The organism is Okeania sp. SIO2F5 (assembly GCF_010692685.1).
Lineage (GTDB): Bacteria > Cyanobacteriota > Cyanobacteriia > Cyanobacteriales > Microcoleaceae > Okeania > Okeania hirsuta.
Genome location: NZ_JAAHGU010000015.1, coordinates 57,672 through 98,189 on the forward strand (window position 1 = coordinate 57,672; position 40,518 = coordinate 98,189).

General features: G+C 34.5%; 26 protein-coding genes (1 of these 26 cut by a window edge). 7 read left to right on the forward strand and 19 right to left on the reverse strand.

Annotated features, from left to right (window positions below):
* The 3 genes from F6K27_RS08865 to F6K27_RS08875 all read right to left on the reverse strand — a co-directional run.
* Positions 1–18, reverse strand: partial view of a hypothetical protein gene (locus tag F6K27_RS08865; RefSeq protein WP_287275016.1) — the 5' end (the start) only. Its footprint begins 585 nt before the window's first position; the window shows 18 of its 603 coding nt (coding positions 1–18); its start codon is at positions 16–18; its stop codon lies off the left edge, out of view.
* Positions 19–149: 131 nt separating this feature from the next.
* Positions 150–1,802 carry a CHAT domain-containing protein gene (locus tag F6K27_RS08870; RefSeq protein WP_287275014.1) on the reverse strand — a complete coding sequence of 551 codons (1,653 nt, stop codon included), beginning with the start codon at positions 1,800–1,802 and terminating at the stop codon, positions 150–152.
* 195 nt (positions 1,803–1,997) lie between these two features.
* Positions 1,998–2,159 (reverse strand): hypothetical protein, encoded by a 162-nt coding sequence (locus F6K27_RS08875; RefSeq protein WP_353735956.1) that lies wholly within the window; start codon positions 2,157–2,159, stop codon positions 1,998–2,000.
* A gap of 147 nt (positions 2,160–2,306) precedes the next feature.
* Between F6K27_RS08875 and F6K27_RS08880 the strand changes: the two genes are divergently transcribed.
* Complete coding sequence (locus F6K27_RS08880) at positions 2,307–2,492, forward strand: CopG family transcriptional regulator (RefSeq protein ID WP_287275012.1); 186 nt, start codon at positions 2,307–2,309, stop codon at positions 2,490–2,492.
* A gap of 268 nt (positions 2,493–2,760) precedes the next feature.
* Here F6K27_RS08880 and F6K27_RS08885 read toward each other — a convergent pair whose 3' ends face one another.
* Positions 2,761–3,105: a hypothetical protein gene (locus F6K27_RS08885; RefSeq protein ID WP_287275010.1), complete on the reverse strand. Its 345-nt coding sequence runs from the start codon at positions 3,103–3,105 to the stop codon at positions 2,761–2,763.
* Positions 3,106–3,207: 102 nt separating this feature from the next.
* Positions 3,208–3,468, reverse strand: a complete 261-nt coding sequence (locus tag F6K27_RS08890; protein ID WP_287275008.1) for an HAD domain-containing protein — start codon at positions 3,466–3,468, stop codon at positions 3,208–3,210.
* 1,075 nt (positions 3,469–4,543) lie between these two features.
* Between F6K27_RS08890 and F6K27_RS08895 the strand changes: the two genes are divergently transcribed.
* From F6K27_RS08895 to F6K27_RS08910, 4 genes are all read left to right on the forward strand, one after another.
* Positions 4,544–6,412, forward strand: coding sequence for a DUF6798 domain-containing protein (locus F6K27_RS08895; RefSeq protein WP_287275006.1), 1,869 nt, complete (start codon positions 4,544–4,546; stop codon positions 6,410–6,412).
* A gap of 781 nt (positions 6,413–7,193) precedes the next feature.
* On the forward strand, positions 7,194–7,451 hold the full coding sequence (locus F6K27_RS08900) for a Uma2 family endonuclease (protein ID WP_287275005.1): 258 nt from the start codon (positions 7,194–7,196) through the stop codon (positions 7,449–7,451).
* Positions 7,451–7,690 carry a Uma2 family endonuclease gene (locus F6K27_RS08905; RefSeq protein WP_287275068.1) on the forward strand — a complete coding sequence of 80 codons (240 nt, stop codon included), beginning with the start codon at positions 7,451–7,453 and terminating at the stop codon, positions 7,688–7,690. The genes F6K27_RS08900 and F6K27_RS08905 overlap by 1 nt, the downstream gene beginning before the upstream one ends.
* Positions 7,691–8,086: 396 nt before the next feature.
* Complete coding sequence (locus tag F6K27_RS08910) at positions 8,087–8,965, forward strand: DUF4058 family protein (protein WP_287275003.1); 879 nt, start codon at positions 8,087–8,089, stop codon at positions 8,963–8,965.
* A 1,309-nt stretch (positions 8,966–10,274) separates the two neighbouring features.
* On the opposite strand, the gene F6K27_RS08915 is transcribed toward F6K27_RS08910, so the two are convergent.
* Positions 10,275–11,264, reverse strand: a complete 990-nt coding sequence (locus tag F6K27_RS08915; RefSeq protein ID WP_287275002.1) for a glycosyltransferase family 2 protein — start codon at positions 11,262–11,264, stop codon at positions 10,275–10,277.
* Positions 11,265–11,994: 730 nt separating this feature from the next.
* On the opposite strand from F6K27_RS08915, the gene F6K27_RS08920 reads away from it, so the two are divergent.
* Positions 11,995–12,177 (forward strand): hypothetical protein, encoded by a 183-nt coding sequence (locus F6K27_RS08920; RefSeq protein WP_124146468.1) that lies wholly within the window; start codon positions 11,995–11,997, stop codon positions 12,175–12,177.
* An 82-nt stretch (positions 12,178–12,259) separates the two neighbouring features.
* Here F6K27_RS08920 and F6K27_RS08925 read toward each other — a convergent pair whose 3' ends face one another.
* The 8 genes from F6K27_RS08925 to F6K27_RS08960 all read right to left on the reverse strand — a co-directional run bounded on the left by F6K27_RS08925 (position 12,260) and on the right by F6K27_RS08960 (position 23,675).
* The gene (locus F6K27_RS08925; RefSeq protein WP_287275000.1) at positions 12,260–14,062 is read right to left on the reverse strand and encodes a hypothetical protein; all 1,803 of its coding nucleotides are present in this window, start codon (positions 14,060–14,062) and stop codon (positions 12,260–12,262) included.
* 756 nt (positions 14,063–14,818) lie between these two features.
* On the reverse strand, positions 14,819–15,874 hold the full coding sequence (locus F6K27_RS08930; protein ID WP_124146466.1) for a cyclase family protein: 1,056 nt from the start codon (positions 15,872–15,874) through the stop codon (positions 14,819–14,821).
* A gap of 416 nt (positions 15,875–16,290) precedes the next feature.
* Positions 16,291–17,037 (reverse strand): thioesterase II family protein, encoded by a 747-nt coding sequence (locus F6K27_RS08935; protein WP_124154872.1) that lies wholly within the window; start codon positions 17,035–17,037, stop codon positions 16,291–16,293.
* Between the two features lie 196 nt (positions 17,038–17,233).
* A complete protein-coding gene (locus F6K27_RS08940) occupies positions 17,234–17,980 on the reverse strand; it encodes a thioesterase II family protein (RefSeq protein WP_124146464.1) in 747 nt (248 codons plus the stop codon).
* Between the two features lie 344 nt (positions 17,981–18,324).
* The gene (gene rfbD, locus F6K27_RS08945; RefSeq protein WP_353735957.1) at positions 18,325–19,230 is read right to left on the reverse strand and encodes a dTDP-4-dehydrorhamnose reductase; all 906 of its coding nucleotides are present in this window, start codon (positions 19,228–19,230) and stop codon (positions 18,325–18,327) included.
* Between the two features lie 412 nt (positions 19,231–19,642).
* Complete coding sequence (rfbC, locus tag F6K27_RS08950; protein WP_287274998.1) at positions 19,643–20,191, reverse strand: dTDP-4-dehydrorhamnose 3,5-epimerase; 549 nt, start codon at positions 20,189–20,191, stop codon at positions 19,643–19,645.
* Positions 20,192–20,672: 481 nt separating this feature from the next.
* Complete coding sequence (locus tag F6K27_RS08955) at positions 20,673–21,533, reverse strand: bifunctional 2-polyprenyl-6-hydroxyphenol methylase/3-demethylubiquinol 3-O-methyltransferase UbiG (RefSeq protein ID WP_287274997.1); 861 nt, start codon at positions 21,531–21,533, stop codon at positions 20,673–20,675.
* Between the two features lie 186 nt (positions 21,534–21,719).
* Positions 21,720–23,675 carry a hypothetical protein gene (locus F6K27_RS08960; protein ID WP_287274996.1) on the reverse strand — a complete coding sequence of 652 codons (1,956 nt, stop codon included), beginning with the start codon at positions 23,673–23,675 and terminating at the stop codon, positions 21,720–21,722.
* Positions 23,676–24,229: 554 nt separating this feature from the next.
* Between F6K27_RS08960 and F6K27_RS08965 the strand changes: the two genes are divergently transcribed.
* On the forward strand, positions 24,230–24,448 hold the full coding sequence (locus F6K27_RS08965) for a hypothetical protein (protein ID WP_287284178.1): 219 nt from the start codon (positions 24,230–24,232) through the stop codon (positions 24,446–24,448).
* Between the two features lie 148 nt (positions 24,449–24,596).
* Here the strand turns inward: F6K27_RS08965 and F6K27_RS08970 are convergent, their stop codons facing one another.
* The 5 genes from F6K27_RS08970 to F6K27_RS08990 all read right to left on the reverse strand — a co-directional run bounded on the left by F6K27_RS08970 (position 24,597) and on the right by F6K27_RS08990 (position 39,270).
* A complete protein-coding gene (locus F6K27_RS08970; protein ID WP_287274994.1) occupies positions 24,597–26,777 on the reverse strand; it encodes a biotin/lipoyl-binding protein in 2,181 nt (726 codons plus the stop codon).
* Between the two features lie 785 nt (positions 26,778–27,562).
* Positions 27,563–30,562, reverse strand: a complete 3,000-nt coding sequence (locus F6K27_RS08975) for a peptidase domain-containing ABC transporter (RefSeq protein WP_287274993.1) — start codon at positions 30,560–30,562, stop codon at positions 27,563–27,565.
* A gap of 584 nt (positions 30,563–31,146) precedes the next feature.
* A complete protein-coding gene (locus F6K27_RS08980; RefSeq protein ID WP_287274992.1) occupies positions 31,147–31,893 on the reverse strand; it encodes a peptidylprolyl isomerase in 747 nt (248 codons plus the stop codon).
* A 1,277-nt stretch (positions 31,894–33,170) separates the two neighbouring features.
* The gene (locus tag F6K27_RS08985; protein WP_287274991.1) at positions 33,171–33,536 is read right to left on the reverse strand and encodes a hypothetical protein; all 366 of its coding nucleotides are present in this window, start codon (positions 33,534–33,536) and stop codon (positions 33,171–33,173) included.
* Positions 33,537–34,506: 970 nt separating this feature from the next.
* A complete protein-coding gene (locus tag F6K27_RS08990) occupies positions 34,507–39,270 on the reverse strand; it encodes a glycosyltransferase (RefSeq protein ID WP_287274990.1) in 4,764 nt (1,587 codons plus the stop codon).
* Between the last annotated feature and the right edge of the window lie 1,248 nt (positions 39,271–40,518).

A 40,518-nucleotide genomic window follows, 5' to 3' on the forward strand; every position in this document is an offset into this window, starting at 1 on the left:
GGAAGGCTGATTATTCATAATTTTATTCCTGAGTAAAAATAATTCATCTTCTATTAGATATAGAAGTAGGTAATTAGCAATATTGTTATTTCCTACTTAATCAGCTACAAAAGCAATCTAGCTAGTTCCGCAATTCTAACTTAGATTAACTAGCTAAAATCTTTTGTTGTTTCAATCACAAACTCAAAAGCTTGACCTTGAGAACTGCCAAATTTTACCAGTGTTCCGGATATTATGGCAACCTCATCACGATGGATTCTTTGCCAATCACCAGACTGATAAATTAAAGTACCAAAACGAGAAATATCTTTTAAGAAATAAGTAGGTGTAACCTGTTCCCCCGGAAAACAACGAGAAAAAATTTCAGCGTGTTTTTGGGAAACCCACCGCTCAAAAATCACCACATCATTTTCCTGAGAACGTCCAACCGCGATCGTACCAGGCCAAATAGGCCAAACCTGACTATTGTTGTCTTGAGAACGTAAAAAAGCTCTAGAAGTTGAGCTACCAATCCAAGTTGGAGAGTTAGTAGGTAGTTGAGTTACCAACTCATCGAAGAATTGAATTAATTGACCATTGAACTCTGGGTGCATATATAATACTGGTAAAGTCCAAGCTGGTTGATTAAATCTATAGAGAGTTAATAACTGTTGCCTAGCCACAGCTACTGCTTGATCTATCAACATTCCCTCTCTCAAGCATTGCGCAAAAACTTGAATAAAACTCAAAGCTTCTCCATCGGCAATTTCATCTCGCATCCCTAAAACTGCTGGTACTCCATGATGAATTAATACTTCTGCTAGACTACTGCGTGGTATTGCCTGTACTTGACCAGAAGATATATCTGTAGCTGGTTGCGCTCCCCAACAAGCATTGAATACTGCCAAGGTTACTCCATTGCGAACCAGAACTTGTGCTAATTCAGTACCATTGAGAGTAGTCTCAGGTGCTAAAAATAACCAACCCCCATCTGGGCCTTTTTGACCATGACCAGCATAAAAAAATACGTTATAAATTTTTTTATCTAGATAGGAAATTAATTCTTCTGGGGTCGGTTGAATTAATGTATCGACTCTGCAAGGAACAATAGAATTAACGCTGTGTGAATTTTGGTTTTTAATCTCACGGGGTTTCAACACCTCAGTTAGTCGAACTGCTTCTTCTTCTAGTTCTAATTTGGACAAAGTAGAAGATTGTCCTTGAAGGGCACTTTCCCCAATCACCAGCAGAATATTCAAATATCGGAAAGGTGGGCGAGGAGGTAAGGAATGAACGTCACTGGTAGTACGACTAAACAAAATTTCCCTACTTAGAGAAAAGGCAGGTAAGGCTATTCCTCGTTGCATGATTTCCCAGGGTAGGGCAATTAATTCGGGTGCGCGAATATCCAATCTTACTTGTAAGGGTAGTTCTTGGCCCATAGCAATACCTTCACTTTGGTGGAGACTTTGAGCAATTTTTCCTTGAAATAGCCACTGCCACAGGCTAATACCCAAATGTTGCATCAGGCGACTGGTACGATTAATTCTGACATTGGAAGCAGGGGCAGGATAAATATTTGGAGTTGATGCTAAGGCTGGTTGAGGTGTACCGATGGGAATAGCAGGTAAGCTTTGGGGAGAGAATACTTCTAACCAAGCTTCCCAAGCTTGTGACAAAGTTTCTGGCCACATTTGGTCGTGGTGGACATATCCCCGTTGTAAAGGAGCCTGCATCACCCAGGTGGCAAAATGATTAGCTTCTGGGATATTCAGGCGAGCGATCGCTATATTTAGGCAAGGACTTTCTGCTGGGAAAGGCATTCAATTTTTTCTAAACTATATATTAATGTACTGAAAGAAATCTATGCTAGTTTAACTATACTATTTTAGGTCTTGAGCCTTCATTCCATCTTTAAATAGCTGTTGGGGACTCCCATTATAATCTCCGGTTTAACGGGAGAGAACTTCACAACGAGACATCTATAATTTATTTATACAGAAAATGTGTTTTTTCCATTAATTTAACGTGAAAATTTCCACCCCTTCTTCTGTGACAGTGACAGAATGTTCAAATTGGGCTGAAAGTTTTTTGTCTTTGGTAATTACAGTCCAGCGATCGGCTAAGGTCTTAATATTGTGAGTTCCTTCATTGAGCATGAGTTCAACAGTAAAAACCATGCTAGGACGTAACTTTCATGGCCAGATATGAAGATATATTTGCTAGACTTTGCTATCATATAGTATTGTGGTAAAGCATAGCACAACACAAATTAGTCAATTATTTGTATGCTTAATATCAGATAAATTAAGTATTAGGTGTTGAAAATGGGCGGAAAAACAGATTTAGATAGAGTTGTAGCTTATATTCCTCCAGAGTGGAAAAAAGAGTTAGAGAAATGGGCAAAAGAGGATGAACGTTCTGTGTCTTGGTTGGTGGGTAAGTTAATTGAGCGAGGTTTAGAAGAACATCGAAACCATCAAAATTCTGAGAAAGTAGTTAATACGCATTAGACATCTCCAGAAAAGAGGGAGTAGGTATTCAACAATTAATAATTAATAATTAATAACTAATAATTACCTCTTCTTTTCAAGGAGAGGATTGACGCGGTAGGGAAAATTTTTTCTTCTCTTGGTCGATTGGATATTACGAGGAGACTTAGCCATGCCTCGACCGCTTTTTTCTCCTTTAAATAAGAGGCTTTAAACCTTAATTATTGGGTAATTAAGAAGTCAGAAGTAATACTGTTCTACTAATATGAAGTAATGTAGTTATCCTAGTTCAACTTGCTAATAAATAAAGTTCTAAAGCTAATGCTGCTGATGCGTCAAAGCCATTATAAGCATCAGTAACAACTATTTGAGTATCAGGGGGATAATGTTCTGGAATATCATCAATTGCTACCCATGAATCTCCTAAACAATTGTTATGTATTAAAAATTTAACTACTTCTTGATGTCGAATATATTCAAACTGATGGATAATTTCTGGATCTAAAAAAGGCTTCATTAATTGATAATTGATAATGGATAATTGATAATTACCTCTGGTTAAAACCGCTCTTGATTGAATATAAGGAAATATTATTTCTTTTCTTGGTCGATTGGATATGGTTAGGAAACCCATCCATCCCACTCTTCAGGAAGCTCCGAAGATCGACCGCTTTTTTACCCTTAAAAGGGGAGGCTTCAAGGCGTGAATTATTAATTATTAATTATTAATTATTAATTATTCGGTAAATCCAACTACTCTCTCCCGAAAATCTGGAGAAAATAAAGACTGAACAAATTCAAAGGTAAATATTTCTCTCCATGAAGATGAGATGACAACTAATACTCCTGGATATAGTTGTACGATATCTTCAAATAGTTTTAAACAAATTGGATCGAATTGAAGATAATTTTCTTTGTATATTGGGGAATTAAAGTTTTTTTCAGGAACTAGAACACCATCAATATCTAGGAATATCCACATCTTATATCGTTTCATTAAAGTCAGTAGTCGTAGGCATTCAGCCGTCAGCTATTAGCTATCAGCTATTAATATTGGGACAGTTCATTAATTGATAATGGATAATTGATAATACCATTTCTCAAAAGTATTGCTACATCTCCTTGAGAGTAGGGAGTAGGGAGTAGGGAGTAGGGAGTAGGGAGTAGGGAGTAGGGTTAAAAGACATAAGATATTTCATTTTAATACCGATAATCTTTACAAACATTACTGAATCATTATTATTACTTAATAACTGAAGTCCCATCGGGACTATAGCATTATTTTTGGGAATTGGTATAATTACCTCTGGTTAAAACCGTTCTTGATTGAATATAAGGAGATATTATTTCTTCTCTTGGTTGATTGGATATGGCGAGGGGACTAGCTCTTGACAGAGCTGCTCCGCTAACGCCATCCCTCAACCGCTTTTTTCCCCTTAAAAGGGGAGGCTTAAAGGCGCGAATTATTTAATTATTAATTATTAATTATTAATTATTCGGTAAGAGTAATTGAGAAATTGAAGAATAATAAAAAGTTACTGCCAAAGTCTCCTTTCTCAACCTTAGAAATAATTATTCATTATTAATTGCTGATATAGCAATGAGCGCTGGTATATTTACAAATTGCAAGATGGGCCAAATAGCTAAAAGTCTTATATGATCAGCAATTTATTCCCCCTGTTGCCTGTTGCCTGTTGCCAGATGAGCTGCGCACAGCGCTATAGTTGACTGCTAATGGCTGAATGTTTACCCAAAAAGACACTTACTTTTATATGTCAGTGCTTTTAGATTTAATCAGCAAACCCTAAATATTTATCAAATTAGATATTTTTCTGACAAAAACACTATATGTACGATAGTGCTATAGTTTTTATCCGCTATATATAGTGCATTGACCTAATTCCTGTTTTAATTAGTATAACCAGCTTATAGACAAAAAAATGTTCTACTGCCTGTATATTGATTCATTATTCTTTTTTCTATAACAAATGCGATATAGTTGGCATTTTTTTCTATCCTTATTTATTTTTATAATTCTCGGTTCATTCATCACCAGAGGATACACTTTTCCGGTGGGAAATCATTACACTCATGTTCCTCAAATTAAATCAATGTTGCATCCTGAACTATATAATAATGATTACTATGTTCAGGAAATGTTGAAGTTTACTCCCAGATATTACTATCAATATTTAGTTTATTTTCTCAGCAAAGTTACTGGTAGTATTTCCCTGACATATTTGATTTATTATCTAATTTCTTTTATTAGTTTTATCTGGGGTTTATCTGCAATTAGTAAATTTTTTACTCCTTCCAAGTTATCCGCAGCAATTTTAATTTTTTTAAGTTTAACAGCTTACACTTTAGTTGGATATTTAGAATTTTTTCCCAATACTCCTATACCTGCAACTTTTGCTATGAGTTTAACAGTTTGGGGGATTTATTTCTGTTTTCGGCAAAGATGGATAATTGGTTATTTATTTTTCGGTATCGCTTCAATTTTACAATTTTTAGTTGGTGTTTTGCCGGGAATAATGATGATACCTATTATGTTTATTGAGGCGATAAAAAGTCGGCAGTTGAAGCAAGTCGTTTTGCCGTTCATTATTTTATTTGGGTTTGCAAGTTTAGTTTATCTGCCAATGTTATTAACTGGTACGACTAGCACTGATAAATTGAGTAATGAAGAATTTGTTTTCATCTACGGTTGGGTAAGAAATCCTCATCATATTATTCCTGCTTATTGGAATTGGAAAATTAGGCTGGATTTTATTTGTTTTATTTTGGGTGGATGTTTGTGTATTCACAAAGTTGATGTTGCTAAATCAGAAGATTTTTTACAGAATTCGGAAAAAGGGAAAATATTCTTCTTCAGAGCTTCTGGGAAAGGAGGGGAAGTAGGTAAGATCAAGGAGATAAAAGGAAGGAAAAAAGATTTAATTTTTACTAATGCAAAATGTCTAGAGAAATGGAAGTTTTACCTAATTATTGCAGAGTCAATTTTTGCTTTGTTTTTGGGTTATATTTTTGTGGAAATTTACCCACTGGCTTTATTTGCTAAATTGCAGTTAGCGCGAACTGTTCCTTTTGCTCAATTGATGATATTTATTGCTGTAGGTATTTTGCTCAGTCAGTTATATCAACAGGGTAATTTAGGGTTTGGTTTACTATTGATAATATCTCTAATTCTGCCTGTGCCTTATCAAGGAATTTGCTTTTTTCTTTTATCGGTGGGATTGTTTTTTTGGGAGAAATGGAGTTACAAATTAGTAGTCTGGTTAATAGTTTTAGCTGGATTAATATTTTTCCTATGGCAGTCACGGATAGATTCAAATTTTAATCATTTATTGGCAAAATCAGGTTTATTTTTGGTGTTAATATTTCCGTTTGTTTTGGATGAGGTTGATTTAGCAGTCCCTTGGAAATATTTAATTACTTATAGTTTGGCTGGAGTGACAACTTTAGTATTTGTTTTAGGATTATTTGAGGCATTGCCAGGAAAAATTTTAGAGGTATTTCAACAACAGGTAAAGTTTAACAGAGTTCCTCAAGATGAAGTGACAAAACTAGCTTTAAGATTTAGACAAATTAGCGATAAAAACGACATAATTTTAATTCCTCCATTTGTGTCAAATTTTCAGTTTTTTTCTGAGAGGGCAGTTATTGTTGACTTTAAACATTTTCCTCAAACAGATAGCGGAATTAGGGAGTGGAAAAATCGGATGGAAGATGTTTTTGGCGTAGATTTGAATGATAAATTAGCAGTGGGTGCGATGGAAATTTTGTTTCCACAACAGACGGGAAAAGAATTAGTTAATGTGGCGAAAAAATATGGCGCTGAATATATTTTGACTAGGGTAGAATGGCATGGAGATATTGAGGGGAATATTTTGGCTAGAGAAGGAGAATGGGTAATTTTTCAAATAAATTTTCAGCCGTAGATGTGAGTTTAGCAAATAATTTATGAGTTTTAATCCAGACAATTATTTCAGTATATTTAGGATAAGTAAAAGGTGCTTCATTAATTGATAATCGATAATTACTTCTGCTTAAAACCGTTACGGAGTTGAATATAAGGAAATATTATTTCTTCTCTTGGTCTATTGGATATGACGCAGGTTTCCTCGCCGTCCCACCCTTCAGGAAGCTGCGAAGATCGACCGCTTTTTTCCCTTAAAAGGGGAAGCTTTAAACCAGAATAATTTAATTATTAATTATTTGGTAATACCTAGCAATTGGTAATTGATGATTACTCCAGATAATTTATATAGTAGAAGGAAGAAGGAAAAATCTTACTTTGTCTGAGTTTTAAGTTTTTTATCTGTCCTCATTTTTCCTTAAACTCCTGTACTAATTATCTCTTAAAGCTGCATCTATAATTTAGGTACTCAGTAAGCATTCAGCCGTCAGCTATTAGCTATCAGCTATTAATTTTGGAAAAGGTAAAAGTAACCTTTGAAATTGAGGAAAGAATAAAAAGTTACTGTCAAAGTCTCCGGACTCAATCTGACAAGTAATTATTCATTATTAATTGCTGATAGCTGACTCCTGATAGCTGAATACTTACATATTAACTATAGTCAAATCACAGAATAAATTATTAATTGAGATGAAATATATATGTCAAATATTACAGTCAAAGACTTAGAAGTATTGCAAGATAATCTTAATCAAGTAGGCTTAGATTATCAGTTATAATTAGACGAATAAAAAATATTAGTTATGAGCCCGTCAGATATTTTTTCTAGTGAAATTGGCGTTCGTTTAATAGCTTCTCTTTATAACTGGGTTTATCCACTTCGTCTCGGACGCTTGTTTGATTCTAGTGCTGGTTTTATTATTTCAGATACTAATTTAAAAGTACCTGATGTTTCCTTTGTTCATGCTGAACGTCTGAATAAAAGCATTCGTTATTTTGGGGAAATAGTGCCAGAATTAGTCCGTCAGATATTTTTTCTAGTGAAATTGGCGTTCGTTTAATAGCTTCTCTTTATAACTGGGTTTATCCACTTCGTCTCGGACGCTTGTTTGATTCTAGTGCTGGTTTTATTATTTCAGATACTAATTTAAAAGTACCTGATGTTTCCTTTGTTCATGCTGAACGTCTGAATAAAAGCATTCGTTATTTTGGGGAAATAGTGCCAGAATTAGTAGTAGAAATTAAATCTCAAAGCAATAGAATCAAACCTTTAAAACAGAAAATCAAGAAATATTTATAACTGGGGGTACGACTAGGAATATTCATAGACCCCGACGAAGAAATAGTAATAGTTTATCGTTGCGATAGTGAAGAAATTGAGTTAAAAAATGGAGATAAGTTAACTATTCCTGAACTTTTTGGTAAGTGGGAATTGTCTATTGTTGAACTTTGGCCGTCAGTGTTTGATGAAGAGGAATAAATTTTGTTACAAGATATTTATAGACTACTTGAGTTTGCCATAAAAGATTAAGGAATGAAGGCACTACAAAACTTCAGTATTTAATGAGAACTCAAGATGCTCAAAAACCTTTTTTATTCTGCCTTCTGTCCTTAGCATCGGCACTTTGCCACCAGAATAATTCCTAACGCCAATCTATTAAGGTACTTGTACACCAACACTGAAAAACTAATACTTATGACTATCAAAAAAACAGTGAGACCCTTATTTTCCCTACTTATTCTTCAACTAGCTGTTGCCTTACCTGCTACAGCAACTGACCAAATTCTCTACCTAAACTCAACCCGTGGACCTGGTACTGGTAGCTTAGGCAATTTCCGCAGTACAATTGCCGACTTTATTGATAACTATGAAGATGGCAATGTATTTGATGTTGATTTTGTTCAAACACACGTTTCAGGAGACTTAGCATCTTTTCTAAACGCTAAACCCATTGACTACTATGACCAAATTTGGTTCGATACAACTATCCATAACTCTTCCCTTCTTAGTGCAGCAGACTTAGAAGCTCTCAATACATGGTCAGCAAACAAGCAACCAGAATTCATTCTTGATAGCTCCTTTTTCATCCGCAACAGAACAAGTAATACCATGAGTGCTTCTGCAGGAAACCTAACTGTTAACCAAGCTTTAGCACTACAAAATGCTGGGGGTGGTATTTTCATTGGCACAGATCATAATAGTTTTGCCCACACAGCTAACCAGATTCTGACTAACTTTGGCTTTGATGAGTTGTTTACTGGCACTCACATCATTACCTCAACTCGTCCTTTTGCTCATCCTCAAATGCCAGATGTTGCTTATGGTGTTGCTTTGACTCGTTCCCACGCTAAATTTATAGATATTTGGCCTTTAACTTTGCAAGATTTATTGCCAACTATTCCTATTCCGTTGCGATCGCCCGATTCAGATGTTGTCCTTAACTTATCTGCTGCTTTTAATGAGATTTATGATGAGGCAGCTTATGATTTATCTATAAATTACACGGAAGCACCACCCCCACCTATTTTGTCTGAGGTAGAAAAGCAGTGGGTAGAAAATTTATTCGGCAATTGATATTTGTTGGATTTAGTTTCCTCAACTCTACCTACAAATAATAATTTGCTATATTTGTATTATTTCGCATACCACAAAATTGCCAATTTATCAATCAGCCAAAAAATCAGGAGAGAAAAATTAGTCATTCATCCCAGAGAAATTTAGAGTATTTGCCTCTAAAAATAACGAAATCATAGTTATTTGCAGCTTCAAAATTACTTTAAGCAATAACTATCCTTTGGATTTTTATGTAGTATATACCATCATACAATTAAGAGCAAGGGCTAAAAATATTGAAATCTCGTTAACTACTTCAGACAAATTTTTTGCTTTTTTGTCATCAAGCCCTGACAAACTTAAAAATTTTTAAACTAAAAGACTAAAACTTAAGCAATAACTTATTTGTCAGAGGCAGAAAAATCAAGGAATAATTAGGGTTTGCTGAAAAAGTATTTTTTAAGGAGTAGGGGAGTGGGGGAGTGGGGGAGTAGGGGAGTAGGACAAGGCCGTTTCATTCTCGATAGACACGGGAACGCACCAGACACACCAGACACGGGGATGAAGGCTTTGAATTTATGATTAAAAGTTGACTTTTCACCATTTTAGTCAGAGCAAAAGGGGCGCTTATTGACTGAAAAAATAGAATTTATAGAGGAGGTAGTCAAATATGTTTGTAAGAGTTATTTTTCTGTAATTATTCTGCCTTTTATGCTAACTTTTTGAGGGTTTTAGTCTGAAAATCTGGTACTTTTTTCAACTAAAAAAATGCTTTAACTTTGTAAGCATTCAGCCGTCAGCTATCAGCTATCAGCTATTGCTTTTAGTTGATGATAAAAGCTTTATTAATTCTTTTACTAAAAAAGTTTGCTCCCTTGGCCTTAAAGTCTATATTAATTTAAACACTTTCCCATAAGATAGAGTCTTGCTGCTGACAGCTGACAGCTAATAGCTGTTTGCGCAGCATTCCGTAGGAAATGCTTACTTAACTTTTATCTATCAATGCTTTGATATTTAATCAGCAAGCTCTAATTATTCCTACTAAGAACACATAGCTAATCTAACCAAAAGTACAATAGCAATAACAATATAGATTATGATTTTTTGCTGCCTAGTTTTTCCACCTCGAAAAAGAAAATCTCTCAAAGCTGTAAAATCATAATTCTGACTTTTACTTGGCGGAATGTGGGTTTAAACCGAATGAATTAACTGTCAATTATCTATTGGTAAAAAACTTGTTGCATGGTAAATGGTAATAAGCAAAATTTTCTCAATTATTCTTCCTTCTTCCTTCTTACTTCTTCCTTAAATACGCACTCTACAAAATTTGCTAAATTATTCTTTCTTCTTCCTTCTTCCTTCTTCCTTCTTCCTTAATTTCTAGCACTTCACAAATCTGCTGATCCACATAATCATCATCGACATTTCGAGTTATTAATTCTGCCAAAATTCCTAAAGATATTAACTGTACGGACAGAATAATACATAATATTCCAAATAAAAATAAAGGGCGAGTACCTATAGGTCGAATCTCCATAAACCAAAGTACAATTAAATAACCTAAAGATGTCATTCCCATAGCACCGAATAATAATCCTAAACTTCCAAACAAATGACCTGGTTTATGTAAATAATGAGTAGTTGCTAAAACCGTTAATAAATCAATAAATCCACGAGTATAACGTTCTAAACCATATTTAGATTTTCCCTGTTTTCGCCGATGATGTCTGACAGTTACTTCAGTAATTTTAAATCCCAGACTATGAGCTAATACAGGAATATATCGATGTAATTCTCCATAGACTTTTATGCAGTCTAAGACTTCTTTTTTATAAGCTTTTAATCCACAGTTAAAGTCATGTAATTTTACTCCAGTTAAAATTGATGTAACTCCATTAAATAATTTCGAGGGTAATGTTTTGGAAAAAGGGTCGTTACGATGTTTTCGCCATCCAGAAACTAGATCGTATCCTGACTCTAACTTTTCCAAAAATTTAGGTACTTCTGCCGGGTCATCTTGTAAATCTGCGTCTAGAGTAAAGATAATATTTCCTGTAGCTTTTTTAAATCCAGCAGATAAGGCAGAAGATTTGCCAAAGTTTCTTCTTAATCTAATTCCTTTAATTTTTTGGGGATATTTTTTGATTAATTCATTAATCTCTATCCAAGAGCGATCGCTACTCCCATCATCAACAAAAATTATTTCATAACTATTAATTTCGGCTAAATTCATTACATCCAAAATTCTCTCAAACAAGGGTTTGATTGTAGCTTCTTCGTTATAAACTGGAATCACAAAACTGAGGTATGTACTTTTCAATGTTCAATTCTAATTATTAAAAAGGGAATAGGGAATAGTGAAGAATAGAAAGCAGTATTAAATACTAGCAAACAACATTTAGTAAAGGAGCATCTTGCTTCCACTGTTTCATCCACCAATATAATCACAATAAACTACTATAATGTACCACCACTATTAAAACTATATTGATTGGTTAAAATTATCCAATCTTGACAAGTATTAAATGTAACATAAACTAGCCTAAGATTTATCGCCAATATATTTCCTAACCAACTTTTTCTTTGCTATAAAATAATTTTTTTTTAATTACAACTATTTTCACTTGATACTTAACTTTTTTGGGTAATACTCCTTATAAAATATTAGCCTAATAAAAATATGATTGCTATATGAACGAAAAAGTTGTGGAGCTAATAAAGCAAATGAAATCCTTTGATGATAAAGTTCGTCGCAATGCTATAGCGGACATAGGATTTATTTTTAGAGATGTATTTTCTGAAAGTATCTAGATATGAAATATTTGAGTTATTTGAAGGGATGCTATCTCCAAATTTGATAGATTTTTTTTCGATGAAACTGAATTATATGAGATTGTAGTTTGTATTCAAGAAGAAATTGAAGCAAGGAATAAAGAGACAGGAAGTATAGCATTAGTAATAGGTGTAATTCTGCTCAGACTGGTTTATTACCCCTAGTTATAGGTATCAAAAATAGTATTGAAAAATTGAATTTAGGTGACTTAAATCAAGTGTTAATTTCGTTGGGAAAGTTATTATTTTTTGATAATAGTTTAAGTGATAATGAAAAAAAAGATATAGTTCTGAAGAATGAATTAATGAGTAAAATATTGGCTAAAATTATTTCAGAAACACCAACATATCACGATCGCTTACTAGAAACATATACACATTTAATATCTCGTTTTATTTGATGATGGAGATGAAGAAACAGACAGACTATGACAAGCATTAAGTGGTTAAACAAAATTAATTTAATTGCATATATCTAAAATATCAAAAACCAAAATTATGTTGATTATTTAAAGCTATCCAATCTTGACGATTTTTCAATTTCACATAAGCTGTTAAAATCTCCTGCTGTGAGTCTTGAATATTTTCTATATTTTTGACTTTTGAATGTCTTGAGTGCCTCTTACATTCTGAGGTATCCTCAGAATTACACACTCGCTTTTGACTTTTAACTTCGATATATCCTTTCCAACCTGAAAATTCATATTCTGCTCCTAATAATTCTGCTACATCAGCACGAGGAAAACCTGACATCCCAAAACCTTTAACTACATTTTCTTGATTCAAAATAACAATACATTTAACTTCAAAAATCTCTTCATTTTTAACTTTTGAGTGTCTTGAGTGTGTCTTACATTCTGAGGTATCCTCAGAATTACACACTCGCTTTTGACTTTTAACTTGACTAACCCATCCATTTACTCTAGCTGTAGTTGGAGAAAATTTAGTCACAGTATCAAAATATCCCTGCAAGTTTTCTGGGAGTTTTGCAGTTAATAAATTAGAGTTAATTTTTTTATCTAAATTAGCGCAAAAATTATCTTGTTTTATATCTCGATGAAAAGGTACTAAACCATCAGCTTTTAAAGCATCCACTAACCCTAAAAAAGCAGCAGGTCGGTTACCTACTTTTTCTTGAATTAAAGTCGGATCGGAAATGTCAAGTTGTAACGATAATCCTACTAAAGGTTGATAAGTTGCGCGATGAGCAATTTCTCTAAAAGTTTCCGTACCTACTCGATACATTAATATAGTTAAAACAGTCAAAACTGCCACCAATGGCATAACAAAATACCACTGTTTTTTGAGAGTAAGTTGCTGTTGTTGGAGCAATAAGAAAATTAGGATAATTAGACTTAACCAAAATAGAGAAGGTAGAGTAGCATAACGAGAAGCGATCGCTTGTTCTATTCCAAAACCAGAACGACTAACTGCTGCCATTAAAGCGGTGCCAAAAGTATAAATTATTATTGATAACCAAGGCAACCAATCTTGAGGATAAATTACAAATAACCAATAAATTAAAAATATTCCTGCTAAAACTAATCCTACCCAACCTATTGCGGAAGCGACGGGAATATTATGAGTAAAAATTGCTCCTAAATAAACAGGAATGTAGGTAACTATATCAATAAAATTCAGTTTAGATAATGAGGGATGATGAGAGGGTGTTGTGTAGGTTAGCAAATAAATGCCTATTACTAAAACAGAAAAAAATAGATAACAGATAGTAAATTTTTTGGGCAATTTATATAGAATAGCAACTGCACATAATATCGGCAAAATTCCTAGAGCGGTACTATAACTAATACATCCTAAAATTCCCAAAATTATACTGGCAATAGCAAATCTATTTTGTTGAGATTCTAGTAATTTTTTTACACAAAAGATTGAAGCAATAACAAATAAATTAGCAATTACCCAATGTACTCCACTATATCCGCGCATCCAGTTATGAGCAGCAGCAGGGGTAAAGTTAAAAACTGAGATGAATAAAATTAATAATAAAAGTATCGGACGATATTTTGTGAGAGTATTAGCTACTAATGCAATTAACAAAATTCCCTGAGCAACAGCTAGGAAAAATGTAGCTAGACACAACCCAATATTGGAACCTTTAGTAACAACAATATTCAGAGCATAAATTATGGCAGGAATTAAGACAAAATGTTCGTTTGCTCGAAACATCCAGTCAAAAATATTGCTGGAAAAACCATCTATAGAATAGATATTTTTAATCATCCACCAATAATCAAAATTTAGCAATTCCCCTGCTTTAGATATCATAAATAGTACATAGAAAGCTGGGAGGAAAATTACAATGGTAGCGATAATTATAAAAATAAGTTCTGACTTTTTTTTGACTAACATAAATCGGAAGGAAAGACACGAATTTTTGCACGGATGTACAGATTAATTTGAAACAGGTTAATATTTGCTACCCTACTTATATAGCCATTTCAGTTTAGATTGAGACGAGGGTTTCTTGCTGTGAAATGGTTTCATTCTTATTTGAAATTATAATATAAAATTGATAAGTGTTGGCTACAAATAACTAGGATATTTCTTAGGAGTCAGTCCTCAGGAGTCAGAATGAATGGCTTTAATAACAGTTTTTAGGTCTGAATTTATCTTTTTAGTCCAAGAGACATCTCCTATAAAGTATTTTAATTGCCCTTATTATTGATAACATTCTTTTTTCAAATTGGTATAATACCAAGGGCGAAAAAAGAATGCTATGGCACTACAAGAATTGGTTAAGACATTTTTCAATCGTATTTGCGGAGCGTTTCCCCAGGAAAAAACCTTTTCAGCTTACTATTCCCTGTTCCCTGTTTCCTAGCGCGTAGCGCTATACAAAAAGCTGCATCTTGATCGGAGATCCTTAAAAAGAGTTACTCCAATTTATTTTAGACAACTATCTCTATAATTTTTTCCTTTTTTTTCAATATTTATTCCTGTAGTAATAGACATCTCCAAGAATAAAAAATAAAATTAATTATCGCACTCTTATTCATCAATTAGTTTCCCCTACTCCCTAAACTAATAAATAGCGATAGGATTAGCAGGCGAACCTGTTGCACCTTTCATTTTTAGAGGAGCAAACACAAACATAAATTCGTAAACTTTATCTTCTATTAATTGACTAACATCCAAGTTCTCAAAAATAGTAATACCGTGCTTAACTATCCATTCAATATGACAATCAGCAGGTCGATTTGGGTCTTCACCAGGAGCAGCTTCAGTTCCCCAAGTATCTGACCCTACCATCGCTATTTTTAATCTAGATAAATAACGACAGCTAGTAATACCTGGTCCAGGTCGTCCAGAATTAAATATTTGACGATTTTTAGCTTTTTGTTCGGGATTCAGACTATCCCAGTCTTTTCCCCAATACTTACCATGACCTGTATAGAAAATAACTACATCCCCTTGTTTTATTGGAGTTATTTTTTGTTTTTTTATCGCTCCTTTAATATCATTAATAGTAATAATTCCTGAGTCATTTTTACTCTTACCTTGGGGAACTGGTAAACGTTCAACTCCTCGATAATTAGCAATATCTAATAACACTCCCCGCGTCACATATCCTAACTCTCCAATCTTTTCTACTCCTAATTTATTTAACCCGTAGGATGTGCCAAAATCTTCTAAAAAATTACCATTATAAAAATAATTTCCTTGAGAAGTATTAACGCCAATATGACCTAAACCATCAAATTGAGTACCAACCTGACCTAACTCAGCCATCACATATTCATCATTAACAATAATGTCATTTTCTCCGGGAAATTTATAAGTTGGTAGACCGGGAATTATTAATTTCCAATTACGTTGTGCAAATACCGGAGCATCACTTTGATAAACTTTGCCAAGAGTAGCTACTTTACCTTTTTTGACTAATTTTAGAGATTCTAAAACTTTTTTATTACTAATCCAATTAACTGAACCTACTTCATCATTTTTTCCAAAAATTGAAGGACTCCATCTATCTCTCAAAGGGAGTTCGTCAGCTATACTTGAGGATGAAAAACTAGAGAGAGTTGATAAGATAAAAATAAGTATTATGGTAAATTTGAAGTAATTAGGAATTTTCATTTTTTTTAGGGAATCGGGAATCGGGAATCGGGAATAGAAATTAATTTTAAAGTAAGCATTCAGATATTAATAGTCAGCTCTTCCTAGGTCATGCTATACAAACAAGTTTTTTCATTAACGAACCAAGCATTTGCTTAACTTATACTACATTTTACTACATTTTCAACCAGATAATTGAAGCACAAGAAAGAGGAACTTGAGTTGTTAACTAAAGGTAATAAGGCTAATAGCTTACCTTTTAAAACTGTAGCTTACTATCCACACAAAGTGCTGTAATTCAAGGAACATTAAAGAAATAAGAAATAAGGTCTTAAGCTTCCAATTTTTAAGGGGATAGAAAAAATAAAATTCCCTATTTCAAGTCTTCTATTTAAGCTGGAAGCACTGATAACTGATAACTGATAACTGAAATTGCCTCACAGAAATTTTAAGATTGTCTCAATTAAAGTTTTCGGTTCCTTTTGGAAAAACATATGACCTCCTGGAAATTCATGTAAGTCAAAAGAACCGAGAGTATGGTGACTCCATTCAAATAATTCTTCATGGTTAAGTTCACCATCATTTTTACCTCTAAAACTAACTATGGGAAATTGAAAAGGAGGTTCACCAGATTCAATATATGTTTCGTGGAGAGTGAGGTCTGCTCGTAAAATTGGTAAAAATAATTCTATTAGGTCTCGGTTTTGTAACACTGCTTCTGGAGTACCACCGTAGTCACGAAATTTAGACATTAAAACCTGGTCTGACTTTTGATGAACTGGGTTATCAATGGGAATATGAGGAGCGTAACGACCTGAAATAAATAGACATTTGGGAGTCGGGAGTTTTTTCATTCGCAGTTGATGAGCTACTTCAAAACAGACTGCCGCACCCAGACTATGCCCGAAAAATACAAAAGGATATTCTATAATTAGCGGTTTTAATGCTTGAGTCAATGGAGGTAAGAGATTGTCCCATTTTGTAATCAGGGGTTCTTTAATTCGAGTTTCTCTTCCTGGTAGTTGTATGGCACATACCTCTATATTAGAAGGCAAGTATTTTCCCCAGAGACGAAACAAGGAAGCACCAGAGGCAGAAGGGTGAAAACAGAATAAACGTAAAGTCGGTTGAGAAATCGGTTGAAATATTTTTATCCAAGGAGAGGGAGTAATAGTGGTATTCATTGGCAAATTTATTAGCTCTAAATTGGTATAATAAAAAATCTGGCTGTTAATGAGTAAAAAAAATGTGGACTTTATTTGATTCTCATTCCTTAGATGGTTAGATATACATTTTTTCTAACTTCTTGAATTGTCTTATTTTTAAGAAGAAGTAATTGTTAATTGTTAATTTTTCAACTGCAACCTAACACTCAATACCCTACAGAAATTTTAAGATCGTCTCAATTAAAGTTTTCGGTTCTTGTTGGAAAAACATATGACCCCCAGGAAATTCATGTAAGGCAAAATTACTAATAGTATGCTTTTCCCATTCGGATAAATATTGCAAGCTAACTTCCAAATCATTTTTACCTCTAAAAGTAACGATCGGAGATTCTAAGGGTGCTTCAGGAAAATACGTATATTTTTCATTGAGGGTAAAGTCAGCTCGTAATACAGGTAAAAACAATTCCATTAGCTCTTGGTTTTGTAAGACTGCTTCAGAAGTACCGCCGTATTCTCGCAAAGTGGAAATTAACTCTTGGTCAGATGCTTGATGACGTAGGTTATCAATGGGAATTTGAGGAGCGCGACGACCAGAGACAAACATATATTTAGGAACAGGAAGTTTTTCCCTGCGTAGTTTACGAACCACTTCAAAACTTATTAATGCACCGAGACTATGCCCAAAAAATACAAAGGGATGTTCTTCAATTAAGGGTGACAAAGCTTGAGTCAGTGGAGGTAAAAGATCATCCCATTTAGTAATCAGAGGTTCTTTAATCCGAGTTTCTCTACCTGGTAATTGTATGGCGCAGACCTCTATATTTGAAGGCAAGTATTTTCCCCAAAGGCGAAACAAGGAAGCTCCAGCAGCAGCAGGGTGAAAACAGAAGAAACGTAGAGTAGGTTGAGAAATCGGTTGAAATATTTTTATCCAAGGAGAAGGAGTAGTAGTAGAATTCATTAGACAAATTTATTAGCTCGAAATTGGTATAACAAAAAACTCTAGCTGTTGACGAGTACATTTTTCAATACTTACTCCACCCGTGGGTTTCAGATACAAAATCTGCAACGTTATAGTTTTTGCTTACTAAGAACTATATAGTTTTTTTGAGTGAGCCTGGTGTGACTCTGTGGAAAATATTGTTATCTAGAGAGAGGGAGTGATAGTTGGATTCATTAACTGCGGTCAGGACTTCCCTGCCTGAAGAATCCCCCGTTCGTCATGTCGCGTAAGCGCAACGTCAGGAGTATGTCAATCTGTACTGCCAATTTAACTTCTAAATTCTAAATTCTAAATTCTAAATTCTAAACAGCTAACTGCTTTAACATTTGCCTCAAACTATCTTTCCAATAAGGAGAATGGTTCCCCAAAACTTTTGAGATTTTTCCACTATTCAAAACTGAAAAAGCAGGTCGTTTTGCTGGAGTTGGATATTCGGCAGTAGTAATGGGAACTACTCGTTTTACTTCCAAAGGAAAACCCAGTTGTTTTGCTTCCTCAAAAATAGTCATGGCAAAATCGTACCAACTAATCGCTCCACTATTTGTATAGTGATAAGTTCCATAGGTTTCCGAATTGAGGTGCGGAATAATTTTAGCGATCGCCTCTGCTAAGTCTCCCGTCCAAGTTGGACAACCGACCTGATCGTAGACAACTCTTAATTCTTCCCTATCTTTACCTACCCGCAACATGGTTTTGACAAAGTTACCTTTTCCATAAGTTCCATAAACCCAAGCTGTTCTAATAATAATATGATTAGCTTCTGTTTCTCGAATTGCTTCTTCCCCAGCTAATTTAGATTTACCATAAGTTCCGAGGGGGTGTGTCGGGTCGGTTTCTATGTAAGGGGTGCTTTGACTACCATCAAAAACATAGTCAGTGGAAATGTGGATTAAGGTTGCTCCTAATTTTTTAGCCTCTTTTGCCATAATTCCAGGAGCAATACTATTTACAGCATGAGCTAATTCTGGTTCACTTTCAGATTTGTCAACTGCTGTATAAGCTGCGGCGTTGATAATTATTTCTGGTTTAACTTGGTCTATAAGTTGGGAGATAGCATTGGAGTCTGCTAGGTCTAAATTTTCTCGTCCTACTGCGGTTACTTCTCCTATTTTTGTGAGGAGGGGTTGTAGTTGACTTCCTAGTTGTCCGTTAATACCTGTTAATAAGATTTTCATTTGTGATTTTTGATGATTCTGAGTTTTGAGAATTTTAAGTTTGAGAATTTGCTGATTTTCATTTTGTCTTTGAGTAAGTAGTTCGGTAAAGTTCCGCCTCTCTGAACAATAACTTCAGCTAGAAAGTTTCCCCAAATATTCTAATTTTTCAATCCATAGTTTTGAGAATTTTAAGTTTGAGAATTTGCTGATTTTCATTTTGTCTTTGAGTAAGTAGTTCGGTAAAGTTCCGCCTCTCTGAACAATAACTTTAGCTAGCAAGTTTCCCCAAATATTCTAATTTTTCAATCCGGAGTTTTGAGAATTTTACTGTTTGATAATTTGCCGATTTTCATTCCGCCTTAGTATCAAGTTAGGTGAAAAAGTTCAACTCCAAGCAAAATCATTCTAGCAACTAACTTTTCCAAAAATATTCTGACTCCTGACTCCTGATTCCTGACTCCTCTTATACAAACAAATCAGCATCTTTTAAAGTTGTACCAGCTTCATCTTTTTTAGATAATTTAACCTCAATTCCATCTAAAGGCCAATCAATTCCAATCTCTGGATCGTTCCAAATAATTGAACGCTCATATTCAGGTGCATAATAATCAGTAGTTTTATACAAAACATCAGCAGTTTCAGACACTACTAAAAAACCATGAGCAAAACCAGGGGGCACCCAAAGTTGTCGTTTATTTTCTGCACTTAAAAGATAACCTACCCACTTACCAAAATTAGGAGAATTTTTCCGAATATCTACAGCAACATCGAATATTTCTCCCACAACTGTTCGTAATAATTTACCTTGAGCTTGTTGAATTTGATAATGTAAACCTCGAAGTACACCTTGACTAGAACGAGAGTGATTATCTTGTACAAATTCCAGATTTACTCCTGTTTTTTCTGAAAAATTGCGTTGATTAAAACTCTCCATAAAAAAGCCACGTTCGTCTCCAAAAACTTTTGGCTCTATCAGCAATACTTCTGGGATTTCTGTTTGAATTACATTCATTTATATGACCTCAATTTATTTATAGGTAGTAGGTTTTAGGTTTTAGGTTTTATGTTTTAGAGTTAATATATAGCAACCGCCTAAGCAGTTAGAACATATCAAAAGCTTAAAACTCAGACAACGCCAGATTTTTCCTTCTATCCTAGATAACTAAAACATTCTTCCTTCTGTTATATTCACAATTAAAAATTCCATAGATATATAACTTTATCTTGTCTATTTTGTCAACCTTTTTTTCCCTGATACCAACCGTGAAAAAAGAATGCTTAACTTAGGCGACATTTCAATTATTAAGTAATTAACACAGACTGAATAACTTTTTTGATAATTACCACCCCAGTTATTGTTAATTATTCTGATGTTTATTTCCCCTCCTGGGAGGGGTTAAGGGTGGGTTCCCTCTCTATACGGAAGTTGCATGCAACGTCCCTACCTACTCCCCTACTCCCCTACTCCCTCACTCCCTTGCTTTTTCTTTCCCCTACTTTTTCTTTCCCCAAGCTTCTAATTCTCCTATCCACAGAGAAAAAACTAATTTATGGAAATTTAGCGTTCGAGCAATTCTCAGTAAAAAGGAGAATAAAGTTGGCTGATAATATTTGAGTCGATCAAATATATATTCCACACTCATAGAATTATTGGTTGGCTTTGATTCTACATCAGAAAATCCACTTTTTTCCAAAGCTAATTTTATCGTATCAAGGGAGAAATAAGTCAAGTGTTCAGCTGGTTTATAGTGATACCATAAAGATCCTAATAATTTATGCCAAAACCCTCCCAAATTAGGAGTAGTAATAAAAATCCATCCTCCCGGTTTCAAAAGTTGATAAGCTCCTGTTAGTTGAGCAATAGGGTCTGTTGTATGTTCAATCATATCTTGCAACATAATCAAATCAAAAGAATTAGGTTCAAAATTATGATTAAACAAATCTCCTTGATATACAGATAAACCCCTATTTTTAGCAAACTTTACTGCATATTTTGATACTTCTAAACCTTGAGGATTATCCCATCCTAAATCTTTTGCTTGCTCCAAACAATCACCTAAAGCACAACCCACATCTAATAATAAGCCTTGACCAGAAAGTTTTGTTTCAGCCTTTAATAAACGTTTGCGAAAAGTCTGGCTATTAATTTTCATCCCTTGGAAATAATTAGAATATCCTCCTTTAGGAAAATCGTTATTATAATAATCTTCCTGATAAATTGCAGTAGGATTTACTGGTGGATTATTATCCCATACCATACCACATTCAGAGCATTTTGCTAATAGATAATCATCCCCTGCTTTGTAGTAGTTAAATTTATTTGTATGACATAAGGGACAATGATTTTTTTGCATAATATTTGATGAAAATTACTTCTGTTAAAATTACATCTAGATAAATATATTGCCAGGGATTAAAATCCCTGGCTCACAGCTAAAGTCCTCTGCAGAGTACTCCATATTTTCAGTCCCTTTTAAGGGACTTCAGCTATGAACCATGAAATTTATTTCATGGCTATTTTAGAGGTTATTGTTATCTTTTCAACTCTCTTCTACCCTAACTTTTACTTCATCATTTAATTTGACAAATTCTTGTTTGTCAGAGTTATAAACCCAAGCTTTAATTATATTTTCTCCCATGGGTAAAGATTTAGCTGAAAATGTTACTTTCCATCTCACTTTACTATAAAGTTTTGACTTCATAATTTTAGCAATATCATTACTCTCTAAGTTGACAATGGCATTGGCAAAAAAATATTGATTCTCGCCAGAAGAAAGTAATACTAAGTTAGGTTGTTTTTTTCTATCTGGTCTAATTGCCCAACCTCCTAAATTTATAGTTTCGTCACCTTGAATAATTAGAGGTTTTGCAGTTGTTTGAGGATTATCTAAATAACCATAATTTTGTTTTGGTTGTTTGATAAATTCCAGATTTTGAGGAAATTCTCGCCATCCTAATTTTTCCATAATTTCTGCACCTTGTCTGACTAACCAAGTTTTACCATTCATTAATACTAAACAACTATCTGGAGATTCTCTGATAAATTCTGAATCTGCTAAATAGTTAATTATTTCTAGACATTCTTTCCGACTTTCTATGTAGGGAAAACTTAATTTTACATTCCTCACAACATACACCGAGTTGATCGTCATAATTCCTGTCATTGCGACAGCTAAAATTTTATATATTGATAAATATTTTTGTTGCTCCTGTACAAACAAAGCTAGGAGATATATTAGAGAGATAATTAATAATATTGATGTGGTTGTATATCGGGAAGAAATCATTGCATTTTCGATTCCATATTCTGCTCTACCTACAGAAATAGATAGAGCAGAAATTAGAGAAAATGTACCTATTGCCAACCAAGGAATGGTTTTCTTTAGAAAAAAATCTAAATTTGTTAATAAAGGTGCATCCAAAGTTTCTAAAGATTCTGGAACAGAAATTCTATTTCCTCTGAATTTCCAATTCATTGCTTCGGGTAGAGAACTTTTTATTCCTAATTCTTGACTTTCTTTTTTCAACAAAATTTTATTGAGAAAGTAATATGTAAAAAATAGGAAACCAGAGAATAATGTTAATCCTGTTAAAATTGCCGATATGGGAAGTCTGACTAAAGGTAAGCCTAAAACTGCTAAAAAGTAATTTATTATCAAAAATGGTTGTTCTGTAAATAAAAATGGTTTTGGTTCCCGAATCGGATTGAAGTTAATTGCGTAGATAAGAGATGAAAGTATAAAGAGCAAAATCCAGATACTTAGTCTACTAATTTTTTGTTTTAGTTTGCCTTCTATAGATAATATTGACGGAATTAAAACCAGCCAAGAAAGTAATCCTTGTATTAATGTAAAACTTCCGATTAAACAAAATATTGCTGCTAGAAATATTCTGGTTTTTACGGATAAATTATCTAAGGCGTGAATAAAATATACTGCCATTATTAGACATAAGTTTGTCAGAAACCAAAATAGGGTAAATCCCCATAACCAGTTTTGATGTTGTACTAAGGAAAATAAGAATAAACAACTTAAAATATTTGCTATATGTAGGATATTTTTGTTTTGATTCTGAAATTGAATTTCGGCTATTTTGCAAATAGCAAAAAATGTGATGATGACAAAAATTACGCTACAAATTATTTCGGCTTGAGTGTTCCATTTAGTGGCAAATGCTAAGGCGGTAATGATTAATTTTGGTATTAATATTCTGTGATGTCCGTGTACTGTGAAAAAGTCAAAAAATGTGGCATTTCCTTCAGCAACTCGCTCAAAGATAGGGGTTAATCTCCATTGATCCCAGTAGGGAACGTTGACACTAAAATTACCGAGAAACCAAAGGAGTAATAAGACTGGGAAAATATAGAGAGTTAGTAATAATATTTTGGTTTGGGAAAATATTTTTCGCATTATTGGGAAGTGGCGATCGGCAATATTATAGGTGTAGGTTGGGTTTCGTTCCTCAACCCAACTACTGACACTTATACAATAAAACAAACCACATCTGTATCTCTTTTCTCTATTCGTTTAATGTTAGGTTTCACTACCGTTCAACCCAAGCTACAATCTACTTTTAACATTATTAGAAAATTGGTAGATAGCTTTTTTTGGAAATATTACCTTAAAGCGAAGTTGAAAGTCCTGTTTCTTTAGAGCTATGCAGCAATAGAGATGAATAAAATTTTTATTTCTGATTTGCTAAAAGCTTACCTCTGGATTTTCTCGGCAAAAACTCCTATTCCTATATCCGCAACAAAAGGGAAGTGAGCAAAAATTCCTATTGCGTATGTGCCAATAGAGATGAATCAGATTTTTATTTCTGATTTGCTAAAAGTTTACCTTTGGATTTTCTCGGCAAAAACTCCTATTGCGTATGTCGCAATAGAGATGAATAAAATTTCTATTTCTGATTTGCTAAAAGTTCGCCTCTAGATTTTATCGCTCAAAATTCCTATGGCGATATCCGCAACAAAAGGGAACTGAGTCTAAATTCCTATTGCGTATGTCGCAATAGAGATGAATAAAATTTCTATTTCTGATTTGCTAAAAGTTTGACTCTGGATTTTGTCGGTAAAAGCTCTGGAGGAATGTTCCAGAAAGTACAAGGGTTTTGTGGTCGCTATAGCTCTAAAAAGAAGTCCCCTAGAAAGTGTCACTGGGGAAGTAGACTTCTAGGGGATACTGTTCTCAACTTTGGGGAGAAGAGGCGATCGCTCACTAAAATTTTTGTTTTATTAGTCGGACAAATAGACCAGACCCAACATTGTTAAGTCGAAATAATTTTGACAATATTTATTGATGAGATGAAATATTAAAGAAGCGATCGCTTATCATTTACCTACTCCTGAATTCTAAATTCTAAATTCTAAATTCTAAATTCTAAATTCTAAATTCTAAATTCTAAATTCTGACTCCTAGTTAATTAACATTAGTCAAACTCTTAAACTTGCCAGTAAATCTGTTAAAGAACAACTCTAAAACCGTCCGCTTACCAACATTAATATTTGAGTTAATTGCCATACCATTCTGCAAACCAATTTCCAAATCATTCTCATTATCCAGAACAAATGTTTGCCGTTCTAAATCAATTGTAGTTTCAAAAGAAAAATAAGGTCTTCCTGCTTCTTGGTCTGGTGGAATAGCATCATCACTAATAGAAATAACCTCCCCAGTTACTGTACCAAATTCATTAGCTGGTAAAGCTTCAACTTGCACTTCTACAGGTACACATTCCACATCACTTAAACCTAATTTTTCTCGGTTTTCTTTCAGTTCCGGACAAGCACATTTTTTACCTGGTTCACATTCAATAACTTCTCCACCAGCTAATTCTTGGTCGTGATAAGGTTCTAATTTTTTCCGTTTATCATTTAAAGCTTTTAATACTAAAGCAATATCTTTATTCTGAATATAAACTACCGCTTCTAAACCTTCATCATCATCCAATACTGTCAACAATGGTTGAGTTTGTTGTGCCTCATAAGACGCATCTTCACATCTTTCTGGTTTAATATCCCCAGGTTTCAAGACATCATTAATTACATATTGACAAATAGGGTCAGTTTTTATATCTAGAGAAGACTCTTCTTTACTAACAGGTTTTAAATCAAAAATAACCCCAGAAACTGGTGCTTTTAAAACTTGATTATCACGAGTTTCTTCTAACTTTTCAATCTGAGCATTAACTTCAGTTAGTCTCTTTTGGTTATCAAGTTTTAGACGAGTAAATTGAGAATCTATTCTGGCAATTTCCCTTCCTTCATTTTCAGCAATTCTGGCATAAAGTTCCCTTGCCCAACCATCTCTAGTATTTTTTAACTGTTCTTTAGTTCTATTAATAGCCACATTTAAACGCTGTTGTTCTAACCTAGCGCGTTGTATTTCTGCTTGACGAGCTTTGACTTCTCCCTCTCTAGCATTAATATCAGACCTGCGAGAATTTATTTCTCCTTCACGAGAATTTATTTCTCCTTCCAATATATTAATATCAGACCTGCGAGAATTTATTTCCCCTTCTCTAGCATTAATGTCTGATAGGCGAGAATTTACTTCTCCCAATCTAGTATTTATTTCTCCTGCTCTTGCTTGAATTTGGTCTTGTTGCCTTAAAAGCTCACTTTCTCCTCGGAAAACTTCTTGTTCCTGACGTTTTTTTTGTAGTTCAGCGATCGCTCCTTCTTCTACTAAAGGAGATATTTGTCCTAAAATTTCTTGGTTAGATCCTAATACTTGTTCTGACTTACTTAACTGTCCTTTAGCCAGGTTTAATTGCTCTTGAGAATATTGTAGTTGTTCCTGAGTATTTTTCAGTTGTTCGTTAGCAAACTTCAGTTGTTTCTCTGTATTATTTAATTGTTCGTAAGCATAAGTTAGCTGTTGCTTACTATTATTTAATTGTTGTTTGGCAAACTGTAATTGTTGTTTGGCATATTGCAATTGGTCTTGAGCTACTCTTAATTGTTCTCTAGCTGCTTCTTCATCTTCTTCTGCTTGTTGAAGTTGTTTTTCTAGCTCTGTAATTTGCAATTCTACAGCAGCTACACGAGAATTATATTCAGCTTTGTAGTTTACATATAATCCTTGCAAACTAGAGTCAACATTAACAAAACCACCTCTATTTAGATAAAGCTCATTAATCAGAGCGCGGTATGTTTGATTTTCTGATATTCTAGTTTGTCGCTCTTGAGCTAATTTTTGTAAATCTGGAGGTAAAGCTGTAGGAACTTTACCATTTAGTACCTCTTTATAAAACTGATTTTCTCTTTCTAGAGTGTCTTTTAATTCTTTAGCAGAACCTAAATCTGCACTAGGAGCAGTAGGACTAAAAGTTAGTAATGGTTGATTTTTTTCCACGCGATCACCATTTTCTACATGGAGTCTAACTACATTGCCACTGGTAGGAGCTTGGACATCTATGGAACCATCTTTTAATTCTAATTGACCAGTCGCTGGTACTGCTTGGTCTATCTCAGCAAAGTAAGCCCAAATTATTGCTGAACTGGTAATTATCATTATCATCCATAAAAATAGTCTAGATAATATAGCTGGTTTCTCTAGAATGACTGGTTGTTCGTTTAATGATGTAGATTGAGTATTCATTTTGTTTTTAATTTTTTAGTAGGCAGTAGGCAGTAGGCAGTAGGCAGTAGGAAAGAATCAGGGAAAATGGAAGTTATAGAGAAGGTGATCATTAATTAGGGAGTAGGCAGTAGGGAGTAGGGAGTCAGAATAAATGGCTTCAATATCATTTTTTAGGTCGTATAGCAGAAGACAGAAAGAAAAATCTAGCCTTATCTGAATTTTAAGCTTTTGATATGTCCGTGCCATTTGCTTCGACTGATATATTAACTATTCTTACTAATTATTTATCATTTTTTCCAGATTTTTTTTCCTCCTTTTTACTTTCGATAATTGATAATAATTGCTCAATTTTATTTTATTTTTGATTTAAAAATTGTTGTCAAATTTCCTTCCTCCTTCATTCTCCTGCCATAATTATTGTTTAATTTAATTCTTACTTCCGATTATTTCCAGATTTTTATTCCTCCTTTCTTAACTTTGAGTAATTTGGGTAATTAAGCAATTATTTTCAAGTTTTCTTCCTTAAATAATTCTTGTTACCAAAATAACTTCTGAATTCTGACTCCTAACTTTTGACTTCACTTTTAACTTTTGACTTTTTAACTCCTAACTTTTGACTTTTAACTTTTGACTTTTAACTTTTGACTTTTTAACTCCTAACTTTTGATTTTTGACTTTTAATTTTTTAATTCCTAACTTTTAACTTTTAACTTTTTGACTCCTAACTTTTAATTTTACTTTTGACTTTTAACTTTTTAATTTTGACTTCCCTTCTGTCTCCTGTCTCCTATCTCCTTCCCCAATTATTGTTGAGATTCTTGTTGTTGATAGAGACAGAAATAACGACCTTTAACCGCCATTAATTCACCATGAGTTCCCTGTTCCACCACCGAACCTTTATCCATCATAATAATAGTATTAGCATTTTTCACTGTTGTTAAACGGTGAGTAATAAAGAACACCGTTGTATCAGCAAAAGCTTCAGCCAAATTCTCACAAACTTGACGTTCCGAACTGTAATCTAATGCGCTAGTTGCCTCATCTAAAATCAACAATCTCGGATTTTGTAAAACCGTCCTAGCAATAGCAATTCTTTGTCTTTGTCCCCCTGATAAAGAAGCACCTCTTTCACCCACCATAGTGTTATAACCACTAGGCAAATTCATAATAAACTCATGAGCAACCGCTATTTTAGCCGCTCTTACAATTTCATCAGTAGTTGCATCAGGATTTGTCAAAGCAATATTATCTTGAACCGTACCATTAAATAGGAGAGTATCTTGTAAAACCACTCCAATTTGACGACGTAAAGAATATAATTCTACCTTTTGAATATCATATCCATCAATAAAAATTCGACCAGAAAGAGGTGGATATAAACGCTGCAATAACTTCATCAACGTACTCTTTCCAGAACCACTCAAACCAACAATTCCCACAAAATAACCAGCAGGAAATTCCAAATTTACATTAGCCAACTGTAAAGGTCCGCTTTGAGTAAATCGGAAAGAAATCTCCTCAAATTTAACACCCCCACTCATCGGCGGCATATCAATATTATTCCGGTCTTCCTCATCCACTTCAGCCTCCGTATCCAAAACATCTCGAAGTCGTTCAATAGACATTCCCACCTCTTGGAAACTCTGCCAAACACTCACAAAACGCAGCAACGAACCTGTCACATTACCAGCAATAATTCGGAAGGCAATTAATCCCCCCACCGATAACTGACCATCAATTACCAAATAAGCACCAACCCATAAAAGTGCCAGTCCGGAAAGTTTATTTAAAAAAGTACTAATAGAACTAGAAGTAGTCTGAGTTAAAACAGTATTAAAACTAGCAGTCATAAACTTCGCATAACGCGCCGACCATTCCCAACGAGACCGAAGTTCCAAATTCTGAGCTTTAACAGTTTGAACACCATTTAAAACCTCTACTAAATAAGATTGAGAATCAGCATAACGCTCCGCCTTTTTCCTTAGAAGTCTTCTAACAATTGGCGAATTAATAATAATAATCCCAGTAAAGAAAGGCACCCCTGCCAAAGCTACCGCCGTCATTAACGGGTTAAGAGCCAACATCACAGCAATATAAATTACTGAAAATACCGAATCCAAAACCACAGTTAAAGCTGTACCTGTGAGGAAATTCCTAATATTAGCCAATTCTCCAATCCTACCCGTCAAATCACCCACCCGACGATTATCAAAATAGTTGAGTGGGAGACGGAGTAAATGGTCAATAACCTCCGAGCTAAGTTTGACATCTATACGGTTAGTAGTATCCACAAACAAGAAAGTTCGTAAACCCCCCAACAAAGCCTCAAATAGAGCCACCAATAACATCAAGATACCCAGAACATCCAAAGCCTCAATATTACGTTGCCCCATGACTTTATCAATAATAATCATGGTCATCAGGGGGTTGACCAAACCAAATACCTGTACAAAAAATGAGGAAATCAACACCTCAATAAAAACCGTCCGATGCTCCATCAAAGAAGGAACAAACCACCAAAAACTAAACTGTTCCTTCTGTTCTGTTTTTGGAGCTTGGAGTAATAGAACTTGTCCAGACTCTCCCCAAATTTCCGCAAACTGGCCTGGTTTGAGACGAGTTAATCCGAATTCTGGACTACCAACAACAATCTCTTGTTCTGTAATGCTGTAGAGTACGGCAAAGTGGTCTTGCCATTGAATTAAAGCTGGTGCCTTCAGACGACTAACTGCTGCTGCCGGAACTTGTACCAGTTGACCAGTTAATCCCATCATCTGGGCGATCGCTCCACAAGCTTGCAGAGACACCCTACCTGCAGTCCGAATCTGATTGTCCAATACCCGGCGAATCACATCTCGGCGAAACTTCAGCTTCAGATGTTTAGCCAGCATCTGAAAACAAGCCAAAGCAGCAGGTACTTCTCCCTTACCCCGGAAAATTGGATATTTTATAGATTGAGTATCTTGAGCAACAGTTGGTTCTGGTGGACGTGCTGGTGCTTGGGGAACCATGGATACATCTAAAGGCACAAGCTCAGTTTTTTGTGCCCCATTTTCGACCGTAGTCTCCTCAACTTCACTTCCTTTTTGTTCTGGGAATCCTAAAATTCTTGCTCCTCTGGGTCCCTCAATTTTTAAAGACCTACCCACTCCATCTAAAACCACTGGACTACCCGGAGCAAAATCTTCTACTACCCCACTACTGATTAGCCAGATTTTTTCCGATTCTAAGATAGATTCTAGTTCCTTAGTCTTTACATCTCCTTTTGGTAGGTTGACTACCACAGTTTTTTCGACAACATTTCTAGCAAGTTCTTTCAAGTTCCCACTAACTTCAGCCCTTCTAGCAAATTCTTGACTGAGTAGTTCAAATACTTCACTCACTGCCGGACGCTCTAAAAAGGCTGCCCCAAATTCTGGCTCTGCTTCTAATATTGCCAAGAAGTCTGCGGCTGGTAAAGTCACGGCAATTAAATCTGTTGAAGCGAGTGCCGTTTCACAAGGCGTCCCTCGTAACAACCCAGCCCAACCAAGGATTTCTCCAGGCCCTGCTAACTGTAAACTGACATGACGTTGTGATCGCTGGTCGTAACCTAATATTCGTGCCTGACCTTGATAGATAATTGCTACTTGGGTCGGCATTTTTTCTCTTTCAAATAGTGGTTGGCCACTACGGTAACCTAGTAATTGACACTTTCCCACTAATTGAGTTTTCAGTGCATTTTCTGAAAGTCGATTAAATGGTGGTTTGTCTGCCAGAAATTCTTGTACTTGGGATCTTGATATTGTTGAGGAAGTAGCCATCGAGTCTATAAATTTATTTCACTCTAGTTGGGCAATACCGAAATAATTTAAATCGGGTGGTAGATCGTAGGTTGTAGGTCGTAGTGAACTAACACAGCTAAAACTGTGCAATAGATTTTGATTTCTGGGGTTGCACATTATGGAATGATATTGCCAAAAATTAGTTTAGATTTTGACTAAAAATAACCATTAATTAATCATTCTAGCAATTGATTAATCCACAATCCAATTCAATCAAAAATCTCAAATCATTCGTCGCTGTGCAACGTCTAATTTTGTAGCAATGAGTAATTATCATAATTTTTCTACTACTCTTTATTGCTTGATTTAAACACCAATCGACACTTGTTTAATTTACTGTGGGCAATTCACCTCCCGTTAAATCGGAGATTATAACGGGAGGTGAATTGCCAAATCTAGTTGGGTTAAAATCTTCTCATCAACCAGTTTTGCTTGGAAGAGTAGGTTATTGGTTATTCACCTAAGAAATAATTGTTAATTGTTAATTATTGAAACCTACTACCTAACACTTTTCTTGTATGTTATTTACCTAGCACCTCACAACACACTACCTAAAACTTTCTTCAAACTTTTACCTCTGAACGTAGTGGCTTGAGGGTACCAATTTTTCCTATTTGTTCTCTGATCCAATTTTCAAATAGTTCATCTATTAGAGCGCGACGCATTGAGTCATCAAGCTGTGCAGGGATAAATTTTTCTAATCTAATAATTACTGTCCATTCCGTCAATGGACGTGGTGCCCAGATTTGACCTGGTTTACTTACTGATAAAATTTTGCCTATAGCAGGGTGTGGTTGACTCAGAGGCACTGGCCCTAATAATCCTCCCGAGCGCCCTTCTGGACCTTCAGAGTGTTGACGAGCTGCATCCGCAAAGGTTTGTTCTTCTTCTACTATGCGAAAATACAGTTCGTGGGCTAGACCAGGATTTTTTGTCCTAATCAGAGAGTATACTACCTGGTCTAAACTGCTCTTACGAGTCAGAAAATATCTTTCTACTTGATTACTCCAAGTTTCTTGTTTAAATTTTTCTAGTAATATTGGCCTAATTGCCATTTCTACCAATTGTTCTTGGGTCATGTCTTGGTTTTTGAGCCATGCTTGTTTGGTTTCGGGGGTATTTAACTGATATTGGTTCTCAAATTTTTCTACCGCTGTAGTTTTTTGTGCTTCTGTGCAAGTCAAGTTAGCGATCGCTTGGTCAATTATCACTCCTCGTAAAAAATGAGGCATTAACTGATAACGTTTTAATAACGATGGGATATCTTGAGCTTGCAATAATTTATCGCCGATTTGAAACAGTCCTGTCATTTTTCATATCTCCAACTGACTTGCACTATCCCTTTTAATTTAGTCTTCTGTTAAAAGTAGTGGCAGATTAAGTTACCATATTATTATTATTTCTTTATATTGATTCGTCTTTAATTTAAAAATACAAAGAAATAGGTGATTTTGCCCTGTGACGCATTGTCCTTTGGAGCTGTTCCCCTGTTATTGGTATCTACACTAAAGTCATAGGACTACGAATATGGGTCAAAATATATGCTTATTAATCCATTGTTTCACCAACTGCTTTTAACTTGGGTATAATTCGGATGAATATGCTAGTCAAAATATTTATATTATACTTTACTTCATAATAACATAATTATTTTTACTACTGTCTACAATAGCTATAGTTAAATAATGATTATATAGTTAGATAGTTAAGACTATAGTAGTCTTTTTCTCCGGCATTTAAAATTTTTATTGTGCTTTATATATCTAGGTTTTACTGGTTTTTTTATTTATTGCATTGGCTATTTACCTCTTCTGTCTTATCATCATTATAACCCCCATTTTTAGGTGCGAAAATACCATTAATTCAGGCTTTTTAAGGTTTGAATTTCGTTTAATTCAGGCTGTTAAAAATTGACTCGAGCTACGGTATTAACCTCAACTTTATGTACTAACCAGAACTGAAATTCTTAGAATCCTTTTAGTTTAGTAACACAAACAAGAGAGTTAATTTTTGTTGTTCTTTCATTGCCATAGCAGAAGGAAGAAGGAAGGACTAAAGGTATGTTTACTTCTCCCCCACTCCCTCACTCCCACACTCCCCCACTTCCCTGCTCAAGAATAGATTTCCAACTAAATGTCGCGAGGGGTCTCCGGTTATAGTCGTTAGGGTTAACGGAAGGGGAATCGCGACCCGCAAAAAAACTAGTAGCGTTCTTTAGTTAAAAAGGTAGCTTAAGTGTGCTATGGTATAATCACTTAGGAGTGGCGGTAATACGCACCTGACTACTGAACCTAGACAACTCAAGATATGTGGTTCAACTGGTGAAGTTCTGGTAATTCCGTATTTGAGGTAAAATTCCCTGAAGGAAACAGGGTGAGTACAGAACTTTTAGTACAAGACAGCGGTGGGTCTCATGGTTGCTGCCTGTGGAGGGGTAGACATTAGTCAGCCTGGGAAGCAGGAAGTTCTATTTGTGAGGAGGAGAAGCTCCCGCTATAATCGGGCGATTTAGCGGAAGAAAACGTCACAATTTAGGGTTAGAGGCCATCTTATGCCTAATTTGGTTGCCATAATCCTAGGGTAAGTCTCAGCTAGTAGCTAATGCTACACTTAGGTTCATATATTCTTTCTCGGTATGAACGATTAATTCCGGTAATTCTAGTTCTTTTACTAAAGCTGGTATTTGTCTTCCTCTGGATGTTTCACTATATCTGATTACTGGTGTTACTCCTACTAATATAGACTGGACTACTGAGACTAATTCAGTATTTATCAAGGCATCTAAATATACATCAGTTAGTTCTAGGCATTGTGAAAAATCTGCTCTTGATTTGAGGTTCTTAATCGCTATTATTCGTTTTTCGTTTAGGCAAAATTGCCGACATAGCGATCGCATCTGTTTCCATAGCAGTATCTCTTCATAATTTTCTGGCCGGAGATTATTAGGCCACAATACTAGAATTGAGTTTGGTACGGCTGTGATAATTTTTTTTTATCAAAATAATTGGGTCGCGCAACCCCGCCTTTTAAGGCGAAATATTTTTGGAGCGTGGCTTAAATCTCCGTTACAAAGATAACTTCTGACTTCCCCTCCTGGGAGGGGTTAGGGGTGGGTTTACTTGTGACTTCTGACTTGTGACTTCGTTAACCAGGTCTGTCTCTGTTCTAGGTGTAGTTGATTGGTCTTTGGGCTAGAAATAAATACTACTGTTTCAGGGTTAGTGCCACAACTAGTGGAGGATGGCGGAAATAACTGACCAGTTAAAAAATCCTAAAACAATTACAAATCAAAAATGATTGACTTTTAAATGCATGACTTTTAACTTCCGCGTAGCGGCACTAGCACGGGTTGGCCTGAGTGTGATGATTGGGGGGGGAAAGTGAGGGGTAGGCTAGAATCGGGCAAAGTCATTGAGGAGTTAACTTTGGATGCTTCACAGAATGTTTTTCGCCGACAATACAATAATCTAAATTACTAAATTACGAATATCTGTAGCTATGGTTGAGTGTGTAGTTATTTGAATTGTTACGAGTCGATATAGAGTTAGATGGCACAAGGGGTTTGGTGTATCAGTAGGGTTAGTAGGGATGAGTCAAAGATCTAGTTCATCAGTACGGATAGTATTTACCGACTCAGATAAATTTTTGAGCAGTTTTCTGGACAAATATGATTTTTGACAGTATAAACCCAGAATATCATTTATTATTGAAAAATAATATAACACTATTTCAAAGTTATGTCTATCTAAATTTTCGAGAATAGAAATAACAGTAAAAGTATCCTGTTGAAGGCTTAATTTATGGAGTAATATTCCCAAACAAATTTTGTGGTTATTGCTCCTTATTTATGGAAAATAATAATCAAGTTGATACCCATTAAACTCTAAAAAAACTCCCTCACTTCCAACACATTTTGCGAAATATTAGGAAGTAGAAAAATCACAACAATAAAAAATAGTTAAATCAAGATCTTCGGCAAGAAAAGCAGCAATACTTTGTCTAACTTCGGAGTTACTATTACTACAAACATTCCCTTTCAAATACACAATTAAATCTTTGACATACTCACAATATTTTTCCAATTCTCCAACTTCCTGAAAATTTAGAGGTCTAGCAAATATAAAATTCAGAAAATCAGTAAAAATCCATTTTGGCAAAACAGCTTGACGGTAATTTATTGGTAACTGAAAAGCAAAGCGATAAAGCAGAAATACTAAAACATTTTGCCAGATATTTTTTGCGGAAAAATTTTCCTGTAGATTAACAACAAACTCTTTTTCAGAAGCAGTTAAAGCTTCATTTTTTATCCCACTATTGAACAGAAGCTTATATATCCTACCTATTTCAGCTTGATAAAAATATTTCAATTGCTCATTTGATAAACCTAACAATTTTTCAGCAAGTTGACGACGTAATTGCCGAAGATTATTTAAAACCGACTTATCAGCAGGAAAGCGACGATATTGTTCGACCAAATTTGGCAGTTGAGAAAACTCTTTTTGGAGCAAAAATCCTAATTTTTGTCTGACAGTTTCCTTCACCTCTGAAGTCAAAAAATTATAAACAGGATTCTCCAATATTTTCTGATAAAATCTTTGATAATCTTGAGGATTTTTCCCAGAAGTCAGATTAACTTGAGTTTGTTGGCGGGGATGAACACGAAGTTGAGATAAAGACTTATCTACAAATCCAATTTTGTAATTTCCAATAATTCTCAACCACATATCTATATCTAATACTTGAGTCAAACTAGAATCAAAAAGTCCGATTTTTTCAAAGACTGCTTTAGGAATTAATACTGTTGTTGGTTCGCCAATTTTATTCAGGCGATATTTCATTAAATTAGGGTCTAATAATAAATCTTTTCCTGACTGAATAGTTTTCAAATTTGACCAATCCTTGTGTAAATCTTGAGTACCACGATAAGCAGCTACACAAGTAGAATTATTTTCTGCACCAGGTTCTAAAATTACGCGACGGCGAGAAAATACTAAGCCTATTTCCGAATCTTCTTCTGCTATTTTGACAAGTTCTTCAATACAGCTTTTTTCCAGCAAGTCATCCTGGAGCAAGAATTTAATATATTTGCCTCTAGTTTGAGAAATACAGAAGTTTAAATTTCTCACTAAGCCATAATTTTGATGGCAAATAATCCGAAATTCTATTTGTGGATTTTCCGATTGTAATGTTTTGGCTATTTCGAGGGTTTTGTCAGTGGAATTATCATCGGAAATTATGATTTCTATGTTGGAGTAAGTTTGGGAAAGGGCGCTATTAATTGCAGCTCTGATAAAATTTTCTCCGTTGTAAGTAGGGATACAAATACTAACAAGTGGAGATTTCTTACTTGGAGAAGACTGAGATAATTTTGTGGCTGGAATATTAGTAAAGTTTTCCGTAATTTGAGCAATATATTCGAGGCGAGTCTTGATTTTTTTACCCATAGTTTCTGCGCTGAGTAATGACTTAATATCTTTAGCAGCTTTTAATCCAATTTTTTGAGCTTGGTCAGAATTATTAAACACATATTTCATTAAATTGGCGCAATGTTCAATGTTAGGATTTGCCCAAATATCTCCTTGTTTATATGGTCCATAATTATCAGCAATTTCTACTTTTTCATATTCGACTAAAAAGCTATTTCCCACATTCATAAATTCAGTATTTGATGAATAGCCTGTGGCAATAACTGGTTTGCCATAAAACATTGCTTCTGCCATTGTTAAGCCAAAGCCTTCGGCGCGATGTAGAGATACATAACAATTGCAATGGTAAAGCAAGGCATTGATTTTTTCTTTGGATAAATATCCATCTATATGTTTAATATTTGGGGAGTCTCCGATACTATTTATTAGCCGTGATTTATCTCTAGGAAATTTTTGAGAATTGGATGATTTTATCAGGAGCAAAACATCTGGGTTTGAGTTTCCGAATGCTTTTTTAAATGCCGTAATTGTGGCGAGTGGATTTTTTCGTTGGAGGCGACTAAAAAAGTCAAAGATAAATAGAAAGATAAATTTGTCTGTTGGTAAACCTAGTTCTTCTCTACTAATTTTTGGAATAGGCAGAGAAATGCTGGGCATCATTTTTATTACAGGAATAGATGACACCATTGAAATAGATTCGGCACAATAATTACTGTAAGTCCAAATCTCGTGAAATGGTGTAAATGCTGTTATCCATTCTGGAGGAAATTTTGGAAGTTCCCATGCCCAAAAACCGATGTTATATTTATTTGTGAAATATTGTCTGACAGTTGTTTTTTTCAGAAAGGTTTTGACTTCATTAGCGTTGACTTGAAATAGGTTGATTGGATGTGGGTTTTCTTGGGTAAAATTCTGGTAGGTTTGGTCAGAGTTTCTATGGGGAGTGCTGATAATGTTGTTGATAACAAAGGGAATGTTTGTAGTTTCTACTGCCCGAAGTGTTGCTCTTACTCCTTCTCCTATTCCTAATTCTCCTTTCACAAAACCTGCAATATTAATTCCCAATTTTTGAGGAGTTGTTGGAGTTGATAAAAGTTCGTTTATCTCTGTAAGTTTTTCTGGTTTTGGGGACATTTCTTCTTTCCTTCTCACTGCTGCTTTTTCCTGGTATAAAATTTTAGTTTTATCTGAGAGTAGTTCAGATTTTAGGGTAGATGTTGGGAGATTAAGAGAATTTAGTTCTTGATTTATTCCTCCTCCTTCTTGTTGCTGAAAAAATTCAGTTTTGTCTGAGAGTTGTTGAGATTTTGGAGTAGATGTTGTGAGATTGAAAGAATTTAGTCCTTGATTTATCTCTTCTCCTTTTCTCTGGTGTAAAAATTCAGTTTTGTCTGAGAGTTGTTGAGATGTTTGAGTAGATGTTGGGAGATTGAAATAATTTACTTCTTTCCTTTTTCCTCCTAGTTCTTGCTGCTGAAAAAATTGAGTTTTGTCTGAAAGTTCTTGAGATGTTTGGGTAGATTTTGGGATGTTGAAAGAATTTACTTCTTGATTTATCTCTCCTCCTTTTCCCTGCTGAAAAAATTGAGTTTTGTCTGAAAGTTCTTGAGATGTTTGAGTAGATGTTGGAAGATTGAGAGAATTTACTTCTTGATTTATACCTTCTCCTTCTTGCTGCTGTAAAAATTCAGTTTTGTCTGAGAGTTCTTGAGATGTTTGAGTAGATGTTGGGATGTTGAAAGAATTTACTTGTTCCTTCTCATCTCCTGGTTCTTGTTGCTGAAAAAATTTAGTTTTATCTGAGAGTTGTTCAAATTTTTGGGTAGATGTTGGGAGATTGATATAAATTTCTTTTTTGCTTCTCACTCCTCCTTTTCCCTGGTGTAAAAATTGAGTTTCACCTGAGAGTTGTTGAGATTTTTGGGTAGATTTTGGGAGATTGAGGGAATTTACTTCTTGTTGCTGAAAAAATTGAGTTTTGTCTGAAAGTTCTTGAGATTTCTGAGTAGATTTTGGGAGATTGAAATAATTTACTTCTTTCCTTTTTCCTCCTAGTTCTTGCTGCTGTAAAAATTCAGTTTTGTCTGAGAGTTCTTGAGATGTTTGAGTAGATGTTGGGATGTTGAAAGAATTTACTTCTTGATTTATCTCTCCTCCTTTTCCCTGGTGCAAAAATTCAGTTTCATCTGAAAGTTGTTGAGATGTTTGGGTAGATGTTGGGATGTTGAAAGAATTTACTTCTTGATTTATAACTCCTCCTTTTCCCTGGTGTAAAAATTCAGTTTTGTCTGAGAGTTGTTGAGATTTTGGAGTAGATGTTGGGATTTTGAGAGAATTTATTCCTTGATTTACACCTCTTCCTTTTCCCTGGTGTAAAAATTGAGTTTCATCTGAAAGTTGTTGAGATTTTTGCGTAGATATTGGAATGTTGAAAGAATTTACTTCTTCCTTCTTGCCTCCTCCTTCTTCCTGACCTAAAATTATCTCAAATGTTTTGAGATAATCCCGACTTTGTCTAAGAATTTTTCGGAGATTTTCCGCATCATATTTTAAGAGTGCTTCACAAAAAGCTGGAGATATTTTTTTCTCCGTTAATAAATGGAGTGATGAATAATTAGTGTAGAAATTGAGGTGAAATTTCTGAGCAATAATTTGGAGAGATTTAACTGTATATATAGATATGTGTTGACCTTCATCTGTAGCGTAGTACCACCACTGATTAGGTTTAGGATTGTTTGACGGTAATATTTCTGTGCTGAAGAGAATATTTTGGGAGTAATTTAAAATTTCTCGAATATCAGAAATAGGATTAACTAAATGTTCTAGTAACTCAAAAGCAGTAACTAACTCATATTTTTGGTTTGGAGTAGATTTAAAGTTTTGGGCAAAGAGATTTTCACAGTATTTGTCTTGCCAATCAAACTTGTATTTAATATCCCGCATCAACCTAACAAATAAACCATATCCACCACCGAAGTCGAGAAATTTTTCCTCTGGGTTAAAGAGTCGATCAATAATATTCTTTGTAATTTGAGATAACATCAAATTTCTGAAGATTAAACCCTCATCGCTAGAGGCGATCGCTTGAGAATAAGCTTCACTTAACCAGTAAGGATATTCTGTTTGGATAAAGTTGCAGTTTTGACATTGAAAGTAGTCGATTTTATATTTTTTGTTGAGGATATGAGCTTCAGCAAATTTTAAAGAAATAGATTCACATATTTTGCATTTCATCATCTTTTTGTATCTAGGTTTGTTCATGGTCTTAATATTTATATTGGTTAAGTCTAACAGATTTAACTATCTATATATAGATAAGCGATCGCTTATCTATCTGTCTCAGTAAAAGTAGAGTTATATAGAAGAAGTTCTCATCATTTTACTTGGATGGGGGTTAGCTAATACCGTTTCACGGAAGTTATAAGTCAAAATCAAAAGCGAGGTTGATTTTCTCTAGATTACTTTCAGAGGGTAATGGATTTTTTTATCTTGGTGAGAGTTATGGTTTAAATATATATGTCATCTGACTCTTGACTGTAGAAAAAATCAAAATATCGCCAAATTTTCCCATATAATGCTCTACATATATAGATGTATAGAGAGTGCTGATAATTTGTGATTAATTTTCTTCGATAGAGCTGAATATATCTCATTCCCATTCAAATTTTTCTGCTTAAAAGCTGAGTTATCTCAGAATTTAAATGGCTGTGAGTTATTGGTTTTCTCTAGATTACTTTCTGGGGGTAATTGATTTTTTTACCTTGGTGAGAGTCATGGATTAAATGTATATATCTGACTGGTACTCTCCTAAAAATATCTGTTACTATCCCTGTTTTTGACTTGAGAAAAATTTTGCAAAATTCCAAAATATACTGCTCTACATATATATGTATAGAGAGTGCTGATAATTTGTGATTAATTTTCTTCGATAGAGCTGAATATATCTCATTCCCACTCAATTTTTTTCTGCTTAAAAGTTGAGTTATCTCAGAATTTGAATGACTGTGAGTTGTTGATTTTCTCTCGATTACTTTCTGAGGGTAATTGATTTTTTTACCTCTCGGTAAGAGTTAGGGTTTAAATATATACCTCACCTGACTCTTGACTGTAGAAAGAATCAAAATATCGCCAAATTTTCCAATATATATAGAGAGTACTTAGATTTGGTAGTTAATTTTCTTTAGTGGAGTTGAAAATATCTCATTCCTATTCAAATTTTTCTGCTTAAAAGTTGAGTTATCTCAGAATTTGAATGACTGTGAGTTGTTGATTTTCTCTCGATTACTTTCTGAGGGTAATTGATTTTTTTACCTCTCGGTAAGAGTTAGGGTTTAAATATATACCTCACCTGACTCTTGACTGTAGAAAGAATCAAAATATCGCCAAATTTTCCAATATATATAGAGAGTACTTAGATTTGGTAGTTAATTTTCTTTAGTGGAGTTGAAAATATCTCATTCCTATTCAAATTTTTCTGCTTAAAAGTTGAGTTATCTCAGAATTTGAATG

Excerpts from the sequence above, each read along its gene's own strand:
- F6K27_RS08870 (WP_287275014.1), bottom strand. The coding sequence starts at position 1,802 with ATGCCTTTCCCAGCAGAAAGTCCTTGCCTAAATATAGCGATCGCTCGC.
- F6K27_RS08875 (WP_353735956.1), bottom strand. The coding sequence starts at position 2,159 with ATGGTTTTTACTGTTGAACTCATGCTCAATGAAGGAACTCACAATATT.
- F6K27_RS08880 (WP_287275012.1), top strand. The coding sequence starts at position 2,307 with ATGGGCGGAAAAACAGATTTAGATAGAGTTGTAGCTTATATTCCTCCA.
- F6K27_RS08885 (WP_287275010.1), bottom strand. The coding sequence starts at position 3,105 with ATGGGTTTCCTAACCATATCCAATCGACCAAGAAAAGAAATAATATTT.
- F6K27_RS08890 (WP_287275008.1), bottom strand. The coding sequence starts at position 3,468 with ATGAAACGATATAAGATGTGGATATTCCTAGATATTGATGGTGTTCTA.
- F6K27_RS08900 (WP_287275005.1), top strand. The coding sequence starts at position 7,194 with ATGAGCCCGTCAGATATTTTTTCTAGTGAAATTGGCGTTCGTTTAATA.
- F6K27_RS08910 (WP_287275003.1), top strand. The coding sequence starts at position 8,087 with ATGACTATCAAAAAAACAGTGAGACCCTTATTTTCCCTACTTATTCTT.
- F6K27_RS08925 (WP_287275000.1), bottom strand. The coding sequence starts at position 14,062 with ATGATATCTAAAGCAGGGGAATTGCTAAATTTTGATTATTGGTGGATG.
- F6K27_RS08930 (WP_124146466.1), bottom strand. The coding sequence starts at position 15,874 with ATGAAAATTCCTAATTACTTCAAATTTACCATAATACTTATTTTTATC.
- F6K27_RS08935 (WP_124154872.1), bottom strand. The coding sequence starts at position 17,037 with ATGAATACCACTATTACTCCCTCTCCTTGGATAAAAATATTTCAACCG.
- F6K27_RS08940 (WP_124146464.1), bottom strand. The coding sequence starts at position 17,980 with ATGAATTCTACTACTACTCCTTCTCCTTGGATAAAAATATTTCAACCG.
- rfbC (WP_287274998.1), bottom strand. The coding sequence starts at position 20,191 with ATGAATGTAATTCAAACAGAAATCCCAGAAGTATTGCTGATAGAGCCA.
- F6K27_RS08955 (WP_287274997.1), bottom strand. The coding sequence starts at position 21,533 with ATGCAAAAAAATCATTGTCCCTTATGTCATACAAATAAATTTAACTAC.
- F6K27_RS08970 (WP_287274994.1), bottom strand. The coding sequence starts at position 26,777 with ATGAATACTCAATCTACATCATTAAACGAACAACCAGTCATTCTAGAG.
- F6K27_RS08975 (WP_287274993.1), bottom strand. The coding sequence starts at position 30,562 with ATGGCTACTTCCTCAACAATATCAAGATCCCAAGTACAAGAATTTCTG.
- F6K27_RS08980 (WP_287274992.1), bottom strand. The coding sequence starts at position 31,893 with ATGACAGGACTGTTTCAAATCGGCGATAAATTATTGCAAGCTCAAGAT.
- F6K27_RS08990 (WP_287274990.1), bottom strand. The coding sequence starts at position 39,270 with ATGAACAAACCTAGATACAAAAAGATGATGAAATGCAAAATATGTGAA.